General features: G+C 68.7%; 52 protein-coding genes and 1 pseudogene (2 of these 53 cut by a window edge). 19 read left to right on the forward strand and 34 right to left on the reverse strand.

What is annotated here, in order from left to right; translation table 11 throughout:
• The 6 genes from KXC43_RS05525 to KXC43_RS05550 form a co-directional block, all read right to left on the reverse strand.
• On the reverse strand, nt 1-135 hold the 5' portion of the coding sequence (locus KXC43_RS05525) for a TetR/AcrR family transcriptional regulator (RefSeq protein WP_221374839.1). The gene continues 504 nt to the left of window position 1, outside the view; the window shows 135 of its 639 coding nt (coding positions 1-135); its start codon is at nt 133-135; its stop codon lies off the left edge, out of view.
• Entirely contained in the window at nt 132-2339 is a 2208-nt protein-coding gene (locus KXC43_RS05530) for an AMP-binding protein (RefSeq protein ID WP_221374840.1), read from the reverse strand. The genes KXC43_RS05525 and KXC43_RS05530 overlap by 4 nt, the downstream gene beginning before the upstream one ends.
• A gap of 41 nt (nt 2340-2380) precedes the next feature.
• Nucleotides 2381-3580 (reverse strand): sugar ABC transporter permease, encoded by a 1200-nt coding sequence (locus KXC43_RS05535; protein ID WP_221374841.1) that lies wholly within the window; start codon nt 3578-3580, stop codon nt 2381-2383.
• Nucleotides 3581-3647: 67 nt separating this feature from the next.
• Nucleotides 3648-4397 (reverse strand): ATP-binding cassette domain-containing protein, encoded by a 750-nt coding sequence (locus tag KXC43_RS05540; protein WP_221374842.1) that lies wholly within the window; start codon nt 4395-4397, stop codon nt 3648-3650.
• 61 nt (nt 4398-4458) lie between these two features.
• Nucleotides 4459-5574: a substrate-binding domain-containing protein gene (locus KXC43_RS05545; protein ID WP_221374843.1), complete on the reverse strand. Its 1116-nt coding sequence runs from the start codon at nt 5572-5574 to the stop codon at nt 4459-4461.
• Nucleotides 5575-5647: 73 nt separating this feature from the next.
• Entirely contained in the window at nt 5648-7378 is a 1731-nt protein-coding gene (locus KXC43_RS05550) for a flavin-containing monooxygenase (protein ID WP_221374844.1), read from the reverse strand.
• Nucleotides 7379-7541: 163 nt separating this feature from the next.
• On the opposite strand from KXC43_RS05550, the gene KXC43_RS05555 reads away from it, so the two are divergent.
• On the forward strand, nt 7542-8726 hold the full coding sequence (locus KXC43_RS05555; RefSeq protein WP_221374845.1) for an acyl-CoA dehydrogenase family protein: 1185 nt from the start codon (nt 7542-7544) through the stop codon (nt 8724-8726).
• Between the two features lie 22 nt (nt 8727-8748).
• Here the strand turns inward: KXC43_RS05555 and KXC43_RS05560 are convergent, their stop codons facing one another.
• Together KXC43_RS05560 and KXC43_RS05565 are read right to left on the reverse strand one after the other, a co-directional pair.
• Nucleotides 8749-8973, reverse strand: coding sequence for a hypothetical protein (locus KXC43_RS05560; protein WP_221374846.1), 225 nt, complete (start codon nt 8971-8973; stop codon nt 8749-8751).
• On the reverse strand, nt 8970-9182 hold the full coding sequence (locus KXC43_RS05565; RefSeq protein ID WP_221374847.1) for a helix-turn-helix domain-containing protein: 213 nt from the start codon (nt 9180-9182) through the stop codon (nt 8970-8972). The genes KXC43_RS05560 and KXC43_RS05565 overlap by 4 nt, the downstream gene beginning before the upstream one ends.
• On the opposite strand from KXC43_RS05565, the gene KXC43_RS05570 reads away from it, so the two are divergent.
• From KXC43_RS05570 to KXC43_RS05585, 4 genes are all read left to right on the forward strand, one after another.
• Nucleotides 9173-9802: a ricin-type beta-trefoil lectin domain protein gene (locus KXC43_RS05570; RefSeq protein WP_221374848.1), complete on the forward strand. Its 630-nt coding sequence runs from the start codon at nt 9173-9175 to the stop codon at nt 9800-9802. The genes KXC43_RS05565 and KXC43_RS05570 overlap by 10 nt on opposite strands.
• Nucleotides 9803-9972: 170 nt before the next feature.
• Entirely contained in the window at nt 9973-11304 is a 1332-nt protein-coding gene (locus tag KXC43_RS05575) for a reverse transcriptase family protein (RefSeq protein WP_221374849.1), read from the forward strand.
• 5 nt (nt 11305-11309) lie between these two features.
• Complete coding sequence (locus tag KXC43_RS05580; protein ID WP_221374850.1) at nt 11310-11654, forward strand: VOC family protein; 345 nt, start codon at nt 11310-11312, stop codon at nt 11652-11654.
• Entirely contained in the window at nt 11647-12381 is a 735-nt protein-coding gene (locus tag KXC43_RS05585; protein WP_221374851.1) for an HAD family hydrolase, read from the forward strand. Before KXC43_RS05580 ends, KXC43_RS05585 begins: the two co-directional genes overlap by 8 nt.
• Here KXC43_RS05585 and KXC43_RS05590 read toward each other — a convergent pair.
• Nucleotides 12378-12944, reverse strand: coding sequence for a TetR/AcrR family transcriptional regulator (locus tag KXC43_RS05590; RefSeq protein ID WP_221374852.1), 567 nt, complete (start codon nt 12942-12944; stop codon nt 12378-12380). The two genes, KXC43_RS05585 and KXC43_RS05590, sit on opposite strands and share 4 nt — an antisense overlap.
• Nucleotides 12945-13025: 81 nt before the next feature.
• Between KXC43_RS05590 and KXC43_RS05595 the strand changes: the two genes are divergently transcribed.
• Together KXC43_RS05595 and KXC43_RS05600 are read left to right on the forward strand one after the other, a co-directional pair.
• Complete coding sequence (locus KXC43_RS05595; protein ID WP_221374853.1) at nt 13026-13751, forward strand: SDR family oxidoreductase; 726 nt, start codon at nt 13026-13028, stop codon at nt 13749-13751.
• A 142-nt stretch (nt 13752-13893) separates the two neighbouring features.
• On the forward strand, nt 13894-14838 hold the full coding sequence (locus KXC43_RS05600; protein ID WP_221374854.1) for a hypothetical protein: 945 nt from the start codon (nt 13894-13896) through the stop codon (nt 14836-14838).
• On the opposite strand, the gene KXC43_RS05605 is transcribed toward KXC43_RS05600, so the two are convergent.
• Nucleotides 14835-14972: a hypothetical protein gene (locus tag KXC43_RS05605; RefSeq protein WP_221374855.1), complete on the reverse strand. Its 138-nt coding sequence runs from the start codon at nt 14970-14972 to the stop codon at nt 14835-14837. The genes KXC43_RS05600 and KXC43_RS05605 overlap by 4 nt on opposite strands.
• Here KXC43_RS05605 and KXC43_RS05610 point away from each other — a divergent pair, their 5' ends adjacent.
• The gene (locus KXC43_RS05610; RefSeq protein ID WP_221374856.1) at nt 14973-15569 is read left to right on the forward strand and encodes a TetR/AcrR family transcriptional regulator; all 597 of its coding nucleotides are present in this window, start codon (nt 14973-14975) and stop codon (nt 15567-15569) included.
• A gap of 59 nt (nt 15570-15628) precedes the next feature.
• Here KXC43_RS05610 and KXC43_RS05615 read toward each other — a convergent pair whose 3' ends face one another.
• The 8 genes from KXC43_RS05615 to KXC43_RS05650 form a co-directional block, all read right to left on the reverse strand.
• A complete protein-coding gene (locus KXC43_RS05615) occupies nt 15629-18889 on the reverse strand; it encodes an NACHT domain-containing protein (RefSeq protein WP_221374857.1) in 3261 nt (1086 codons plus the stop codon).
• A gap of 283 nt (nt 18890-19172) precedes the next feature.
• A complete protein-coding gene (locus KXC43_RS05620; protein ID WP_221374858.1) occupies nt 19173-19712 on the reverse strand; it encodes a cupin domain-containing protein in 540 nt (179 codons plus the stop codon).
• A gap of 25 nt (nt 19713-19737) precedes the next feature.
• On the reverse strand, nt 19738-21363 hold the full coding sequence (locus KXC43_RS05625; protein WP_255643594.1) for a long-chain fatty acid--CoA ligase: 1626 nt from the start codon (nt 21361-21363) through the stop codon (nt 19738-19740).
• The gene (locus tag KXC43_RS05630; protein ID WP_221374859.1) at nt 21363-22232 is read right to left on the reverse strand and encodes an SMP-30/gluconolactonase/LRE family protein; all 870 of its coding nucleotides are present in this window, start codon (nt 22230-22232) and stop codon (nt 21363-21365) included. The genes KXC43_RS05625 and KXC43_RS05630 overlap by 1 nt, the downstream gene beginning before the upstream one ends.
• 10 nt (nt 22233-22242) lie before the next feature.
• On the reverse strand, nt 22243-23265 hold the full coding sequence (locus KXC43_RS05635) for an ABC transporter permease (protein ID WP_221374860.1): 1023 nt from the start codon (nt 23263-23265) through the stop codon (nt 22243-22245).
• Entirely contained in the window at nt 23262-24251 is a 990-nt protein-coding gene (locus tag KXC43_RS05640) for an ABC transporter permease (RefSeq protein ID WP_221374861.1), read from the reverse strand. The genes KXC43_RS05635 and KXC43_RS05640 overlap by 4 nt, the downstream gene beginning before the upstream one ends.
• Nucleotides 24248-25786: a sugar ABC transporter ATP-binding protein gene (locus tag KXC43_RS05645; protein ID WP_221374862.1), complete on the reverse strand. Its 1539-nt coding sequence runs from the start codon at nt 25784-25786 to the stop codon at nt 24248-24250. Before KXC43_RS05645 ends, KXC43_RS05640 begins: the two co-directional genes overlap by 4 nt.
• Nucleotides 25783-26823, reverse strand: coding sequence for a sugar ABC transporter substrate-binding protein (locus tag KXC43_RS05650; protein WP_221374863.1), 1041 nt, complete (start codon nt 26821-26823; stop codon nt 25783-25785). Before KXC43_RS05650 ends, KXC43_RS05645 begins: the two co-directional genes overlap by 4 nt.
• A 151-nt stretch (nt 26824-26974) precedes the next feature.
• Here KXC43_RS05650 and KXC43_RS05655 point away from each other — a divergent pair, with 151 nt between their 5' ends.
• From KXC43_RS05655 to KXC43_RS05665, 3 genes are all read left to right on the forward strand, one after another.
• Nucleotides 26975-28759: a helix-turn-helix domain-containing protein gene (locus tag KXC43_RS05655; protein ID WP_221374864.1), complete on the forward strand. Its 1785-nt coding sequence runs from the start codon at nt 26975-26977 to the stop codon at nt 28757-28759.
• A gap of 317 nt (nt 28760-29076) precedes the next feature.
• Complete coding sequence (locus KXC43_RS05660; protein WP_221374865.1) at nt 29077-29718, forward strand: hypothetical protein; 642 nt, start codon at nt 29077-29079, stop codon at nt 29716-29718.
• Between the two features lie 126 nt (nt 29719-29844).
• On the forward strand, nt 29845-31308 hold the full coding sequence (locus tag KXC43_RS05665; RefSeq protein ID WP_308128971.1) for a protein adenylyltransferase SelO: 1464 nt from the start codon (nt 29845-29847) through the stop codon (nt 31306-31308).
• Nucleotides 31309-31584: 276 nt separating this feature from the next.
• Here KXC43_RS05665 and KXC43_RS05670 read toward each other — a convergent pair whose 3' ends face one another.
• The 4 genes from KXC43_RS05670 to KXC43_RS05685 all read right to left on the reverse strand — a co-directional run bounded on the left by KXC43_RS05670 (nt 31585) and on the right by KXC43_RS05685 (nt 36087).
• On the reverse strand, nt 31585-34095 hold the full coding sequence (locus tag KXC43_RS05670) for an NACHT domain-containing protein (protein ID WP_221374867.1): 2511 nt from the start codon (nt 34093-34095) through the stop codon (nt 31585-31587).
• Nucleotides 34096-34524: 429 nt separating this feature from the next.
• On the reverse strand, nt 34525-34782 hold the full coding sequence (locus tag KXC43_RS05675) for a reverse transcriptase domain-containing protein (protein WP_221374868.1): 258 nt from the start codon (nt 34780-34782) through the stop codon (nt 34525-34527).
• 7 nt (nt 34783-34789) lie between these two features.
• Nucleotides 34790-35017 carry a hypothetical protein gene (locus KXC43_RS05680; protein WP_221374869.1) on the reverse strand — a complete coding sequence of 76 codons (228 nt, stop codon included), beginning with the start codon at nt 35015-35017 and terminating at the stop codon, nt 34790-34792.
• A 101-nt stretch (nt 35018-35118) separates the two neighbouring features.
• The gene (locus KXC43_RS05685) at nt 35119-36087 is read right to left on the reverse strand and encodes a hypothetical protein (RefSeq protein ID WP_221374870.1); all 969 of its coding nucleotides are present in this window, start codon (nt 36085-36087) and stop codon (nt 35119-35121) included.
• Nucleotides 36088-37305: 1218 nt separating this feature from the next.
• Between KXC43_RS05685 and KXC43_RS05690 the strand changes: the two genes are divergently transcribed.
• The 4 genes and pseudogenes from KXC43_RS05690 to KXC43_RS05705 all read left to right on the forward strand — a co-directional run bounded on the left by KXC43_RS05690 (nt 37306) and on the right by KXC43_RS05705 (nt 43090).
• Nucleotides 37306-38934, forward strand: coding sequence for a methyl-accepting chemotaxis protein (locus tag KXC43_RS05690; RefSeq protein WP_255643576.1), 1629 nt, complete (start codon nt 37306-37308; stop codon nt 38932-38934).
• A gap of 372 nt (nt 38935-39306) precedes the next feature.
• Nucleotides 39307-39510, forward strand: coding sequence for a hypothetical protein (locus KXC43_RS05695; RefSeq protein WP_221374872.1), 204 nt, complete (start codon nt 39307-39309; stop codon nt 39508-39510).
• Between the two features lie 552 nt (nt 39511-40062).
• Nucleotides 40063-40979 (forward strand): annotated as a pseudogene (locus KXC43_RS05700) (IS110 family transposase); the annotation flags it as partial.
• A 563-nt stretch (nt 40980-41542) separates the two neighbouring features.
• On the forward strand, nt 41543-43090 hold the full coding sequence (locus tag KXC43_RS05705; protein WP_221374873.1) for a COG1361 family protein: 1548 nt from the start codon (nt 41543-41545) through the stop codon (nt 43088-43090).
• 78 nt (nt 43091-43168) lie between these two features.
• On the opposite strand, the gene KXC43_RS05710 is transcribed toward KXC43_RS05705, so the two are convergent.
• Entirely contained in the window at nt 43169-44050 is an 882-nt protein-coding gene (locus KXC43_RS05710) for an SMP-30/gluconolactonase/LRE family protein (RefSeq protein ID WP_221374874.1), read from the reverse strand.
• 162 nt (nt 44051-44212) lie between these two features.
• Here KXC43_RS05710 and KXC43_RS05715 point away from each other — a divergent pair, with 162 nt between their 5' ends.
• From KXC43_RS05715 to KXC43_RS05725, 3 genes are read left to right on the forward strand one after another with little or no spacing between them, the layout of a single operon-like run.
• Nucleotides 44213-44728 (forward strand): EXPERA domain-containing protein, encoded by a 516-nt coding sequence (locus KXC43_RS05715; protein WP_221374875.1) that lies wholly within the window; start codon nt 44213-44215, stop codon nt 44726-44728.
• Nucleotides 44725-45159 (forward strand): hypothetical protein, encoded by a 435-nt coding sequence (locus KXC43_RS05720; protein WP_221374876.1) that lies wholly within the window; start codon nt 44725-44727, stop codon nt 45157-45159. The genes KXC43_RS05715 and KXC43_RS05720 overlap by 4 nt, the downstream gene beginning before the upstream one ends.
• 23 nt (nt 45160-45182) lie before the next feature.
• A complete protein-coding gene (locus KXC43_RS05725) occupies nt 45183-46496 on the forward strand; it encodes a cytochrome P450 (protein ID WP_221374877.1) in 1314 nt (437 codons plus the stop codon).
• A 14-nt stretch (nt 46497-46510) separates the two neighbouring features.
• Here the strand turns inward: KXC43_RS05725 and KXC43_RS05730 are convergent, their stop codons facing one another.
• From KXC43_RS05730 to KXC43_RS05775, 10 genes are all read right to left on the reverse strand, one after another.
• Nucleotides 46511-47473, reverse strand: a complete 963-nt coding sequence (locus tag KXC43_RS05730; RefSeq protein ID WP_221374878.1) for a LacI family DNA-binding transcriptional regulator — start codon at nt 47471-47473, stop codon at nt 46511-46513.
• Nucleotides 47474-47702: 229 nt separating this feature from the next.
• Nucleotides 47703-49019, reverse strand: a complete 1317-nt coding sequence (locus tag KXC43_RS05735) for a nitrate/nitrite transporter (protein ID WP_221374879.1) — start codon at nt 49017-49019, stop codon at nt 47703-47705.
• Nucleotides 49016-49318, reverse strand: coding sequence for a Rieske (2Fe-2S) protein (locus tag KXC43_RS05740; RefSeq protein WP_221374880.1), 303 nt, complete (start codon nt 49316-49318; stop codon nt 49016-49018). Before KXC43_RS05740 ends, KXC43_RS05735 begins: the two co-directional genes overlap by 4 nt.
• Nucleotides 49315-51771, reverse strand: coding sequence for a nitrite reductase large subunit NirB (gene nirB / locus KXC43_RS05745; protein WP_221374881.1), 2457 nt, complete (start codon nt 51769-51771; stop codon nt 49315-49317). Before nirB ends, KXC43_RS05740 begins: the two co-directional genes overlap by 4 nt.
• Nucleotides 51771-52118 carry a molybdopterin oxidoreductase gene (locus KXC43_RS05750; RefSeq protein WP_221374882.1) on the reverse strand — a complete coding sequence of 116 codons (348 nt, stop codon included), beginning with the start codon at nt 52116-52118 and terminating at the stop codon, nt 51771-51773. The genes nirB and KXC43_RS05750 overlap by 1 nt, the downstream gene beginning before the upstream one ends.
• Nucleotides 52119-52134: 16 nt before the next feature.
• Complete coding sequence (locus KXC43_RS05755; RefSeq protein ID WP_221374883.1) at nt 52135-54192, reverse strand: molybdopterin oxidoreductase family protein; 2058 nt, start codon at nt 54190-54192, stop codon at nt 52135-52137.
• A gap of 68 nt (nt 54193-54260) precedes the next feature.
• Complete coding sequence (locus KXC43_RS05760; RefSeq protein ID WP_308128972.1) at nt 54261-54917, reverse strand: sirohydrochlorin chelatase; 657 nt, start codon at nt 54915-54917, stop codon at nt 54261-54263.
• 95 nt (nt 54918-55012) lie between these two features.
• Nucleotides 55013-56119, reverse strand: a complete 1107-nt coding sequence (locus KXC43_RS05765; protein WP_221374884.1) for a uroporphyrinogen-III synthase — start codon at nt 56117-56119, stop codon at nt 55013-55015.
• Nucleotides 56120-56212: 93 nt separating this feature from the next.
• Nucleotides 56213-56410 (reverse strand): hypothetical protein, encoded by a 198-nt coding sequence (locus tag KXC43_RS05770; protein ID WP_221374885.1) that lies wholly within the window; start codon nt 56408-56410, stop codon nt 56213-56215.
• A gap of 4 nt (nt 56411-56414) precedes the next feature.
• Complete coding sequence (locus KXC43_RS05775) at nt 56415-56645, reverse strand: hypothetical protein (protein ID WP_221374914.1); 231 nt, start codon at nt 56643-56645, stop codon at nt 56415-56417.
• 175 nt (nt 56646-56820) lie between these two features.
• Between KXC43_RS05775 and KXC43_RS05780 the strand changes: the two genes are divergently transcribed.
• Nucleotides 56821-57309 carry a GyrI-like domain-containing protein gene (locus KXC43_RS05780; RefSeq protein WP_221374886.1) on the forward strand — a complete coding sequence of 163 codons (489 nt, stop codon included), beginning with the start codon at nt 56821-56823 and terminating at the stop codon, nt 57307-57309.
• Nucleotides 57310-57312: 3 nt separating this feature from the next.
• Here the strand turns inward: KXC43_RS05780 and KXC43_RS05785 are convergent, their stop codons facing one another.
• Nucleotides 57313-57671 carry the 3' portion of a hypothetical protein gene (locus KXC43_RS05785; protein WP_221374887.1) on the reverse strand. It continues 52 nt past the right edge of the window, so the window shows 359 of its 411 coding nt (coding positions 53-411); its start codon lies beyond the right edge, outside the window; it ends in the stop codon at nt 57313-57315.

Here is a 57671-nt window from a genome sequence, read left to right on the forward strand (position 1 = left end):
GCGGGTCGTCGTGCCGTGATAGCCGTGCTCGAAGAAGGCCTGAAGGGCAGCGTCGAGGATGTTCGAGAGGTCTTGCGCCTCGTACTCGCGCCAGTCGTACCCGGCTGACATCTTCGCCTCTTTCGTCGTGCTCACGGCTGGCCCCGTCCCGCGCGCGCCGCCGCGATCAGCGTGTCGAGGGCGCCGGCGTCGTCGACGGCTCCCCGGTCGATCACGCGCTCGGGATCGGCGCCCTGGAGGATACGTTTGACCGGAACCTCAAGCCGTTTGCCCGTCCTGGTGTGCGGCAAACTGGGCACGAGGATGACGTCGTCGGGCACGTGCCGGGGCGACGTGCGCTCGGCGATCACCCGCTTGACGGCGGCCGGCTCGACCGCTCCGGCCGGCACGACGAACAGCGGCATCCAGTAGCCCCCGTCCGTCTGCTCCACGCCGATGAGCAGGGCGTCCGCCACGTTCGGCAGGTCGCTGATCGCCGCGTAGATCTCGGCCGAGCCCAGCCGCACCCCGTGCCGGTTGATGGTGGCGTCGGAGCGCCCGAGGATCACGTAGCCGCCGTGCGCGGTCCGCTCGATCAGGTCGCCGTGCCGCCACACGCCGGGAAAGACGTCGAAGTACGTGTCCCGCAGCTTCCGCCCGTCCTGGTCGTCCCAGAAGTAGAGCGGCATCGACGGCATCGGCGCGGTGATCACCATCTCGCCCGGCGTCCCGTCCGCCGCCTGGCGGCCGTCGGCTTCCCACACCTCAACGGCCGCACCCAGGGCGGCGGCGCTGATCTCACCGTCATACACCGCCGTGGTCGGAGCACTGGCGACGAAGACACCGCAGATGTCCGTTCCGCCGCTCATCGACCCGAGTTGGACAGTGTTGCTGACGTTCTCGCGGAACCACTCGTTGGCCGCGGCCGGCAGCACCGATCCGGTGACACCGACCAGCCGGACGGAGGGGATATCCGGTTTCAGGCCGGCTCGCTGCGAGGCCTCCAGATACCCCGGCGAGGTGCCGAACACGGAAACTTCGAGGTCGGCGACCACCCGCCACAACGCATCCGGCCCAGGAAAGGTCGGCTTGCCGTCATACAAAACGATGGTGGCGCCGTGCAGCAGCCCGCAGACCTGCGCGTTCCACATCATCCAGTTCGGCGTGGTGTACCAGAAGAACGTGTCGTCGCCCCGCAGATCCATGTGCAGCCCCGGCGACACGAGCTGTTCCAGCAGCACTCCCCCGTGCCCGTGCACAATGCCCTTGGGCTTGCCCGTGGTGCCCGACGTGAACAACACCCACAACGGGTGGTCGAAATCAACAGCCAGAGCCTCCCGCACAGGCGTAGCCCCGAGCGCCTCCACCCACGAACTGGATGAGCTATCCGACAGTTGCGCAGACTCGACCACGAGAGCGCGCTCCAGGCCGGATGGGGTATCCGCAACTCCGGCGGTTCGCACCGGGACAGCGGCCTCCAAACCGGATGAGCTATCTGCAACCCGGGCGGTGTCCACCGGGACTGCGCGTCTCAGGCCGGATGAGCTATCCGCCGCCCCGGCGTTATCGACCGGGACAACGCGCTCCAGATCGGATGAGCTATCCGCAACGCCGGCGGTCTCGACCGGGACGGCGCGCTTCAGACCGGATGGGGTATCCGCAATCCCGGCGGTCTCGACCGGGATGGCGTGCTCCTGACTGGATGCGCTGTCCGGCACTCCTGCGGTCTCTACCGTGATGGTGTGTTGCAGGCCGGGCAGTAACTGGCGCAACTCGTGGGCCGCGGCGCGCCGGTCGTGGACCTTGCCGCCGAAGCGGTAGCCCGTGCCGGCGATCAGCACCTTCGGGTTCAGCTGGGCCATCCGCTCGGCGGCCGAGGGCGCCGCATAGTCGAGTCCGGTCTGGGCCCACACCGCGCCGACCATCGCGGTGGCCACGAACGCGACCACTCCCTCGACGCAGTTGGGCAGATAGGCGGCCACCCGGTCGCCCGGTTCGACGCCGAGGGCGCGCAACCGTCCGGCCACCGCGCCGGCCTGGATGCGCAGTTCGGCGTATGTCAGAACCGTTTTGTCGCCGTCCTCCGCGACCAGAATCACGGCGGCCTGGTCGTCGCGCCCGGCGCGCAGCAGATGCCGCCCGAAGTTCAGCCTGCCCCCGGGGAACCACACGGCCCCGGGCATCCGTCGTTCCGCCAGCGCTTCCCGCGGCAGCGCGGCCCACTCGACGTCGAAGAACTCGGCGACCGCGCACCAGAACTCGCCCGGCGCCGCCACCGACCACGCGTGCAGCTCGTGGTAGTCCGTCACGTCGGTCAGCCGTGCGCGGCCCTGGTCGACCAGCCATTCGGCGAACCGCACGATCCGGGTGTCTCGGATCCGTGCCGGATCAGGTATCCACTTCATCGGCGCCGGCCCGGCCAGAGCGAGCCGCGGGTGAGGACCACGTCCACCGCCACGGCGATGATGAGCACCGACCCGGTCGCGAAGTACTGCACCTCGGTGGTCAGGCCCAGCAGCTGCACGCCGTTGCTGATCGAGCCGATGACCAGCGCGCCCAGGATGGCCGACCAGATCGACCCGCGCCCGCCGAACAGGCTGGTGCCGCCGACGACGGCGGCCGCGATCGCGTTCAGCATCAGCGGTCCGGCGCCGGAGGTGACCGAGACGCCCAGCTGCCGGGAGGCGTCGACCATGCCCGCGATCGCCGCGCACGCCCCGAGAATCAGGAACGAATAGATCACCATGCGCCGCACGGGGACGCCGGCACGCTGGGCCGCCTCCCGGTCGCCGCCCACCGCGTACAAGTGGATGCCGTATCGGGTCTGCGTGGTGAAGTACCAGGCGATCAGCAGCATGACCGCGACGATCAGCACCGGCATCGGCAGGCCCCGCTGGCGGGTCAGCGTGAAGACCCCGCCGAAGAGCACGACCGCGACGAGCACCGACGGCACGACGACCGCGACGGGAGACGTCCGCGTGCCTGTGGACATCCGTTCCCGGTACTGGACGAAGCGGTAGGCGGCGAACACCAGCGTTCCCATCGCGGCCAGCACATAGCCGGCGCCGGCTGGGATCGCCGTGCCAGCGATCTTCGCGAACGACGTGCCGGCCACGCTGACCGTGAACTCGGGCGGCAGCACGACCAGGATGAGACCCTGCAGGATGACCATGCCGCCCAGCGTCACGATCAGCGACGGCACCCCGAACGTGATCACGAGGGCCTCGACGAGCGTGATCGCCATGCCCGCGGCGATCGCCACCGCGATGGCCAGGGGCAGGGCCAGACCGCTGTTGACGGCCAGTCCGGCCGCGATGGCGGCACAGACTCCCGAGAGGACGGCCGAGGAAAGGTCGATCTCGCCCACCAGGAGGACGAAGACCACGCCCAGGGCCAGGATCGCCGTCGTCGCGATCTGCAGCGTCAGGTTGGTGATGTTCTGGAAGCTCAGGTAGGCCGGGCTCTGGCTGTAGAAGACGGTCCAGATGATGGCGAGCACAATCAGCACCGGGAGGCTGCGGTGCCCCCGCGCGGCCATCTCGATGGCCCGACCGGCCGGGGTTCGCCGGGTCTCGGGCGCGGAGGTCGTCGCGGTGCTCACAGCTCGTCTCCTTCATGGGCGCCGGCCGGGGTCTCGGTCGCGCCGGAAACCTGCGGAGAAGTGACGCTCACAGCTCGTCTCCTTCATGGGCGCCGGTCATGGCGCCGACCAGGTCGGACGGGGTGTACTCGCCGCGGCGGAACTCGGCCACCCGGGTGCCCAGGCGCAGCACCACCACGCGGTCGGCGACCTGGCGAACGTCCTTCATGTCGTGCGAGATCACGACCACGCCCCGGCCCTGGTCGCGCAGCCGGTGGATGAGGTCGAGCACCTCGGCGCGCTGGGACACGCCCAGGGCCGCCGTCGGCTCGTCCAGGATCACCACGGCGGGATCGCTGATGAGCGCCCGGCAGATCGCGATACCCTGCCGCTGGCCGCCCGAGAGCGCGACGACCGGGGTGCTGAGCGAGCGCAGCTTGACCGACAGGGACTCGAGAATCCGGTGGGCGTGTTCCTCCATGACGTGCCGGCGGATGCGGCGGCCGGACCACATCGGGCCGTACTTCTCCTGGCCCAGGAAGAGGTTCTGCACCGCGTCGAGGTTGTCGCACAACGACAGGTCCTGGAACACCGTGCGGATTCCGGCCTCGGCTGCCGCACGCGGCGAGACCAGGCGGGCGCTCTCGCCGCGGACCCGGATCTCGCCGGTGTCGGGCGACTCCACACCGGACACGATCTTGACGAGGGTGGACTTGCCGGCGCCGTTGTCGCCGATGAGCGCGACGACCTCGCCCGGGTCCACCGCCAGGTCGACCTCGTGCAGGGCCCGTACGCCGCCGAAGTGTTTCGAGATCTTGGTGAGCTCGAGCAAGCTCATGGACGTCCTCCCCGCGGGACGGCCGGTCCGATCCGGCCGCCCCGGTCCCAGAAGCGATGGGTCACTTGTTCCTGGTCTTGCAGGTCTCGGTGGCCGCGGCCGGCCCCTCACAGATCTGCGCCCAGGTGAAGATGCCGAGGTCGACGGCCTTCTGCACGGCGTCGCCGGGATCCTTGCCGTCCTCGAGATGGATCAGCGTCGACTCGAGCTTGGCCGTGGGCACCTGCATCGCGCCGTTGTCGATGGTGTCCTTGACCAGGTCGGCCGGCGGTGCCTGACCCCCGGCGGCGGCGAGGGCGATCTTCGCGGCCGCTTCGGCCTCGACCGAGAACGCCTTGAGCACGTTGTCCTGCTGATCGCCGGTCAGCATGTACTGGAGCCCCGTCAACTCGGGGTTCTGACCGCCGTACACCGGGGTCTTGAGGTTCTTGCCCTTGAGCGCCGCGATGATGCCGGCCGTGATGCCGTCGTAGAACCCGAAGAACGCGTTCACGCCGTTCTGCGTCTTGGTCAGGCACTGCTCGGTGGCCTTGGTGGCGTTGTCGGGCGCCCAGTCCTTGATGTAGTCCTCGCAGACGACCTGGATGTCGCCGCTCTGGATCAGCGGCTCGATGATCTTGTTCTGCCCGGCCAGCATCTGGGTCGTGTAGACGTCGCCCTTGTTGCCGTACTGACGGGAGACCTTGACCGGCTTGGCGCCGAGCTTGCCGCTGGACACCTGCTCGGCGAAGTACGTGGCCTGCTGCTCGCCGACCTTCTCGGGGTCGAAGATGACCTGGGCGTACATCGTGCCCTTGACCGGCGGGTTCTCGTAGCCGATGACCGGCACCTTGGCCTGTTCGGCCGCCTGCAACAGGCCGGCGCTGGTGTTCGGGTCGGCCGCGACGACGACCAGGGCCTTGGCGCCGGCCGCGATGGCCGCGTTGGCCTGCTGCAGCTGCTGGTTGGAGTCGCCGCCGGCGTTGACGAACTTGACCTCGACGCTGGGGTCGAGTGCCTTGATCGCCTTCTCGAAGGCCGGGCCGTCCTGCTGGATGTAGCGGGTGGGGGTGGTGTTGGGGGCCATGAAGTAGACGAGCTTCTTGTCGCCGCCGCCGGCGGCGGCGTCGGAGTCGCCGTTTCCGCAGGCCGAGACGAGTAGAAGACCGGCGCAGGCGATGGCTATATGACGTTTCATGGGCTGACTCCTCTGCGGACGGGCATGAGGTATCGCGCCGGGTCGCCGACCCGGCGGTATCGCTGAAAGGCGTTTACTCCGGCTGGATCCCCGCCTGCTTCGCGGTGATCTGGAGTGCGAGGTGCTTGGAGTAGATGCGGACCCAGGCGAGCGGGCCGCCCATGTACCAGAACGCGGGGTGACCCGTGCGCCGGTACAGTCCGCCGATCTCGCCGTCCTCGCCGATGCCGAGGACGAGCGGGAGCCGGTCGGCGACCTCGTCGCCGAAGAGCCGGCGAGCCGTCTCGCGCATGTTGCGATAACCGGTCGCGAGGACGACGAGGTCGGCTTCGAGGGTGCGGCCGTCCTCCAGGCGTACGCCGTCCGGGGTGAACTCCGCGAGGCCGGAGCCCTGGGCGAGTTTGATCTTCCCGTCGGCGATCAGCCGGGAAGCGCCCACGTCGATGTAGTAGCCACCGCCGTACGCCAGCGCATAGCCCATCAGGCCGGTGCCGTCGGGTCCGTCGTTGCGCTTGAACCCGGCCGCGTCGAGCGCGGCCAGCAGGTCGGCGTCCTTGCGAGCGGTCTCTTTCACGCCCTGTTTGGCCATCTCGAGCACGAGCGGCCACGGCGTGCCGGCGGCCAGCAGGTCGGCGTACTCGGTGGGCGGGCCGCCCTCGGCGAAGTTGCTGCCGAAGATGGCCGGGATGCCGTGTTCCTGGCTGATGATGTGGGTCGACGAGCGCTGCACGAGCGTGACGTCGGCGCCGGCCTCGTACAGGTCCTGCGCGATGTCGTGACCGCTGTTGCAGGCGCCGACGACGACCGCCTTGCGTCCGGCCCAGTCACCGCCACTGCGGTGGCCGCTGGAGTGGTAGCTGACGCCTTCGTAGGAGGAGCGGCCGGGGAAGTCGGGCACGTTGGGCTCGCCCGCGGCGCCGGTGGCCAGGATGACGTCACGCGGATGCACCTCGCGCTCGCCGTCGGGCGTACGGACGACCAGCGTCCACCGCCCGGCTGCCTCGTCGAAGCTGCTCGACGTCATCTCGGCCGAGGTCCAGACGTTGAGCTCCATGGCCGAGGCGTACGACTCGAACCAGTCGGCGATCTTGTCCTTCGGGCAGTAGACCGGCCACGACTCGGGGTACGGCATGTACGGCAGGGCGTCCGCCCACACCGGGTCGTGCAGCACCAGCGAGTGGTAGCGCTTGCGCCACCCGTCGCCGACCCGCTCGCTCTTCTCCAGCACCAGCGTGTCGACGCCCATCAGGCCCAGGTTGGCGGCGACCGCGAGCCCGCCCTGGCCGGCGCCGAGCACGACCACGTCCGGCTCCCGGCCCGCGAAGCGGACGTGTTCCCGCCGCTCGTCGAGCCAGTTGCCGGTCGCCTCGTGACGTGGGCCCCGCGACCGGCGGGCGCCGATCCGGCGCTCGTGGCCGCGCAGGTCGTCGAGCTCGGTCATCAGCGTCCAGGCGACCCACTGGTCGTTCTCCGGCCGCAGGCGGACGGCTCCCCGCCCGTACCCGAGCGGGGTTTCGAAGGTGATGAAGCCCTCGACGACGTCGCCCTGGTAGCGCGGGCCGAACTCGGTGACCATCGCGATGTTCGTGAAGGAGTCCGGGGTGAGGTGCTCGTCGAGCATCGCCTCGACCTGGTCGCGTCCGTGGTGGACGCCCAGGTCCCAGGTGAGCGCGAGCAGGTCGCGCCACCAGCAGTCCTCGGCGAGCAGCGCCGTGGCGCCCGCTGCGTCGGCGGCCTCGAGGGCCGCGGTGAGTCGGCCGAGCCAGGCGGCGAACGTCGCCTCCGCCGTGACCTCGGTTGTCATGGCTTGATGTGTCTCCGTCGCCATTGACGCGCCCTTCCCGTCCGTATCAAGCTGATACAGCCCGAGCGCTCGCTCGGTAGCCAAGAGTGTGGACCTCCACCCGTGTGACAAGCAACACTCCCGGCAACATTTCCTTAACGAGACCGTCACGAGCGGGGTGGCTATGACCAGCGAAATCGTCGAGCGCACGCGATCATTCATCGACGAGCATGTGATCCCTGCGGAGGACAGCTCGGACGGCTCCGTCGACGCGGCCGGCGGCGAGGGTCTGCGCGTCGAGCTGCAGCAGAAGGCTCGGCTCGCCGGCATCTTCGCCCCCCACGCCCCGCTGGAGTACGGCGGTCTGGGCCTGAACATGGAGCAACGGGCCCCGGTCTTCGAGGCCGCCGGCCGCTCGCTGTTCGGCCCGATGGCGCTCAACATCAACGCCCCCGACGAGGGCAACCTGCACCTGCTCGACCAGGTCGCCTCCGATCCGCAACGGGAGCGCTATCTCGCTCCCCTGGCCCGGGGTTCGGTGCGTTCGGCCTTCGCGATGACCGAGCCGCCACCGGGCGCCGGCTCCGACCCGAACGCGCTCCGGACGACCGCCCGCACATCCGATGACGGCTGGCTCGTCACCGGCCGGAAGAAGTTCATCACCGGCGCCGACGGCGCGGGATTCCTCATCGTGATGGCCCGCACCGAGGGCGGCGCGACGATGTTCCTGGTTCCCGCCGACCGCCCCGGAATCCGCCTGGTGCGCCACGTGACCACAATGGACAAGTCGATGCTGGGCGGCCACTGCGAGCTGGAGCTGACCGACGTCCGGGTCGGCCCGGACGACGTGCTGGGCGAGGTGGATCAGGGCTTCCGGTACGCGCAGGTGCGCCTCGGCCCGGCCCGCCTCACGCATGTGATGCGCTGGCTGGGCGCCGCCCAGCGAGCCCACGAGGCCGCCGTGGCCTACGTCAGCGACCGCACCGCCGCCGGCCGCCGCCTGTCCGAGCACGGCATGGTCGAGCTGATGATCGCCGACAACGAGATCGACCTCGCGGCCACCCGCTCCCTGCTGCTCACCGCGTGCCGGGCCCTCGACGCCGGCCGGCCCGGCCGCGAGGAGACCTCCCTGGCCAAGGTCTTCGGCGCCGAGGCCCTGCACCGGGTGGCCGACCGGGCCGTCCAGATGTGCGGCGGCGCCGGCGTCTCGGCCGACCTGCCCACGGCCCGGATAGCCCGCGAGATCCGCCCGTTCCGCATCTACGACGGCCCGTCCGAGGTCCACCGCTCCTCGCTGGCCCGCCGCGCGGTCCGCCGCTACGGCGTCAGCTCGAAGGAGACCACCTCGGAGGCGACGGCGTTGACCTGAGGCCGCCGGGCCTGTGCTGCGCTCAGACGCAGGCCGCGCAGCCCGGATTCGGCTCGTCGGTCACCTCTCCGAGCGACACGTCCCGGCCAACGTACGTGTCGTTGGTGGGCAGCGGCTCGATGCTGATCGTGCTCGACTCCCCCACCGCGGTGATCCGGACGCACGCGACCCGCCCCTTGGACCAGGTGACGATGCAGGCTGCCCGCACCGGGCCGAGCTCTCCGCGCGCTCTGCGAAGGGACCTCATCCGTCCTCCCCCGAGGGTGGCGGCAGCGGCACCCGGCGGGTGGCGCCCAGGGCGAGACCGAGCTGGAAGCGGTTGCCCACGCCGACCCGGTCCATCAGCGTGCGCAGGATGTCGGTGACCGACCGGGCGCTGATCCGCAGCCGCGCGGCCGCGCTGGCGTCGGTGTGTCCCTGGGCGAGCAGGACAACCAGATCGCCAGGTGCTCGCACTGCTCGGCTTCCAGCAGCTCGGCCAGCCGGCGGCGGGTCAGGGCCCGGGCGCTACCCGCTTTCATGATCCTTCATTGCTTTCCCCCGTTTCCTCATGCCGCGATGCAAGCACAACCATTCAAGTGGTGGCGAGCGATGTCCCGTTCGCCCGGCGGATTGCGGGATTGCGCAAGATCGATTCTTGTCGCTGCGCCGCAGCATCCATTCTTCCCACCTCGCCGGCGCAGGCAGCGACCGGCGACAAGCTGTACGGCGTCAGCAACGGCACCAATTTCTGTCTCAATCACAATGCGTCAGCCGTGCCGTGCAGCACCACGGGCAACCGCTGGATCATGACCGTCGCCGACAGCGGCCGGAACGCCTTCCGGCTCCTGGCCGTCACCGGCAACTGGACCACCTGCCTGGAGCAGCAGGCCGGCACGGACCACCTGCGCCGGGTCACCTGCGCCTGGAACTCGGGTCAGGTCTGGACCCCGACGTTCCTCGGCGCCGGCAATCAGTGGCGCAACGACAACGGCCTCTGCATCGACATGAACCGCACCGGCGGCATCCCGAACGGGGTCGTCACCGCGACCGGCTGCAACGGCAGCCCGGCCCAGCAGTGGATCCACCGGCCCTGACCGGCTGACGGAGGCGGGCCTGCCTGGCGGGGCGGGCCCAGCCCTCCGGGACGCCGGACCGATCTTGCTTGGGGTCTCTATGCTGGCCCGATGGCAGCGTGTCCTGAGCTGGCCGTCGACCGCCGTTCGCGGCGGCGAGGGCTCTTCGGGGCAACCCCGAGGACGCTTGATTGAGCACCGCAGCGCATCGCCGGCGCGACGCAGCGCTTCGCGCGGCACTGCGCAGGCACGACCGGGAATCGTCAGGGCACGCTGCCCCGCCGCAGGTGGCCGGCGCCCTCGCCGACGCTCTGCTCACCACGGACTGGCGTCCGGCGCAGATGCAAGCAGTCGTACGGGCCGTCGTCGCGGGGCGCGCGCCCTGGGCGCGTCGGCTGGTGGTGGCCGTGTGGCGGGCGTACCCGCGCGCACCGGTCGACCGCCCCCGGGAGCTGCGTCAATTTCTGATCAACCGCGCCCTGGCCCGCCGGGCGGTCATCCGGCGCCGGATCGTGGCGCCGACCCGGGTCGTACGGATGCGGTGGGGTGCTCCTGCCCTGGGCGACCTGGCGGAGCTCGCCGCGTTTCTGGGGCTCGACGGCGACGCTCTCGACTGGTTCGCCGACCGGCGCGAGCTCAACCGGCACGCCCGGGACGAACGGCTGCGCCACTACCGGTACGTGTGGCGGCCGCACCGGCTGATCGAGGCGCCGAAACCGCGGATGCGCGACCTGCAACGGCGCCTGCTCGATCGGATCCTGTCGGTCGTGCCGGTGCACGACAGCGCTCACGGGTTCGTGCCGGGCCGGGGCACGCACACCTTCGCACGGGCCCACACCGGCGCCGACGTGCTGGTACGCCTCGACCTGCGGGCCTTCTTCCCGAGCATCACGGCGGCCCGGATCTATGGGTTGTTCCGCGGCCTCGGCTACCCCGAGCCGGTCGCGCACACCCTGACCGCTCTGACCACCACTCGTACGCCGGCTCACGTCCTTCGCGAAGCGCCCGACCCGCACCTGGCCGCGCTGCTGCGCCAACCGCACCTGCCCCAGGGCGCGCCCACCTCGCCCGCGCTCGCCAACCTGTGCGCCTTCCGCCTCGACCGGCGGCTCAGCGCGCTCGCCGGCCGCTTCGGCGTCACCTACGGCCGGTACGCCGACGACCTGGCCTTCTCGGGCACGCTCACCAACGCCCGCGCCGACCGGCTCGTCGAGCTGACCGGCCGGATCGCCGCCGAGGAGGGCTTCCGCGTCCACCCCGGCAAGACCCGGATCCGCCGCCGGTCGCAGCGCCAGGAACTGACCGGCCTGGTCGTCAACGAGCGCCCGGCCGTCCCCCGCAAGGAGTACGACCGGCTGCGCGCCGTCCTGCACAACGCCGCCCGGCACGGGCTCGCCGAGGCGAACCGCGACGGCCACGCCGATTTCGCCGCCCACCTGGCCGGCCGGGTCGCCTGGATGTCGCACCGCCACCCGACGCGCGCCGCCAAGCTCCACGAACTGCTCGCGCGGGCTCTAACCTGAGCGTCATGACCGTAGACCTCTTCGCCGGTGTTCCGGTCCGCGACTACGCCGCCGCCACCGCCTGGTACGAACGGCTTCTCGGCGCCGAGCCGGCGTTCCGGCCCAACGACACCGAGGCGGTGTGGGAGCTGGCCGACCACCGCTACCTCTACATCGAGCTGCTGCCCGAACGGGCCGGCCACGCCCTGCAGACCATCTTCGTCGGCGACTACGACACCCGGCTGGCCGAGATCGCCGGCCGGGGCCTCGAACCGGCCACTGTGGAGACCTACGAGAACGGCGTCCGCAAGGCCATTTTCCGCGACCCCGACGGCAACGAGATCGGCTTCGGCGGCGGCCCGATTGAGTGACCGGCCCCAGAGCCCCGGCCGGAGGGCGCCGCAGGTCGTCCTGCTGGACCTCGACGGCACGCTGCTCGACTACTCCGACGACGACTGGCTGCTGACCGTCCGCGCGACCTGCGACGGGCTGACTGAGTCCGTGCCCGGCCTGCATGCGGCCGAGCTGGCCGAAACGTACGCGCGGCTCTGCCTCCGCCATTGGGAGCCGGCAGCGTCGGCGGTGATGCTGGCGCCGAGCGGCTCGCCGCACGGCCACGACGTCTGGCGCGAGCACTGGCACGAGGCGCTCACGCTGTGCGGGCACGACGATCCCGGGCTGGCCCGGATGGCCTTCGAGCTCTACCGCCGGGACAGGATGGCCCGCTACCGGCTCTATCCGGAGGTGCGGTCGACGCTGGAGGGGCTGCGCGAGCTGGTCGACGGGCTGGCGGTGGTGACCAACGGGCCCGGCGACACCCAGCGGGAGAAGATCGCCGCGACCGGTCTGGACGCGTACGTCGACGTGATCGTCACGGCGGGCGAGACCGGCCACGCCAAGCCACAGCCGGAAATCTTCCACCGCGCTCTGCGCGAGCTGGACGCCACTCCCGCCCGGGCGTGGCACATCGGCGACAGCCTCAGCAGCGACGTGGCCGGGGCCCGCAACGCCGGTCTGGCCGGCGCCGTCTGGCTGGACCGGGGCGGCAAGGGCGGGCTCGGCTCGCTGGCCGGCTTGCTGACGATGCTGGCCCCTTAGGCGAAGATCCCGGCCGTCCCCATGGCCACGCGGCGGCGGGCGGCGGGCTCGTCGTCCTGGAAGCGGTCGACCGCCCAGGACAGGGCGAGCACCAACTCGTACACCTCGTCGGCGGTGATGTCGGCGGTCGCGTCGCCCGAGGCCTTCGCCGCCGCCAGCAGGACGCCGGTGCGGGCCGGCAGGGGGTCGGCGGCGGGCTTCATGGGCGAGGCGTCGTCGTGGTGGGCGGCGGCCAGACAGTACGGCAGGTCGTGCCAGATGCGCAGCTGCCAGGTCAGGTGCTTCAGCCACTCGGCCAGGGCCTCGCGCGGCCCGAGCGTACGCGCCAATTCGTCGGCCTCGGTCAGCGCGTCCGCGATGCTCGTCTGCATGACCGCCGCAAGCAGGTCGTCACGGGTCGGGAAGTTGCGGTAGAGCGTGGCATTGCCGACGCCGGCCCGCAGGGCGATGCCGTCGAGCGAGGTGAGCACGCCCTCGACCTGGAACGTCTCACGCGCCGCGGTAAGGATCGCGTCGCGGTTGCGCTGAGCGTCGGCACGCATCGGACGCTTCGTTGTCGCCATCACCACATCCTTCTTGACTATCCGGGGATAGTCCCCACATAGTTTTTCCGGGGGCATTCCCCACTTGCCGAAGGAGTCTAGATGAACAAGCCACTCGACGGCCGTACGGTCCTGGTGACCGGGGCCAACGGCGGCCTGGGCGAACAGTTCGTGCGCCAGGCGCTCGAGCGTGGCGCGTCCCGGGTCTACGCCGCCGCGCGTACCGGAAAGCCGTGGAACGACGCCCGCATCCGGCCGCTGACGCTCGACCTCACGAACCCCGACGACGCCGGCCGCGCCGCCGCGGAGGCCCCCGACGTCGACCTGCTGATCAACAACGCGGCCATCGCCCCCGCCGGCGACTCCATCTCCGGCCCCGAGGACGAGCTGCGCCGAACCTTCGAAACCAACTTCTTCGGTACGCTGCGGGTCGCGCGCGCTTTCACACCGGTGCTCGCGGCCAACGGCGGCGGAACGCTGCTCAACATCCTGTCCACCGCAGCATGGATCAACGTGCCGACCGGCTACGGGGCGTCGAAGGCGGCGATGTGGTCGGCGACCAACGCGCTACGGGTCGAGCTGCGCGCCCAGGGCACCCAGGTCATCGGCCTGCTGGTCGGCATGGTCGACACTCCGATGTCGGCGCGCTGGGACGTCCCCAAGGTCAGCCCGGCCGACGTCGTCGCCCAGGCCTACGACGCGGTCGCCGACGGCTCGATCGAGGTGCTGGCCGATGAGCCGACCCGCGGCCTGAAGGCCCGGCTGAACACGAGGGCCGAGGAGCTGTACCCCTGGCTCGACGAGCAACTGGCCGGCTTCGTGCCGTAGGCCGCGGTTTCCCCACCACCCGATCAGCGACCTCAGGGAGGCCGTCGCCCAGGAACGCACCGATCCGTGTTCCGTAAGATCTCACACCCGCAGGCTGACAGCCGATGAGGTGGCCGGTCGCCGACGCGTGGGAGGGGTGGCGATGGCCGGGTTCGGACGGACGCGCACGGTGCTGCGCTGGCCGGCCGTGCTGGCCACGCTGGCGTGTGTTTCCGCCGCAGCAGGCTCGGCGCCTGCCGGGGCCGGGCCGGGTGGCGACACGGCCCGGTACTCGCAGTGCCGGAAGGCGATGCAGCAGATCGCCGACGAGTATCGCGACGCGGACAACGTCTCTGTCGCTTTCATCTGTACCCGGCCGGACGGCACATCGGTGGACCCGAAGCTCTGGATGCCGGCCCCCCGGACCCGTCCAGCACCGATCCCGGCGATGACCGGGACCCACACAGGTTGCACCACCGGATCCGGGCGGCCGGTGGTCGGCACGACGTTGACCACGGCGCGGGCGACGGCCGCCCCGGGCGAAGAGATCATTTACGAGTACCAGCCACTCGACGGCAGCGAAACCGTCGGCTCGTCCGGTTCCGGAGTTCTTGAGTTCGGACCGGGCGACCTGGCGCCAGGCGGAAGCTACCGGTGGCGGGCACGAGTCGACGACACTGCGGATCAGGCCCTCGACAACGCCATCTCGAGAAGTCCGGACGACGACGAGCTGGGCTGGTCGCCCTGGTGCGAGTTCACCGTGGCCGCCGATGCCGTCGACTATCGCCCGTTGGGCGACGTCAGCCTGGAGGCGCTCAACGAGCTGCGGCTGCGACCCGACCGCCGGTACGCGGTCACCTTGTCCGGCCGTCAGCAACGCCTGCTTCGCACCGCCACGGACGTCGGCCGGACCAGCGCCCGGATGACGCTGACCGGGCCTCGCTGGACCGACCTTCTCGTCCAGCTGACCGAATCGGCCTTCATCGCCAATGAGGTCGCCGCCGAAGCAGACAAGGAGAACTCGGCGCCGCCGGACGGAACCGCCCACCGCAACCTGGTCGACGCGATCTCCATCGAACTCGGAGGCCCACAGCACCCCGAACTCTAGAGGGCGGCGGGGAACACCCGGTCCTCGCCGCCGTCGGCGAACAGTTCACTGCCGGTCATGAAGCTGGATCGGTCGCTTGCGAGGAGCAGCGCCAGCGTGTTGACCGTACGGTCCAGAACGAATACCCTGGCCACGTGGCCCGGCCCCGGAAGTTCGACGAGCAACAGGTACTGCACTCCGCGACCGAGACGTTCTGGACCTCCGGCTTCGCGGCGACGTCACTGGACGACCTGATGCGGGCGACAAGCCTGGGCAAGGGCAGCCTGTATGGCGCCTTCGGCGACAAGCAGGCGTTGTTCCAGCGGGTCCTGGACGGCTATTGCGCGAACATCACGGCCGGTCTGAGCAAGCACCTGAGCGGCCCGGACTCGTCGGCGGCCACCCGTCTGCGGGCTCTGTTCGACATGGCGGTCGCCGCCGGTGCCCCACCCGGCCCACAGCGCGCCTGCCTGCTCGCGAAGGCAACCGCGGAACTGGCCGCGACGAACACCGAGGTCGCCGTCCGGGCACGGCAGACGTTCACCATGTTGGCCGGCCTCCTGCGGGCCGAGGTGGAGAGTGCTCAGGCCGCGGGCGACATCCCCGGCGACCGTGATCCTCAGCGGACGGCCCACCATCTCCTGGCAGTGCTACGCGGCATGGAGGCACTGACCGAGGCCGGCATGGGCGAGTCGGTCCTGCGCGACGTCGCCGACACCGCCCTCGTGGCGGCCGGCCTCCAGCAGGCCTGACCGCCACGCCGAACGGTTTCCTCGAACTGGTCGCAACCTGATTCGTCATAGTGCCGGCCTCATTCTCCGCTGAGAATTCGGATGCGGGAAATCAAGTCCGGTCGAGTGGTCGCGTATGCACCCAGCAGTCGACGGGCTTCCTCGTCATGAAGGGAAATCCGACCCAGGCCCAATTCCGCCATTCGGATCGCAGCATCCAGATGCAGGTCTGTCCATTCGTACCGTTCCAGCAGATGGAAGGACACGGCCCGTGCCATCCGCTTTGAGCTTGCTCGCATATGCACGGTAGCGCAGCGGAGGAGCCGGCGGCGAATTCTAGCGTCCTCGCCGCCGGCGCCCCGTTCAAGGAAATCGAGGACAATCTTCGATACGACGTCTTCTTTCACCTCGGCATCGAGTTCTAGGCATCGTAACAACAAGCCCTTGGCCTCGGGTATCAAAGTGAGGGTCCACTCGGTGGCCCTCAGATACAATTCCTCGCGTTCGTCTGGGGACTGAACAGGGTCGAGCAGCACGCTCGTCAAGGCGCCGAGTATGTTGACCGGCTCGGCACCGATCGGAAGATAGATGTGGCTGCCCACAATGGGCAGACCAGCCCGCAGAAGCGGTTCGATCGCATGGTGCTGGGAGTCGTTCGATCGGTCGCAGGTGAAGTGCACCTCGCGTGGCACAATGTCCCAGCTTTCCCGGAACATCCAATTCACCTGGTCCTCGGAGGTGTCGTCCGCCGGCCGATCGATGCCGAGCACCCAATTCATGTCCACCGGCGGCGCAGTCGCCACGTGAGCAAGACTCAGGCTGAGTGCGATGTCACGCCGTTGGCCAAGGCGAACCCGATCGACCTGCACGAGGTCGAGCAACCCGGCCCAACCGCTTGCTCCGCCCTGCGAGTGCCAGAGTAGTGCCAGCTCGTGCCAGAGCCGGATGGTCTGCATCCCGAGTGAGTCGACCTTGCTGTCGACGCCTACCAGGCGACTGGCGGTGATGTCGGCGGAGCAAAGCACGAGGATCAGCAGATTAGAAGTGTGCGCGGCAATCCTGGCGGGCACGGTCAGGGATCGGGGCGCATAGGAGTCATATACGTCCGGCAGACGGGATTGCTGTGCCCTGTCGAAGAGCCGGACCAGCAGTTCGGCCCAATTCGTGCGCTCGGTTGCCGGAAGGTCCGACCCCATCCAGTTGGCGAAGGCGACGACTTGGGGGCGGGCTGCCAGGGGTGCGAACGAGAGCAGAGCATGAAGCAGACCATCCTCGGCGGCTGCGCTGGTGACGAAGGTAGTTGCTCGCTCTCGTGCGACCATGTCCCTGATCACCCGGTGAATCAGGCGTGCGACCAGGAACTCGCCGAACGTTGCGTGGAGGAACTCGTAAGCGTAGAGAACGTCGTCGTCCCGGGTTGCGCGAGCACGATAGACGAAGAAGAAAGATCCGAGCGCTAGTTCGGCGGCCCGTATGGGCGCTCGTAGACCACTGGCTGTTGTCGGCGCCGTGTTCTGCCCGACCGTTCCAGGAAGCGCTCGCAAATCGGCGTCCAATTCCTCCTCGGTGACCCACTGTGCGCCCCGGTTGAACATGGAGAACGCCACGACGCTGAGTTTGCGTAGCTCTGCTTCGACCAGTTGATCCCGCTCCCGTAGCGGCAGGCCGGAGCTGCGTTTGTCTACCTCACGTCGAGCGAACCTTTCGAGCAGCCGCTCGTACAGTTCGTCCTGGCGTAGCGTGCCCGACGAGCGGAGGCCGCCACCTTCAGCGTCGTAGATGGCGAGCATGAGTAGCAGTAACGGTTGGCCGGCCAGCTGCGGGTACCGCATCGCGGTCTCCAGGTTCAGCGCCGTCGCGGTCCCGCTTCGAAAATGCTCGGCATTGGTGCGATTCCACGTGTCCAGCCAGGCGCCGACGCGCGACCGATCGAACGGCTCCAGGCGGACCGCCAGCGAGCCGTCTGGCGTCTGAGCCCGGTCAGCCACGCTGGTGCGGCTGGTCACGATGACCGCGACGGGGCGTCCCTGGTCGGCCTCGCGCCGCTGGAAGGCCGCGACCCGCAACAGGTAGTCGGTCTGGCTGACTCCAGTAGCCTGGAGCAGTTCGTCAAGGCCGTCCAGGATGACTACCGGGATCGCGTAGCCTGCCGACCGGACGAGAGCCGGCCAGTCCAGGCGTTCGCCGGTATCCGTGCGGATCGCCTGCTCGATCTGCTCCTGAACGTCAGCGACTGCATGCACGGAACGAAGAGGGACCAACACCGAGAGAAAGTCCTGGGCAGGCAGCCTTGCAGCAAGAATACGAGCCAGGACTGACTTGCCGGACCCCGGTTGGCCGAGGATGAGCATCGGCGCAGTGGTCAGATCCGGTGAGATGAGCCGTCCGGCGAGGAATGCGAGCAGGTTGTCGCGGACCGGCTGGCCCTCCCACCAATCCTCCCTGTTCAAAGGCGTCTGGCCGGTCACCTCTGCGGTGCGGTAGGACTGCGGAACGAAAGCCTCGCCCAGCGCCGGCAACCGTAGCCCTGTCGGCACATCGCCGGTTTCGGCGACCGGCCGGTCGAGCGCGGCCGCGTAGCCACGTGCCAAGCCGGAACGACGCGCGTCCGGAGCCCGCCCGACGGCGATCGCGTCCAGCACCTCGCCCAATGCGGCTAGTGCCGTCGTGACGTCACGCAATCGCGCATGGACGGCCGTCTGTTCCCGTACGCTCGCCCAGAAGGCAACCTCTGGGAACTCTGTGACCAGCCGCCCGAGCAGGCTTTCGAACCGCACCGCGGCTGGTTCGGCCAGTTCGGCGAGGACCGCTCTGGTGTGATCGAGGATTGAGTCGTCCAGCCTTTCCCAAATCGCAAGCCCGCTTCCGAACTCAACGACGACCGCGGCCATGCTCCGGTAACAGGCAACCAGCCTGGTTCGGAAGTCCTCGTGGGACTCGGCGCGACCAGGAACTGGCGCGCCCGGCAACCCCGCGGCCCGAATGATGAGCGCCCGCTGTTCATCCGCTGTCAGTTCCAGATCCGCAGTGTCGACGGGGAGCTCGGCCTCGGCCATGATTTCAAAGAATGCGGTCGCGGCAAGGACGGCGTGAGCTGCGCGCAATTGTTCGGTCCGCTCGAATCGGGACAACGACTGCCGATGCTCGACCAGCCCGGTAACGAGGCGCTGAGTGATCCTGCTCAGTTCGGCCTTTGCGTCGAACCAGCCCAGCACGTCCCGGAAAGGCCCGACAAGAGCCAGCATCCCAGTACCGACCAGGGTGTCGACTAGCTGCTGGATCTTCGCCGCATCCCCGCCGAGCGTCCGAACCGCATCGTCGTACCCAAGCGTGCGTCCCATCGGACAAGTATTCATCGGACGCGACGCCACGCGGAAGGCCATTTACACCCCAGCGAGGACAGCGGGATGGTGCACGTCGTCACCTTCAGTCACGCGGGGTGTTCGCCAGCATGATCAATTTTCCGGGAGCGTCGCGCCGCGGTGTCCGCAGCCGAATCTCCTCTCAGAAATTTTGATACTAATCGCCGCTGGAGAACGAAGAGGACGCGAAGCCACGCAATGATGGTGTCATTTTCGTTAATCGAAATCGGGAACGCAGGCGCCATGACAGGTTGGAGGCGCCTCAGACGCGCACCGCACCGATCTGGACGTAACACATCAGCGCCGGCTGATCGCTCTTGTTCTTCCACGCATGCCTGGTGCCGCGCTGGACCACGCATGTTCCCGGCGTCAGTGTCGTTTCCGCCCCGTTGTCGAGTTCGAGACTCAGCTCGCCCTCGATGCAGATCGCGTAATCGACGGTGTCGGTCGTGTGCATGCCGTCGCCGTTGTCCTCGAATGGATCGAGCAGGCCGGGAAGCTTGTCCGCGACCTCGTCCTGGACACTTCGCGGATCCGGCACGGGCTCCGGATCCGACGATCGAGCCGCCCACCGGAGGAAGATGACACGGCTGCCGCCGATACCGGGGAAATAGGGCCGTAGCACCGGCACGGCGTCCTTGTCGCCCACCGTCGGCGCCCCGTCCGCGGTGCCCCACATCAGGTAGAAGTCGGCTCCGGGAAGGGCCCGGACATTCACCGGTTCGGGGTGGCGATCGTCGACGAAGACGGCATCGCCGCCGGGGCTGTGGCCGGTGACGACCAGGCGCGGTTCGATCGGCATGGCAGTTCCTCCCGCTGGTGCGGTCTCAGTGTGATTCGGTTGTCGGGTCGACGAACCGTTGACGGAGCGCTTGCTTCGACCATTTGCCGGTGGCGGTCTTCGGGATCTCGTTCATCAGCTCGATGCGTTCGGGGATCCACCACGATGCGACTCGGTCGCCGAGGTGTGTGCGAACGTCCTCCGCCGTGAGGATCGCACCCTCGGAGGCAACGACGCAGGCCAACGGGCGTTCACCCCAGCGCGGGTCGAGGACGCCGATCACGGCCGCTTCCTTCACCCTCGGATCGGACATGATGGCGTTCTCGAGCACGACGGATGAGATCCATTCGCCTCCCGACTTCACCAGGTCCTTGGTGCGGTCGACGATGCGCAGGTACCCCCATTCGTCGATCGTTGCCACATCGCCTGTGCGCAGCCATCCGTCCGGGGTGAAGGCATCTCCGTCCCGGTCCGCGCCGAAATAGGCACTGGCGATGGTGGCTCCGGCGACCTGCAGTTCGCCCAGGGATCGTCCGTCACGCGGCTGTTCCACGCCGTCATCGGAGACGATCCGCATCTCGGTCAGCGGCGCCGCCGGGCCGGGGCTGCCGAGCAGAAGCCGTCGCTCCTCGCCGGTGAGGCCGTCGTGGTGCGTCGCCAAGCGGGAGGTGGTGACGACCGGACTGGTCTCGGTCATTCCCCACGCGTTGGTCAGCGGAATCCCGACCGCGTTCTCGTACGTGTGGGACAGCGCATCGTCGACGGCGCCACCACCGCAGGCGATGTGGCGAAGGCTGCTGAGGTCGTGGCCGCTCAGCAACGGAATCAGATCCCGCCAGACGGTCGCGACGGCAGCGCTGAACGTGACTCGGTGACGGGACAGGAGCGAGACCAGTTCGTCCGGGTTCTTGACCGGGCCGGGCAGGACCAGGTCGGAACCGCATTGCATCGCAGCGTACGGAAGCCCCCACGCATTCACGTGGAACATGGGCACGATCGGCGCCACGACGTCCTTCTCGCTCAGCGCGAAGACGTCCGCGCCGAGAAGAAGCAGGCTGTGTAGCACGATGGAGCGGTGGCTGTAGAGCACGCCTTTGGGGTTGCCGGTGGTTCCCGACGTGTAGCAGAGAGACGCGGCCGCGTTCTCGTCCTCGATGACGTTCTCGAACGGCCCGTCCGCCTGGCGGCTCAGAAGCTCCTCGTAATCGAGTACGCGCGGGTCGTCGGGCAGCGGCATGTCGCCGCCGTCGTCCATGACGATGATGTGCCGGACCGTGCCGAACGAGGAGACCAGCGGCCAGACCACCGGCAGAATCGTGCGGTCGATGAACAGCACGTCGTCGGCCGCGTCGTTGACGATGAACGTGATCTGCTCGCCGAAGAGCCGGTGGTTGATCGTGTGCAGGATCCGCCCGGAGCTCGGGATCGCGAGATAGAGCTCGACGTGCCGCTGAGTGTTCCAGGCGAAGGTGCCGACGCATGCGCCGGCCGGCACCCCGAGGCTCTCGAGGACCCGCGCCAGTCGGCGGACGCGCGGCGCCACCTCGCGCCACGTAGTCACGGTCTCGGTGGCGCCGCCGGTGACGATCCGCTTGTGCCCGAAGCTGCTCTCCACCCGCGACAGCAACGTCGGCACGGTCAGCGGACGGTCCTGCATCAGGCCGCGCATCATCACCGGGTCCTCGTTTCCATGGTCGTGGGTCGCACCGGGACCTCCACCTCGACCGCCTCTATCCGTCCGGCCCGTACGGTGGTCTCGGACGGCTGCCAGCTGTTCGACGTGAGCAGGAAGATCGTCGTCCCGCGGGGCCCGCCGAGCACGCAGTCGGTGGCGCAGCGGCCGTCGACCTCGATCGTCCGGGTGATCCGGCCCCCCGCCTCGACCCGGAGGAACCGGGACGTGGTGATGGACGAGACCCACACTCCGCCGGCCTCGTCCACGCAGATCCCGTCGGGAGTCGAGCCCGCCGGAAGTTCGGCCCAGACCCGCTTGCCGGCCAGGTCACCGCGCTCGTCGATATCGAAGGCAGTCAGGCGGGCCGCCCATGTCTCCGCCACCACCAGAGTGGCGGTACCGGGCAGCACGACCATCCCGTTCGGGAAGACCATGTCCGTGGCGACGAGGGCGGCCCGGCCGTCGGCGTCGATCCGGAAGATGGGGCCCGGTTTCTGCGGGGCGCCGGCGTAGAGGTCGTATCCGAAGCCGCCGAGAAAGGTCTGCCCCGTCCCGGTGGTCACCAGGTCGTTGATCGGCGCGTCGGTGAAGCCGGACACGTCGGACAGGACACTCAGGCGTCCGTCCGGACCCAGCCGCCGGACCTTGCGATCGGTCATGCAGCTCACCAGCAGGGAGCCGTCAGGCAGCCAGCCGAGACCGGACGGTTGGTCGTCGACGACGGTCACCTCCTCGAGGGTCCGTGCGGCGGGGTTGGACCGGAACACCTGGCCGGTGTGCATGTCGGAGAACCACAACCGGCCGTCGTGCCAGCGGGCGCCTTCGGGAAAGCGAAGATCGGAGAAGAGCAGTGACGGTTCTGGCATGACGCGCTCCTTAGGTCTGGCTGCCCGGCTGGGCACCCGCGGGTGACGGGCGACTGGTCCCGGCTCGGAGGCGTGTCCGCTGCCGGACGAGCGCGCTGTGCAGATCCGGGGCATCGATGACGACGATGATGCCGAGCAGGCCCGCGAAGAAGAGCTGGGTGACGTACGCCGGCAGAGCGGCGACCGTCACGATCTCGGTGAGCAGGGCGACCGCCATGATCCCGCCGAGAAGCCCGAGCGGATTGCCGCGCCCGCCGGTGAGGGAGACGCCGCCGAGCAGTGCAGCCGCGGCCGCCACGATCAGCGGCTGCACACCGGGGTCGGGGTTCGCCGAGCCGAGGCTGAAGCTCAGCAGCGAGCCGCCGAGCGCGGACAGCACGCCGGAAGCCACGAACGTGCCCACGAGGAGACGGTCGACCCGGACTCCGGCCACGCGGCTCGCCCGCCGGTCCCCGCCGATCGCGCGGAGCTCACGGCCCCAACGGGTCAGTGACAGGACGACCGCGGCGAGGACGAAGAGCCCCAGGGTGATCAGGCTTCGCGGGGAGAAGTAGGTCAGGACCGTCCGGTCGACCCAGAGGGTCACCGCCGCGTTGGAGTACGTCTTGGTGAGCCCGCCGGACAGCGCGCTGGTGAGTCCGAGCAGCGCGATGTAGGTCGCCAGGGTGACCGGCATCGAAGGGAGCTTGAGACCGGCGATCAGGCCGCCCTGCACCAGTCCGATCGCGGCTCCGGCGGCCACCGCGGCGAGCAGGCCGTAGGCGTAGTGCTCCTGACCGGCCTGGACGGTGAGCATCCCGCCCAACGCGTACGTGCCCACCACGGACAGGTCGAACTCGCCGGCGATCATCGTGAGCCCGAGCGCGAGTGCCAACAGGCCGAGCCGCGCGAAGATCTGGAAGGTGTTGTAGACGTCGAACGACGAAAGACCCGCATCGGTGTACGCCGGGAGCAGCGCGAACGCCGTGACGGTCAGGCCCGCCGCCGCCGTCGGCAGCAGTACCTCGGGTCGCCCGAGCCGTCGGGCGCTCATGCCCGGCTTCCCTTGGTACGCAGGTGCACGATGACGACGACGAACAGGACGATGAGTCCCTTCACCATGATCTGCACTCCGGTGGAATAGCCCCGCAGCAGGAGGATGTCCGATACCCCGGCGATCAGGACCGCGCCGGCCAGGGTGCGGAGCGCCGAGCCGCGCCCGCCCGCGATGGACGTGCCGCCGGCCAGAACCGCGGCGATGGCGTCGAAGGTGAGCGTGCCGCCGAGGTTGACGTTCGCCGAGGTGTTGAACGCGGCCGTGAACGCCGCGGTCACGGCGAACAGCGCGCCCGCCCCGAGCCACGCCACCGCGGTCGTCCGCCCTACCGGCAGGCCCGCGACCCGGGCCGCTGGACGGTTGGCGCCGATGAGGTACAGGGATCGCCCGAAGCCGGTCCGCCGCAACGTCCATTCGACGGCCACCGCCAGCACGATCAGCACGTAGACGCTGAGCGCCACCCCGCCGGGTGTCGCGTTCAGATGGTCGTACCCCGATCCGGTGGGCGCGACCGATGCGCCCCCGCTGATGCCGATGGCCAGTCCGGTGATCGCGAAGCTCGCCGCGATGGTGAGGACGACGGGGTTCGCGGCGGCGTAGCCGACGACGGCGCCCTGCACCCCGGTGATGACAACGCCGCAGAGAAGAGCGATGGCCAGTGCCGGGACGAGACCGAGCGACTGGGCCGACAGGAACATCATGCCGACGGCCGCCACGGTCGGGGCGATGGCGAGCGAGACCGCCGATCCACCGATCGTGATCAGCGTCAGCCCGAGCGCGGCGATGCCGACCAGGCTGGCCGACGTGATGATCGCCTTGGCGTTCGCGACGGTCGCGAAGCGATGGGTGGACAGGCCCACGACGATCGCCGCCAGCACGGCCAGGACCACGATCACGTTGATGACGACGTCGGCACGCGAGCGCTGCCGCCCGCGCGGGGACGCGGGCGCATCGAGGCGCGCCGGCGTGGACAGGGCGTTCACCTCCGTTCCTCGGTGACGGTCGCGGCCCCGTGCGTCATTTCCCGCAGCAGGACGGAGCCGGCCGTGTCGCCGTCGTGCCGCCGGACCGCTACGCCCTTGTGCATGGTGACCACCACGTCGGCGAGGTCGAGCAGCTCTTCGAGGTCGGTCGAGCTGAACAGCACGGTCATGCCCCGGTCGGCGGCGTCCCGCAGCAGCGCGTGGATCGCCGCGCGGCCGCCGACGTCGACGCCGCGGGTCGGGTCGTCGAGCAGCAGGACCCGGACGTCGTCGCGTCCGAGGCACCGCCCGACGAAGACCTTCTGCTGGTTGCCGCCGCTGAGCGAACCCACGTCGTGGCCGGCGCGCCGGCCGTCGAGACCGCACAGGTCGATGAGCGCGGCCAGAGCCGCCGACCACCGCCGGCGGTCGAGGACCCCCAGCCGGGTGACGTGGGGCAGGCGCGTGGCGAGCAGGTTCCAGCTGACCGGCTTGTCGAGGAACAGCCCTTCGGCCTTGCGGTCGTTGGAGACGAACGCGATTCCGGCCTTGATCGCGGCGGCCGGACGGCCGGCGGGAACCGTGACCCCGTCGACGGTGATGCCGGCGGTGGCCGCCGGAACCAGGCCGGCGATCGCGCGCAGCACGTCGGAAGCGCCCGACCCGAGTTGACCGGCTACGGCGTACACGCGGCCGGCCCGCAGCGTGATGTCGAAGGTGGCGACCCGGCCGGGGACGGTCAGCCCGGAGACGCTCAGGACCTCGGCGGAACCCTCGATGTCCCGACCGGTTCGCCGGCCGAGCCGGTGCGGGGCCTCACCCAGCATCTGAAGAATGAGCGAGTCGATCGTCAGGTCGGCGACGGGCGTGGTCGCCACCACGGCGCCGTCGCGCATCACGGTGACCCGATCGGACAGGTCGAGGACCTCACCGAGCCGGTGCGAGACGAACAGCACGGCGCAGCCGGCCGCGGCCACACTGCGCACCGCCGTGTACACGTACGCGCTCTCGACATCGCTGAGGGTGGCCGTCGGCTCGTCGAGGATCACCAGTCGCGCGTCCTGGCCCAGGGCCCGTGCGATCTCGATCAGCTGGCGCTCGCCGATGCCCAGCTCGGAGAGTCGCTGGTCGAGACCGACGTGGCCGAGGCCGACGCGGTCGAGCAGGGTGCGGAACCGTTCGCCGGAGGTGCGCCGGCGATTGATCCAGCTCGCCTGGATGTCGCCGAGCAGGAGGTTCTCCGCGACCGTGAGCGTCGGCACGACGCTGAGCTCCTGGTCGACCAGGGCGATGCCACCGCGCTGCGCCACCTGCCGGCTTCGCAGGTCGACGACCTCGGCCCCGACGCGGATGGTGCCGCCGTCCGGGACTTCCTGTCCGGAGAGCATCTTGACGACGGTGCTCTTGCCCGCGCCGTTGTGTCCGCACAGTGCGTGGATCTCACCGGGGGCGATGCCGAAGGACGCGCCCCGGACCGCCCGGGTGCTGCCGTAGCTCTTGACGAGGCCGTCGACCCGGACCAGTTCGCCGCCGGCCGTCGTGGACGCGGAGCTCATGCCTTGGTGCACTGTTCCGCGTATTGCGCGACGTTCGCAGCGGTCACGCGCTCTTCCTTGACGAGCTCCTTGGCCGGCGGTTTCTCCCCGTTGAAGTACCGGGCCACGTACGCGGCGGTCTGCTCGGCGATCGTGCCGGGGTCCTCGGTCGCGGTTCCGTAGAGGGTGCCGTCCTTGATCGCGTCGATGCCGACCTTGAAGCAGTTGCTGCCGGTGACGACGACGCCGTTCTTGCCGGCCACCGCGCAGCCCGCCTGCTTGGCCGCCGCGATGATGGGCAGCGCCTGGTAGTCCGCCATGCCGTACGCGCCCTGGATGCCCGCGCAGCCGTACTTGGCGAACAGCTGCGTGGCGATCTTGCCGGAGAGCGTGGGATCCCAGTTGCCGTCCTGGACGTCGACGATCTTGTACCCGGGCGTCTTGGCCAGCTCGGCCTCGAAGCCCTTCATGCGGTCCTGGGACGCGAATCCCGACTTGGTGCCGGTGATCGCGATGATGCTTCCGGAGTCCTTCCCCTGCGCCTTCAGGCCTTCCACCAGGTTCTGCGCCGCGGCGGTGCCGAGCGCCTCGCTGTCGGAGAGAACCTGCATGACGTCGCCGTCGACCGAAGGGTCGGGACGGCCGTCGAAGACCAGCACCGGGATGTTCGCCTGCTTGGCCTTCTTGATCGGGACAACCATCGACGACGTGTCCAGAAGCGCGGCCACGATCAGGTCGGGCCGATTCGAGATCGCCTGGTTGAAGTTCGTCACCGCGGTGCCGGGATCCATCGTGGTGAGGTCGACGATCTTCGCGCCCTCGGCCTCGAGCTTGGCGGTGAAGACGCTGTTGAAGTAGGCGCCCCACGGGTTGTCCTTGCCGTACCCGACGAAGTCGATGGTCTTGCCCTTGAGCCCGCCGCCGGTCGCGGCCGCGGCGGTGTCGTCGGCCGAACCGTCTCCGCATGCGCTGGTCAGGAGCGCGACGCCGACCATCGCCGCGGCGAGCTTCATCACGGTCGGTGACCGGCGCTGGTGCACGAAATGGGAAATGGTCATGAGAGACTCCCGATTTGCGCATTGGTTGTGACTCGTGTCACATGCTTGTTCGGGAACTCTAAGTGCGCCGGAAGGCGCCGGTGAGGGATGATCAGCCCACTGTTTGGATCAAGGTAGTGGATAGATCCTCCACCGGAGGTAGGGCCGATCGATGAGCGAGCCGCCGAAACTTCGAACGTCGAGCCCGGATCTCGCGTCCTATCGCCTGCGGCGCGAACGAGAGCTCGGTTCGCTTTATGCGACGGCTCGGTCGTTGACCGCCCTGGGCGAACTTGATGCCGTGCTGGCTTCGATCGTTCACGCGGCACACGAACTGATCGGCACCGATTTCACGTACCTTTCCTTGCTGGGGCCGGACGGTGAGCTGACCCTCAAGGCGTCGGAGGGCACGATCTCCTCGACGTTCAACGAGGCCAGGGTGCCTTCCGGTACAGGTGTCGGCGGCCGGGTCATCGCCACCGGCGCGCCGGCCTGGGTGAGCAACTACCTCGAGACGCGCGATGTCCCGCACGACCGGACGTTCGACGACCTGGTCATCCCGGAAGGCATGGTCGCGCTGCTCGGCGTCCCTCTTCTGGTGGGCGAGGAGGTCATCGGCGTGCTGTTCGCCGCGGACCGTACGGAACGGCCCTTCGAGCACGACGAGGTGGCGCTTCTCAGCGCGTTCGCCGACCACGCGGCCATCGCTTTGAACAATGCCCGGCTGTACGACGAGAGCCGCTCCGCCCTCAAGCAACTGCAGGCCGCGTTTCTCACCATCGAACAGCAGGTCGCCATGATGGAACGGGCCCAATCCGTCCACGAGTCCCTCACCAATGTGGTGCTGAAGGGCGGCGGAGCCGACGAGATCGCCCAATTGCTGGTCGAGCATCTGAAAGGCGCGGTCACGGTCTTCGACCGGACCGGCACAGTCACCGCGAAGTGCTCACTCAATGCGGAGGTCGTGCAGTCCGCACAGCGACCGTCACCCGATGCAGTGGAGCAGGCCCGGCAGTCCGGGAGATGGGCCACGACCACCGATGGCACCGGGCTCTGGCACAGTGCGGCGGCCATTCAAGCGGGCGACACCCACCTCGGCGCGCTCCTACTGACCCGCACCGAGGAGCCCGCCCCGGTAGACATACGCATGCTCGAGCGCGCCGCCCAGATCATGGGTCTGCTCATCCTGAAGGAGACCGCTGTCGCCGAGGCGGAGGAAAGGGTCAGCGGCGAACTGCTCACCGAACTATTGGTCTCCGCTCCCCCGGTACGCCCGACCCAACGGGCCCGGGCTCATGCGCGGGGCGTGGACATCAATCTGCTGAACGTCGTCGTCGTCGCGAAATCGGCGACAAAATCGGCTTCGGAGATCGGCCGCCGTCTTCATGCGCAGTCCCCCGAGTGGAACGGGCTCGCCGGGGAACATCTGGGCCGCGCGGCTCTCCTCGCCGCCGCGCCGGATCCCGCGCGGTTGGCGGAAACGGTGCACCGGCGCCTCCGCCGGGAGCTCGGCTCCGCGGTCCGGGTCGTTGCCGAGCCGGTGACCGACGACAACTGGCGAAAGGCGTTCGAGCTCGCCGGCAAATGCTGCGACCTCATGCAGAGCCTCGGCGTGACGGACCGCGGCTCGACGGCCGAGCCGTTCGCCATGTTCGCCCTGTTGTTCGACACCGAGCGGGCGCCCGACCTCGACCGATTTCTGGCCGATTCGCTGCAGCCATTGCTGTCCTACGACCGGCATAGGTCGACTCAGCTCGTGGCCACGCTGTCGTCCTACTTCGGAAACTCCGGCAACCTCACCCGCACGGCGGGCGCCCTCCAGGTGCACATGAACACACTGCTCAAGCGACTCGACCGCGTCGAGAGCATCCTGGGGGCGGACTGGCGCGCGCCGGACCGGGCCCTGCAACTTCAGGTAGCCCTGCGGCTGCACGACCTACGGACCCGGATCGAATGAGTTCGCGGCTACTGGGTCACGGCCGTCGCCGGCACGCCGATTGGTATTGCCTTTCGCTCCACAGGGCATTCGTCATTCTGTTGACCGCTGGTTTCAGGATGCCTTATGCATCGTAGTTGCCCTTCGGATGAGGATGCGTAATCTTTCCGATTCGCATTCGTTCCCTACTTGTGTTGCAGATTTTGCCTGGCCGACGGCCCCGGCCGCGCGTGGTACACCGACGCGCCGTTTCCATCGCCGCGGTACCGGCCCAGGACGGAGGCGACCGGTTGCGGCGGCTGGAGGTTTGGTCGCACGCGAGCCAGGCGGTAGCTACCGTGATCGCGCTGCTGCTCGCGGTCCCAGGGGTGATCCTCGCGAAGAACACCTATCAGGATCAGCAGAAGTTGAACCTGGACCAACGGCGCCTCAACCACATAGCGCTCGAACGAGAAGGGCGGCGCTACGCCGCCGGGGTGTCCTTCTGGGATATGGGCCCTTACACCAACGACAAGGTGGGCAAGGGCAAGAACAAGCGCGTGGTTCCCAAGCCGGAGTCCCGTCACGTGACGGACGTCAGGATCCGGAACACGACCACGTTGCCGGTCACGAATGTTGTGCTCTTCTCCATGCCTCAGCCAGGGATGGGTGGTGAGACCGCGTACCGGCCGGTGGTGCAGGTGCGCACGATTGCGCCGTGCCAGGAAATGATCGTCTGGGTGGAACGCCAAGACATTCACCGGGCTTGGCTGCGCATGGGCGTCGATTTCGAGATGAAGGACGTCCCGCTTTGGACGACTGGGGGAATGTACTTCAGGATTGGCGGGACGGATTGGGAGCTGACGGACCAATCGTTGCGGTCGGTGACGAAACGCAATTTCGACGGCGTACGGGAGTACGCGCACTTCGCCGCCGCTCGGATCGGGGACGAAGCGTCCGCGAGGCCGGCTGAGAGCAAGGTTTGTGGCGAAGCTGATTAGGAGTCCGCGGTGGTCTACACCGAATCGCGCTCTGCTGTCGCCGCCCCGGCTGCTGGGCGCGCGGCAACTGACCTCGGCGGCCGTTGACGCGGGCGCCTCGTCGGCGCCGGCGGGTACTTTCGGTTGGTGAGTATCACTCCGCTGTCCACCGTCACCCTGGACCATCGATTCGCCCGTGAGCTGCCGGAGATGGCCATTGCCTGGCGAGCCGAGCAGGCCCCGGACGCGCGGTTGCTCGTACTCGACGAGGCGCTGGCCCGCGAACTGGGCCTGGATTCCGCCGGGCTGCGCAGCCCTGACGGTGTGGGACTGCTCGTCGGCGCCACCGTCCCGGCCGGTGCCACGCCGGTGGCGCAGGCCTACTCCGGGCACCAGTTCGGCGGGTTCAGTCCGCGGCTCGGTGACGGGCGGGCGCTCCTGCTCGGCGAGCTGGTCGACGCCGACGGCCACGTGCGGGACCTGCACCTCAAGGGCTCCGGACGCACGCCGTTCGCCCGCGGCGGCGATGGCCTGGCCGCGGTCGGCCCGATGTTGCGCGAGTACGTACTCAGCACCGCCATGCACGCCCTCGGCATCCCCACGACGCGTTCTCTCGCCGTGGTGGCGACCGGGCGCACGGTGCGCCGCGAGGTCTTGTTGCCGGGAGCCGTGCTCGCCCGGGTCGCCGGCAGCCACCTGCGGGTCGGGAGTTTCCAGTACGCCCGTGCCACGGGCGACGTTGCTCTCCTGCGCCGGCTCGCCGACCACGCGATCAGCCGGCATCACCCGGGTGCCGCCGAGGCCGAACAGCCGTATCTTGCTCTGTTCGAGGCGGTGGTCACCGCCCAGGCATCACTGATCGCGCGGTGGATGCTGGTCGGCTTCGTCCACGGGGTGATGAACACCGACAACATGACGATTTCCGGCGAGACCATCGACTACGGGCCCTGCGCGTTCATGGAGGCCTTCGACCCGGCCGCCGTCTACAGCTCGATCGACCACGGCGGCCGCTACGCCTACGGCAACCAGCCACTGATCGCCGAGTGGAACCTCGCCCGGCTCGCCGAGGCCGTCCTCCCGCTTCTGCACGACGACGAGGAGCAGGCGGTCGCACTCGCCATGCAGGCACTGGGCGGTTTCCGCCCTCAGTACGATGCCGCCTGGACAGCCGGCATGCGGGCCAAACTCGGCCTGTCCGACGGCGTCGACCAGAAAGTCGTGTCGCCGCTGGTGCAGGAGTTGCTCGTGCTGCTCCGGACTGACCACGTCGACCACACGTCGTTCTTCCGTACCCTCGCCGTTGCCGGACGCGGCGATACCCAGCCGGTGCGTCGCCACTTCGTCGATCCCGCGGCGGTTGACGACTGGGTGACGCGGTGGCGCGCCCTGGGCCCGGGCACCGACGCGATGGACCGAGTCAACCCGCTGTACATCCCCCGCAATCACCTCGTCGAGGAAGCTCTGACCGCCGCGACCGACGGCGATCTGGACCCGTTCCAACGGCTGATGGAGGCCGTGACCGCACCGTACGACGAGCGCCCCGGCTTCGAGCGGTACGCCACTGCGGCCCCGCCTGACTTCGGCGCCTACCGGACCTTCTGCGGCACCTGAACATCGCGCTCGCCGTTGATCCGCTGGGAGTGGGTGGCCATGCTCTCGCGCTCGACGTGCCAGCAGATGAGCACGCTGCGGCCGGAAGTGCGTGAGTTCGCCGATTCCTGAACGTGTGCCCGGCGAAGCCCGCGTGTGATGGAGAGCTTCAGTGGCCGTTCGCGGTGCGGGTTCGTGTGTTCGCAGGGCGCTGGAGCCACCTCGTGGACACCCCCTATCGATTCGGGCAGGAGACGCGGGTTGCGCGTGGGAAGGCGAGGAATGCGCGGCAGTCACTCAAACGGGTTGGCCCAGTTCCTCAAGCCGCCCGGCGGCCCGCTCCTTCCATATCGGATGAGCCGACTGTGCCGCGTCCCGGAGATAGCTCATTCCGACGCGCCGACTCGGCAACTCGACGGCGAGTGGCAGGTGGCGCGAACGTGGCAGCTGCCGGGCGTGCAGGATGAGCTCGCCGAGGTGGTAGGCGGCGGCGGGCGCGAACTCGGGGTGACCTGATTCCATGACCAGCTTGTAGATGTCGAACGTTGCGAGCAGCTGCTCGGTTTCGAACGCCCGTTCGTCCATGCTTCGTCGGAGATCAATGCACTTCGCGACTTCCAACGCGACGGGCAGGTACTCCTCCGGCGCGAGATCTTGCACTGCGAACTTCAGCGCACTCAGCGCCTCGCTAGGTGCGCTCCGGGCGACGATGGTGGCGCGTTCGAGTAGTTGCCGTGGCTTCAGGTCAACCGTGGGCAGGGCGCCAGGGAGGACGTGATGGGAGTCGTTGGCGAGCTCGGCGCCCGCGAAGAATTCGAGGAGCAGCCGGTGGTGGAACAGATAGCCCGTACCTGCATGGTGGGTGATCATCGTCGTGCTGATGTGGTCGAGGAAGGCGTGCAGGCGTAAAGGGGCCAAATTTGCGCGGGCCAGCAGCAGGCGGGTCAGCCAATACGTTACGACCCCCCGGCCGGCCAGCATGTAGGCGACCGCGGGGCCCGTCGAGAGACCGACGAGAATACCGTTGGTCCCGTATGCAACGCCGAGCCCGAGAGCCGCCGTTGACCCGGCGATGAGTGTGAAGACCATCATCGACCAGGTCGCCATGTAAAAGCCGGACCCGTGCGTTACCCGTTGTTCTTCTCCATACCTCCTGGCCATCGCGGCATCGTTGGCATGCCAGCCGCCTGTTGCGAGGAAACCGCCGACAAGAAATCCCAGTGCGGCACCGGAGACGGCGCCGACTCTGGCCCACGCGGGTACAACGCTGGACCACTCTCGCTCCGTGACCGCCGATACAAGCGCTCCGGGCACCAGTCCCAGGCAGCCGAGCAGCATCGCCCCACCCCCAGCGAGGAGGACGGTGGAACATCCCCACTCCGCGACGTGCATACGCTTCCGGCGGGTTTCAGATGCCTGCAACTCGCTCAGTTCCACGGGTGCGAAGCTCAGCCATACGCCGAAGAGAACCCCGAAGATCGTGCCGATGATCCTCCCGGCCGTGCCGCCGAGAGCGAGACCCGTGGTGGCCGCGCTCGCTACGGCGACCAGTAGCGCGCCGGGCACTGCGGCGCCAACCATTGCCCACCTGCGCATCGACCGGCCCGGTAGCCAGTCGGTACGGATCAGATCGAGGTGGAACGTCTGCTGAAACCGCTGCGCCAATCCACGGGCGAGGTAGCCGAGCCAGCGGTTAGCGTCGGCTGGTTTCGGAGCGCCGGGCACGTGCGACTTGCGGTGCAGCGCCTTGGCCACGAACTCAGTGAACAGCCGGTCGCGCTGTTCCTCAAGCGACGTGCCGGTCGCGATCTCCGGTGCGGCGACACCCTGATATGCCGTGATCGCCATGCTCAGCAGGAAAGGGATGCGCAAGAGTTCCCACAGCACCGGATCGATCGTCAATGCCTCACGCACGCCGGCCAGCGGAGCACCGAACTGGTCCAGATAGTCCTCGAGCTGCCGCCGGGTGAGCGGCTGCAGCTCGACGGTGACCCGAACGTTGAGCAGACTGGCGGCGGCGATCGGCCGACTACACACCGCCACGAGCAACCCGTGCTCCTTGTGAAAGCGCTCTATTTCCTTGGCACATTCGGCACGGTACTGCGGCGCCACCTCGTCCAGCCCGTCGAGTAGCGGCAGGACCCGAGTACCACCGATCAACGCTTCGGCGACCCCACGACGCACCCCGTACATTTCCCCAGCCAACTCGTCAACGAGCCACTCCTGGAGTGGTTTGCGGTTGACAGCCCAACTGGCGAGTCGGAATACCACGGGCACTGGCTTCGTCGGATCGATCTCGGTAGTCTCGAGCAGCCGTTTCGCCATGGTCACCAACGCCGTCGTCTTGCCTGCTCCAGCGATGCCAGTGATGAGCAACGACCTGTGCTTCTCCAGAAGCACGACGAGGTCGGCATCGTCTTTCGGCGCCGGTTGGCTTCGCTGGGGATGGTCGCCCAAATTGTCCGAGGGGTGTGCTTTCGGACTGAACTGCTGACGCAGTTCGAGGTCGATGAACGGCTGCCGGGATAGCGGCTCCTCGAGCATCTTTTGGATCCAACTGATGCGCACCGCTCCGCGGAGCAGTTCGAGGTGATCACTCAGCTGGTCCGTCTCGGACGACGTCCAACGCGGCTCACCACTTCGGCTCTGCCAGACCCCGAGTGCCACGGCGCCCGCTCCAGATACGCCAAGAAGTGGCCAGGCCAGCCACAGATGGGGATCCCACGACTCGGGCAGAACGCCAGTCGCGACGTTTGTAGTCGCGCCGACGAGGATGGCCAGCCACCCTGCGAGGATGGCCGCCAGCACCCGTACGTCATACCTACGTCGCATGATCTCTACTTTTGTCGCGGCGAATCGCCGACTCTCGTTCGTCGGGATCCCGATGGTTTCTCGAGATTCTCGCCGCCCAGAGTCGCGAGCCGGCGGAGGACGCTCCCGGACGTCACCCGTTGGGTGGCAAACACCAACAGGGTCCGAGCCGGCCCTGTGCGATTCCACCGAGGCACTGATGGATCCCGCGCTCGGCCTGGGGCCGTGCTATCGCCAGAGGGTGGATCGCCGTGGGTCGTTCTTCTCCGTGGCTGTGGCGCGATGTCTGCTCCGTTTCCAGCTCCCGCCCGTCAAGCCGTGCATGCGGTTCTCCCGCACACGGCTTACCGACGTTCTTCGCCGACGACATTCAGCGTTTCCAGGCCCGGAAGGGTCGGGGTGGTACTACGTTTCCGTCGAGGCTGATCAGGCCCAGATGATTCGCAGACAACGACACACCGGATCGTCGCAATATTGGACCAGCACCCCGTGTTGCGCGGTGTTCCACACCCGGTCCAGCCGGTGCATGCACACGTTGCAGAGCAGCGGCGATGCCGGACCGCCTTGCGGGGTTCCGGACACCGAACGGCGCACCGCCCCGTCCTGCATCCCTCTCGTCGGCAGCATCACGCGCAGAAGCTTCAGAACCGCCTGGTCGCTGACACGTTTCTCAACCGCTTGCATCAACTTCTCATGCGGAATCGCCGTCGGCCGGCTGCTCGTCGGAAAGGACGCCGCCGAGACGGCGGGCGAGCTCGACCGCGCCGGCCGGGGTCCGGTCGGGTTGACTGCGGGTCGCGATAATCTCCTCGGTAGCGCCGGTGCGCCAGCGCACTCCGACGCGGATGCGGTCACTGTCGTGTTCGGACCAGATGGTGACGTCGGAGCAAACAGGTATCTGTCTCCAGCGCAGCGTCAACAGCTGCGGGGAACTGTCCCCTGGGTTGTTCGCAACGCACTGTCATGCCGATGAGCGGACGTTCGTCAATGGCAATGTGATGCTCGTGGTGGTGTTCGGCCTCAGCTGGCGGGTGTGCGGATTGCGGCGAGCAGGCCCGCCCGGAAACGCTCGAGGCCGTCGATCGTTTCGATGAACGGCTCATCGTCGGCGCGGAAGTCCATGCGTAGCACTGCGCAGATCGGCCCTGCTGCGACGGCCAACTGGATTTCGTGGGGCCAGTCGCGCCGGTCTGCCGCGGCCGCGACGATCGCGGCATCGTGGTCGTTGGGAAGTTCGACGACGTACACGCTTAGCGGCTGATACGGGCCGCCGTCCAGAACAGCCTCCACACGTACCGTGGCGGTCTGCCCCCGGGCGGCTTCCACCGCAGCTGTGTCCACGTGGTCGCTTCGATCATCAAAGGCGTAGAGCATCAGCACGTCGCCAACGGCGAGGGACTCCACGTGGTAGTGGTGGGCCTCAAGAAGCTCCGCGATGGTGTGCGCCATCGCCACCAAATCGACTCCCGGCTCGTAGGTGCCTTCCTTGTCCTCCAGGAAAACCAGCCCGGCTCCGGTAGTGAACTCACGAACCCCCGAGTCGAAGAGGAGATTGCTGTCGTCATCTGACATGCGCTCGAATGCCTGCTGAACGGCTCGGTCGGCTCGGCCGATCAGCGCGGCGACACCGGCGCGGTCAAGGCCACCGACTCGGCGGCGGGCATGACAGATGAACCCGACGACGGTCCAGATCACCCGTTCGTCGCCCACGGCGCCCTCAGTCACCAGCGACATCGCGGTGACGGCGCTACGCACGAGCACGGGGTCCCCGTGCCGAAGAGCGGCGAACGCACTGCGCTGCGCATAGACGAGCAGCTTCTGCTGGTCGGCGCTGGTGAGAGAGGCCCTTGTCTCTTGCCGTTCGGTCGCGTCGAGCACGGCGAACCGAGTCACGAATTCGCCGATCGGACCGTCCGCTTCCTCGTCCAGCCAGCGCCACAGATCCGGCGCCCGCGGCCCATATTCCGCCGTCAACACCACCCGGTTCACTCCCCCTATCGGCAACACCTGCCCGGACTACGAGCTCGAGGGTAGGGCAACGTTCAACGTCTCCGGCCGATGGGCAGCGTGTTCGGCTCCACTTCGAACGTCACTGCGACACGATGGCGTCGGATCGGTTCACGGCAACGTTCACGCCATCGGCGTCGGATTTGCCGCCGTCCGTGCGCTCGAGTGCCGACGCGCGGTTGGCCGAAACGGCGGATGACGGTGATGCTCAGCTGCCGGCGGTTGCCCGCAGTACGGGGAAAGAACGCGGAGGTCCGTGAGGAACTGAATGTAGCCGTCCGGGCCGAACGTGGTCACGGCTTGGTCGACTGCGCCGGCTGCGGCCGCGAGCGGATCGGTGATGGCGGTGCACCCAGCGCTGCGAGGGCCTCCAACTGTCGGACGGGCTCTTCCACATCCGGCTCAGGGTCGAAGAACGCAGGTACGGCACGTGCGTTCGGTGCGTGACGGCGTCGGCTGTCGAACATCACCTTGCGCCGCCGCTTCCCGGATCTTTGCGCGCAAGTAGCCACCGCCGTGCGCAGATCAACGAGCCCGCATAGCGACGGCGGCACCACCTTCGACAAACTTGAGCAGGACAACGCCCGGCTACGCCGAGACAACCAGGAGCTAACCGAGCACCTCGAGTTGGCCATCGCAACATCCAGTGACTCAGGATCGACAACCACGCTCTACGGCAAGCCGTAGAAGAAGCTCACCATGTGACACTACTGCCAGTGCGGGCACCGCGACGCCAATAGCCCTGAGCCCTGCCACTGTCCGCGCTCAACTGGCCGAATGGTTGTCTTTCGCGGTCAGCCGCCTCCAAAGACGTGCTGCCAGACTATGGCGCCGGAGCGTCTGGCCGACCAGTCGATCGCTGGGTCTACTGGGCGTCCCGGGAGCGCTCGCAGTAGCTGACCGGCATGTGACCCCGAATTTGCACGTCATGGCGACCGGCGCTGGTGAGGGACCACCAGCGAAGGGCTGAGGCGGGCGTGTTGCCATGGCGGGGTGGTGGCAACACTCCGCGCCTCAGCTCGGCCGGTCTGCAGCCTCCCGATCGGCCGATAGACCGTCGGCATGAGAAATCGAATTAGGATTCTTCTCATCTTTTTCGGCACGTGTCGATGGGGTTGATGCGGGAGGCGGGGAGCTGACCGTGTGACACGACCCGGTCGCAGCCGGGCTCATGTGCCGACATGTCAGAAAGAGATGATCATGGCCAGTAGTGTGCTCAATGCGCCGTCCAAGCGGCGCTCGTTCGGCGATCTGGGCGTCAACATCAAGATCCTCACGGCGATCGTCGTCGCGGTCCTGGTGGGCGTCATCGTGGGGCTGATGAGTGTGTCCGCGTTGAGCAAGAGCAGCGACAGTGCGCAGCTCCTCGGTGGTGGCCCGGTCAGCAACGTCGCCAGCATCACCGCCGTCGGCCAGATGGACGCCTCCATGGCCGAATTGCGGCTGGCCAACGTCAACCATCTGATCTCCCCGGACAAGCCGGGCATGGCGCAGCAGGTGGTCCAGTTCGACAAGGTCGAGGGCGATTTCCTGGCGGCGTTGGCGGCCTACCGGTCGAGCAACCCTGCCGGTGACCCGGCGAAGATCGATGAGTTGGACGGCACCTTCACCGCCTACGTCGGCTTCGCTGAAGGCGAGCTCCGCACCCTCAGCGAAGCCAACAATCAGGCCAAGTGGCGGGCGGTCCGCACCGCGAAGATCAACCCCCTCATCGAGCGGATCACCGTCCTCGCCGACGAGCTCAAGGCGGCCGAGACCGCGGACGCCGTGAAGAACGCCCTCTCCGCCAAGCAGGGCTATGAGTCCAGCCGCACCCTGGTGATCATCCTGCTGGTCGTCGGCTCGCTGCTCGGGCTCGGCCTCGGCGTCTACGTGGCCCGGATAATCGTGAAGTCGCTGACCCGGGTCAAGGACGTGTGCGACAGCCTGGCCAGTGGTGACCTCACCCGTACCAGCGGCCTGACCAGCCGCGACGAGCCCGGCCAGATGGGTCAGGCCTTGGACACCGCGATGGTCAACCTGCGGCGGACCGTGACCACCATCGACGGCTCGGCGTCGTCGCTGGCCGCCGCGTCCGAGCAGATGTCCAGTGTCTCCACCCAGATCGCCGCCTCCGCCGAGGAGACCTCCGCGCAGGCGCAGACCGTGTCCGCCGCCGCGGAGGAGATCGCCCGCAGCGTCGACACCGTCGCGGCCGGCAGCGAGGAGATGGGCGCCTCCATCCGGGAGATCTCGCAGAACGCCAGCGAGGCCGCCCGCGTCGCCGCCGAAGCCGTCGACATCACCGCCGCCACCGCCGCCACCATGAACAAACTCGGTGAGTCGTCCGCCGAAATCGGCAACGTCATCAAGGTCATCACCGCCATCGCGGAGCAGACCAACCTGCTTGCTCTCAACGCCACCATCGAGGCCGCCCGCGCCGGTGAGGCCGGCAAGGGCTTCGCCGTCGTCGCCAGTGAGGTCAAGGACCTCGCGCAGGAAACCGCCCGCGCTACCGAGGACATCTCCCGGCGGGTCCAAGCTATTCAGGGCGATACCAGTGGCGCGGTCAACGCGATCGATGAGATTACCCGAGTTATCGCGCGGATCAGCGACTTCCAGACCACGATCGCCTCGGCCGTGGAGGAACAGACCGCCACCACCAACGAGATGAACCGCAGTGTCGGCGAGGCCGCATCCGGCACCGGTGAGATCGCCCAGAACATCACCGGTGTCGCCGAGGCCGCCCGGCTCACCAGCCAGGGCGTCACCGAAGCGCAGCAGACCACCACCGAACTCGCCCGGATGTCCAGCAAACTGACCCAACTCGTCGGCACCTTCCGATACTGAACGCCGCCTGCAGAACCTCGGGTCCGCCTACCGTAGGCAAGACTCGAGGCTCAGCAGGACGGGTAGCGGCTGGGAATTCGCCGTGCCGGTCGTCGTTGCGGTGCTGATCATCCTGCTGCTACGGCGTACCCGTGTTCCAGCCGCTCGCGCTGAACGGCTGGGACACGGACCGACCTGCCTCGCGCACCGGTTCGCATGACACGACGCCCAGCACCGTCGGTCACGGGATCCAACGTCGTCGCCGGATCCCGGCACTGACCGGCGAGCCCAGATGAGCGCAACAGGGCATAACCAGGAGGTCATGCGGTGCAGCGCGATGATCCAGCACCCGACGGCGCGGTACCGGCCGCGGACCCGCAACTACAGGACCTCGTGACCGCACTGCTCACCGGCGCCATCCAGACGTCGTACGCTCTCGACCGGCTGCGCACCCTCGCTCAACTGCACCGCGGCGACGATCCCATCGCGCTGGCGCAGATCAATGACGCCCTCGACTTGCTGAGCACCGCCAAAGCCGCGCTCATCCAGGACGCCGATGTCGCCGCCGCACTGCAACCACCGGAGCCGAAACGGTAGGAGAACTCGATCACGATCGAAGCCGGGTTAACGGTCAGCTCGATCACGACAACCGACGTACCCCGAACGTGTCCAGCCGAGGCCTTCCCCACTCAAGATCATCGTTAGTGGTACTTGCCGTTCCGTTGTTCCTCCGTGTTTGCGGCCGGCGGCGAGGATCGCCTGATATCCGCGCGGTCGGTGCCGAAGCGGCCCTTGCCAACGGCCTTCTCACGGTGGTTCATGATCTCGATGGTCGCGGACGCTTGTGCGGGTCCACGCCGATGGCGACTCGTGCCACTGCTGTTCCTCCCGGTTCCGACGAAAAGTCGGCGGGAGGGCAACGCTACTTTGAGCTGGGCAGTCCCCTCTAATAGGTCTCGAGTGGCCTATCACTCGGCTTGGACGCCTAACACGTTTCAGGCGTTCTGACGCCTTGGTAACACGGGCGCCAGCTGGTACGAGAGGCCATTCTCGGTGCCTTGCCTCGATCACCTGAGTCCCCTCTGGACCTGGAGTCCTCGCTCAAGACCGGGAGGGCCAACACAAACCTCGGACGCGCGGGAGACAGTCTTGGGCAAGGTGTTCTGTGGGATCGACTGGCCCGAAAGGCACCACGACATCGCGCTGGTTGACGAGCACGGCACCCTCGTAGCGAAGAAGCGGATTCAGGAAACTCCGCAGGGCTGGCAACAACTGCTTGATTTGCTGGCAGCTGCCGGCGACAACGCGGACGATCCGATCCCGGTGGCGATCGAGACACCCCGCGGGCTGCTGGTCGCCGCGCTGCGAGCCACCGGGCGGCCTGTCTACGCCATCAACCCGATGGCGGTGGCCCGCTACCGCGACCGGCATACCGTCTCACGCAGCAAGTCCGATCACGCCGATGCCGTCGTTCTGGCGAACATTCTGCGCACTGACTCTCACGTTCACCGTACTCTGCCCGCCGACACCGACCTCGCGCGCGCCATCTCGGTGCTGGCCCGAGCGCACCAGGACGCCAACGCGGCATCGATAACCTCGCAGCCGAGCCTTACGCCGCGCTACGAGCCCCGCAGCTTCGGCAGCAGACGCTCGTCGAAGACGCCATGGGCGCCGCTGCGTTAGCCCTGCTGGCGGCACTCGACACCGCCTGCACCAACGTCGATCGGCTCGCCGAGTCCTGCGCCGAAGCGTTCGTCCAGCACCCGGACTACGAAATCATCACCAGCTTCCCCGGCCTCGGCGACCTCACCGGCGCCCGCGTCCTGGCCGAACTCGGCGATGACCGTAACCGCTTCACCGACGCCCGAGCAGTCAAAGCCTACGCAGGCTCTGCCCCGGTCACCCGTGCCTCTGGCCGCAGCATCTCGATTACCCACCGCCGCATCAAGAACGACCGACTCGCTGCCGCCGGCGTCGTCTGGGCATTCATCGCCACCAACAACTCACCCGGCGCTCGAGCCCACTACGACCGCCGACGCCAGACCTACGGAGATCGCCACGCTGCCGCACTACGGAACCTGTTCAACCGCTTCCTCGGCTGCCTCCACCAATGCCTGAGCACCGACTAGGCCTACAACGAAGCTGCAGCCTTCCCCACCCCATCAAGCTTCCAGCTTGACCGCTACGGAGATCGAAGGTCTTGAGCCTCTCCGCGCCGCGGTGTCCGGCGGGTCGCACGCCAAATAAGAGTCACACCAAATCGCGGTGGACAGCCGCAGACAGAGCGCTCCGCCGGTCACCTCTGGCCTGATGTGACGGTCCAGGGCGGTACCAAATACACGGAGTGTGCCGACGGCGGCGGGCGAGTCGGATGCGACGAACCCGAAGCCAAGCCCGAATCCGGGGGGTACGTCGTACACCTGCTGAAACTCGACGGGGGCACCGCGGTCGTCCGAGCGATCCTGGGCTGACTTGTGAGCACACGCCGGTCCGCGGTCGCGCCGATGTTGCCGTCTCGGAGTGATCGTCGCATACCGCCCGTACGGCTTTGCGCATTTTGGTAGGCATGAAGGGTGAAGACGCTCCGCGTTGAGTCAGGCGTTGCAGGCGTGCTACCGGCAGAGGACTCATGACACGCCGGCTCGCTGTCTTCACGATGCTCCTCACAGCGGGGCTCACCGTGTCTTGCCTTCCGGCTCAGGCGGCTCCCGCCGGTGTCGAAGGCAAGACCTATCCGCGGAATCTGACGCTGCCGGCCAACGGGAACACCGTCGAGGAGAGCCTGCCCGTCCTGCTGTTCGCCGATGCGGCAGGTTGGGCCGACAGCGTCACCCTGACCATCGACACGTCCAAGGTGAGCGTGGCCGAGGTACGGGTGACCGACGCCGGGTCCGAGGCGAACTGCTCGGTGGGCCCGGTCGCGACATGTGTTCTGCCGGGTCCGCACCGCGTCTTCGAACGGCCCCGAGCCGCCGGCGCATACGGCTTCACCACGATGGCTCTGGTCTCGATGACCCTCACACCCAAGCCCGGCGCGTCGATCGGCGACACCGGAACCCTGTCCGTCGCCACGACAGTCGACGACCAACCCGCGACCACCGAGACCGCAACGATTCGCATCGGCGAGGCCGTCAGCCTGACAGCGGTCGACGACGGACCGCGGACAGTTGCTCCCGGTGGCGCCGTTTCTCTGCGACCCAAGGTGCGCAACACGGGCACGACCGCCGTCGACGGGCTGATCGCCGTGATCAACGCAGATTCGAGCGTCCTGGCCGGCACGAACTTCGGCAACTGCACGTACGGATACTCGATTGCCTGCGCCTTCGACACGACGCTGCCCGCAGGCTCCACCTTCGGCGTCTCCGCCCCGTTCACCCTGCGCATGCCCGGCGACGCGGCGGCGGCCAGCTGGACGGCGGCGAGCGTGCAATGGCTGACCGCCGCCGAGTGGCAGGACCAGCTCGGCGACTACGACAACCAGGACCGGGCGGGCACCGGGCCCGAACTCACGCTCGAGGAAGTCGCCCAGTCGGCCGCCGGCGCGCCCCAGGCCGACACCGACCACGACGACAACGGCTCTTACACCACGGTGACTGTCTCCGGCCGGCGCACCGACGTGGTCGCCGTCGGCGCCACCGTCCCGGGCGAGGCCGGGGAGCACACTTTCTCCGTCGGGCTCGTCAACGAGGGGCCGGGCACCTTGCGCTTTCCGCCGTTTCACAACAACGCCGGCAACGTACGCGTATCGCTGCCCACACCGATGTCGGTGATCACCGTGGATGACCGCTGCCGCTCGCAGTACGAGGATTGGGATCCGCCACCCTCGTCGGCTCCCGACGAACCAGGCAACTCCGGGCCCCTCGAGTTCTCCTGCACGCTGATGCCGACGGCACTACGAGCCGGCGAGCGCCTGATGTTCGACTTCACGGTGCGCACCGCACCAACAGCGCACGACGAGCAGGGCTCGGTCGAGGTGGACCTCTACGGCGACGGAGTCGACATCGACCGCGACCGGCGCAACAACCAAGCCCCCATCAAGCTGACCGGAACCGGCCGCACACCTGAACTTCCCATCACCGGCACCATCGCCGCGTCCGTCACGGCCGCCGGAATCCTCCTCGTACTCATCGGTGCGGCCGTCGTGGGGTTGATGCGTCGTCACCGCCTGCGCGAATAGGCCTCGACGCCGCGCGCTGCACTCGTCTGACCGACAAGGCGGTGATCATGCCGCCTTGGCGCCGGCGCGGACGGTGTCTCAAGGAGTGAGGACTGCGATGGCCGACTCGTGCAGGCTGCCCATCCAGATGCGGCCGTCGTACTCCCGGACGCCGGTGACCATGTGGAAGTGGAGACTGTCGGCGGTGAGGTCGTGGACCAGGCGGCCGTTGTCGTCGTACGCCTGAACGCGGACCGTCCGCTTCGGGGCCGGCTGCAGCGCCTCAGGGATCCTGGTGATCTGCCGGCGGATCCATACGGGCCCGCGCTGGATGCGTTCCACCATCGGGTCCGTCGGGCTGGCGATCGACGCCCAGATCAGTCCGTCGCTGCCGCGAGCGATGTTGTCGGGGTAGCCCGGAAGGTTCTCGACCAGAAAGTCGTCGCGGCCGGTCAGCCAATGGCGGGCGATGGCGCGTGTTGCCGTCTCGGCCACCGCGACGAAGGACTCGTCGCTTGCCAGAGCTACGCCGTTGGCGAAGGCCAGCCCGTCGCGCAGGACGGTGACGGCGCCGTCCGGGGTGCGACGGAGCAGGCGGCCGGTTCGTGTCACCTCGACCATCTCCGCCTTCCACTCGTCGATCGGATGGACGGTGGAGGAATCCGAGAAGTAGATCGTGCCGTCGGCGGCCACTGCGGCGTTGTTGCAGAAGCGCATGCCACCGGCCAGGTCCTCGATCGTGCCGCTGGACGGCTCCACGGCCAGCAGGCCGCGGCGGGCGTCGCAGACCAGTAGACGGCCGTCGGACAGGAGTTCGATGCCCAGTGGCCGGCCGCCCGTGTCGGCGACGGCGACGGCGCTCCCGTCGGGAGTGACCCGATGGATGACACCATCCTCCGTGCCCGTAAAGACGACACCGCCGGGAGCCACGACGACGTCCTCGGCGCCATGGCCTGGCACCGCGATCACCTTGAAGTTCATGGCGTCGACTATTCGCCTGCGGGTGGGCCGCATCAAGTGTCCGCGGGAGCCGGCCGCAACGTGCTGGACGTGGCGGTCCACTGCGCACGCTGCCCCGGCTCGGTAGCCGGCCGACGGCTGGGCGGTGGACCTGCCGGTCAAAGATGCCTAAGATCCACCGAGATGGATTCCTCACCTCCGGTACCTCCGCTGCCGTTGCGTAAACGGCCCGTCGATCTGCTGTTCGTGGTTTTCTTCGTGTTCAACGCGGCCGTCGTCACCTACACGATCGATATCGAGCAGCTGGTCATCGACGATCCGGAGCGATTCAGCTATCCCGTCTGGCCACCGCCGGCCGTCGTCGACTTCATCCACTGGTACGGGCGGTCGTTCGACCCGTTGCTGATGGCCCGGCCGGCGTTCTGGCAGATGACCATCTGGATCGACGTCCTGCTCTTCGGCCCGTTCTATCTGGCCGCCGTCTACGCGTTCGTCCGGTCGCGGTCCTGGATCCGGGTGCCGGCCCTGGTCTGGTCCGGCATGATGGCGTCCAATGTGCTTATCATCCTGATGGAGCAGCGGTTCGGGGTCTCCGCCAGCCCGCACTTCGGTGTCGTGCTCGGCGCCTACCTGCCGTGGCTGCTCGGTGCGATCGCGATGTTCCTGCGGATGCGAAGAGCCGAGGCGTTCCCTCGATGATCGATGCCGGCGTGCTGCGCGAGACCCTGCCGGGGCAATGGCGGGTGCTGGCGACGACGTTCCCGATGTGGTTGACCGGGCGACGGCTCCACCCCTGTTTCACGTACGGCCTGCTGCCCGGCTCGCCGCTCGTCCTCAGCGACGAGGTCAGCTACCGGACCAGGGCGGGCGCCACCCGGCGAATCACCGGGGTGGACCGCTTCGACTCTGCGTCGGGCCGGTTCACGTGGCGCGGCAAGGGGCCGCTCAGCCTGCTGTCGAGCCGGTGGCGGGTGACCCATCTGAGCGACGACCGGGAGCTGGTCGTCCTCTCCTTCGACCGTTCCCTGGTCACTCCGGCCGGCACGGACGTGATCGGCCGCGGCACAGGGCAGCGACCGGACGCCCAGGACCGCATCCCGCTGGACGACACACTGCACTGGCTCCGCTGACCCCCGACGTAAGGAGTCCCGGCATGGCCGTCGACCAACTCGCGCCGCCGCCCGCGGTGCCCGGAATCCCGCTGCTGGGCAACGCGCTGCCGATGATGGGCGACGTCCAGGGTTTCCTCGTGGACACGTACCGCCGGATGGGCCCGGTCTTCCAGGTCCGCGCCCTGAACCAGTCGTTCGTCATCATGGCCGGCGAGAGCGCCAACCGATTCCTGATCGAGCACGGCGAGGCCGTTTTCACCAGCGAGGAGAGCTTCGGCGGGCTGAATCAGCAGTTCAACATGCGGGTGCACGTGCTTCGCGGGCGCCCGCACCGTCACCTGCGCAAGCAACTGGCGGCCGGTGTGTCCCGGGACCTGCTCGCCGCACGCTGGGACGACGTCATGGCCGTCACCGACCGCACCCTGCGGTCGTGGGAGGGCGAACCCGCCCTGCCGGTGGTCGACCGATTCCAGCGGCTCGCCGCCGATCAGCTGTCGATCGCGTTCACCGGGGCGAGCTCGGCGGCCCGGTTCGAGCAGCTTCGGTCGGCGTTCGAGCTGGTCCTGGACGCCACCATCACCGGCAAATGGCCGCGTGCGGTCCTGCTCTGGCCGGCCCACCGGCGCGCCCGGGCCGAGATCCTGACCTTCGCCCGGGAGGCGCTGGAGCAGCGTGCCCAGCATCCCACCGGGGGACCGGCCGACCTGCTCGACCGGGCGCTCGCCGCGACGGACGAGAACGGGCAGCCGTACCCGCCGGAGGTGCGGGCGGGCATGGCGTTGCAGGGCTACTTCGCCGGCATCAACACTGTCGCCTATCTCTACAGCTTCATGCTGTACGCGCTGCTGCGGCACCCCGAGGTGCTGGACCGCGTACGCGCTGAGGTCGACGCGGGCGGACCCCTCACCTTCGAGCGACTGCGTGACATGCCGGCGCTGCACGGACTGGTGCTCGAGACGTTGCGCGTCTACCCGCCGGCGCCGGGCTCCGCACGTACGGTGACAAAGACCTTCGACTTCGAGGGTTTCCGCATCGAGCAGGGCCGCCGGGTCATCGTGGCCGCGTCGGTGCCGCACCTGCTACCGGAGCACTTCCCCGCGCCCGAGCGGTTCGACATCGACCGTGATTTCGCGGCGGCGCGCAAGGCCTCGGTGTACGCGCCGTTCTCGGTGGGCGGCCACACCTGCCTCGGCGCCGGCATGACCGAGGTCCTCGCGGTCGCGACCGTGGCGACGCTGGTCCGCCGCCTGACGGTCAAGCTGCCGCGCCCCGAACAGCCGCTGCGGATCACCGCGACACCGGGCCCCAACCCGGGCAAGCGCTTCAAGGTCGCGGTGTCATCCCGAGAGCAGTGACCCGACTACGCTGTTCAGCTCGAGCTGCGCACCGTCAGCCTGGTCGGGAGGCGGGCGGGCGGCGGCAGCGCGGGATCCAGGAGGTGTTCGACCGCGGACGCCGCCTCGTCCTCGACCGGCATGTAGACCGAGGACAGGTCGGCCGCCTCGGCCAGGGCGCTGCCGTCGAAGCCGACCACGGCGACGTCGTCGGCCACCCGGCGACCCGCCTCGCGGAGTGCTTGCAACACACCCATGGCTGTGACGTCGCACGAGGCGAAGACGGCGTCGAGTCGCGGATCGCGGGCCAGCAGTTCCTTGGCGGCCGCATAGGCCCGGGCGCGGGTGAAGTCGCCGTCGGCGGCGTTGACCGCCTGGCCCGCGGCGGCCATCACGCGCAGGAAACCGGCCTTCCGTTCCTGGGCGCACGGCGTGGACGGGCCGAAAACCGCTCCGATCCGGCGGCGACCGCTGGTTACCAAGTGGGCCGCTGCCTGGTGCCCGCCGCCGTCGTTGTCGGGCGCGACGAAGGTGACACCCGGCGCGGAACGGCCCAGGGCAACCGTGCGGCCCCGGCGGGCGTAGGCGATGCCGGCGTCACCCGGCACATTGATCAGCAACCGTCCGAACGGCGGATCGGCGTCGTCCACCGGCAGCGTGGCGACCCGGCGGACCTCGAGCGAGATGTCCCGGTCGCCCAGGGCCCGCATCGCGCCCGTCAGCACCCGACCGTAGAACGGCTTGGCGCTCATCGCGTCAGGATCGGGGTCGACGATCAGAACCTCGACGCGTTCCCGCCGGCCCGCGCCGGCCCGGCCGGTGGCGAGCGCCCGCGCCACCGCGTGCGGCTCGAACCCGAGTTCCGCGGCCACCTCACGAACGCGTTGCCGGACAGCCTCGGACGCGCCGTAGGCCCCGTTCATGGCTCGCGACGCGGCCGCCCGCGACACTCCGGCCGCCCGGGCGACGTCGGCAAGCGTGGGGCGCTGATCCGTCATGGTGCGACGATAGCCGAGGCCGGACGGGGTTGAGCATGCGTCGTGATCGAATTGCTGGACGACCCGTGCCGACGCCCTGGACCGGCTCGACTCGGACGTCCATCACCAGGGCGGGGCCGTGTATTCGGCGGCCGTCCCGGTGATACCCGTTCTGGTCCGCTTCGCGCTGGAGCCGACGGTCCCGGGCCGGGCCGGAGGGCTCCGGCCCGGACTGGCGCGAGCATCCGGCTCAGACGCGTGTGGCGGCCGGGCGGAGGTAGACGACCCAGGTGACCAGGACGCAGAGGGCGTAGAAGGCGATGAACCCCAGGTACGCCGCGTCCGCCTCCTTGGTGGTCAGGAACGACTGGCGGAAGGCCAGGTTGACCAGCACTCCCCCGAAGGCGCCGATCGCGCCGGCGATGCCGATGACCGCGCCGGAGAGGCGGCGGGCCTCGTGGTGGTCGTGCGGGTGCTGGCGCTTGAAGATGGCCGGGATCATCTTGTACGTCGAGCCGTTGCCCACGCCGCTGAAGACGAACAGGGCGATGAAGCCGACGATGTACAGCGGCAGCGAGCGCAGCTGGGCTGCCAGCAACACGATCGACGCGCCGACCGCCATCGCGATGAAGTTGTAGAACGTGACCTTCGCTCCGCCCAGGCGGTCGGCCAGGGCGCCGCCGACGGGACGGATCAGCGAGCCGAGCAGCGGACCCAGGAACGTCAGGTAGGCGGCCTTGACCGGGGTGCTGAACACGTCGGCGAACTGCACCTGCAACACCTGGCCGAAGGCGAACCCGAAGCCGATGAACGAGCCGAACGTGCCGATGTAGAGCAGCGACATCACCCAGGTGTGCGGCTCGCGGACGGCGTCGCGCATGCCGCGCTTCTCGTTGCGGGCCTGCGAGAGGTTGTCCATGTAGAGGGCCGAGCCCAGCGCGGCCAGCACGATCAGCGGGATGTAGATGCCGGCCACCAGCCCCGGATTGCCCGCGCCGAAGACGGCCAGCACGAACAGGCCCACCAGTTGCACGGCCGCGACGCCCAGGTTGCCGCCGCCCGCGTTGATGCCGAGCGCCCACCCCTTGAGCCGGTCCGGGTAGTACGCGTTGATGTTCGTCATCGACGACGCGAAGTTGCCGCCGCCGACGCCGGCCACGGCCGCGATGATCAGCAGCGTCGAGAAGTCGACGCCGGGGCGGATGAGGAACGCCGCGAGCAACGACGGGATGAGCAGCAGGGCGGCGCTGAACACCGTCCAGTTGCGGCCGCCGAAACGGGCCACGGCGAAGCTGTACGGGATCCGCAGCGCCGCCCCGACCAGCGTCGGCACGGCGGTCAGCAGGAACTTGCCGGCCGGGTCGATCCCGTACTCGGGCCCGAGGAACAGCACGAGCACCGACCACAGTGACCAGACCGAGAAGCCGATGTGCTCCGACGTGATCGAGAAGATGAGGTTGCGCCGGGCGATCGGGGCGCCGGTGGTGTCCCAGAACTCGCGGTCCTCGGGACGCCAGTCGTCGATCCACTGACCCTTCAAAGAGGGCGCGGGCAAAGTAGCAGTCATGAGAGCTCCCCCAGCAGGATCTTGTCGTTGTCGATGTGCACGTCGTAGACCGCGAGATCGGGCTGGCCGCTCAGGGAACAGCCGGTCGTCAGGTCCCAGGCGTTCAGGTGCAGCGGGCACAGCACCTGCTTGAGGTCGATCTGCCCGTCGGCCAGCGGGCCGCCCTTGTGCGGGCAGACGGCCTGAGTGGCACGCACCGATCCGTCGCGCAGCCGGAAGACGGCGACCATCTCCCCGTCGACGGCGAAGGTGCGCCCTTCGCCGAGCGGGATCTCGTCGAGAAACCCGATGGCCCTCATGCGCGCACCGGAACCTGAGGCAGCACCGTCAGAGGCAGCGACGTGCGGAACTGGCCCGGTGTCGCCGGATCGTCGCGGTCCTTCCACGGGTCGCGGTAGGCGGCGACCGACGCGGCCATCGCCGCGTCCAGCTCCGCGGCGATCCCGTCGGCGTCGTCGACCACGATCTCGCGGACACGCTCGATGCCGATGCGCGGCACGAACGCGTACGTCCGCTCCAGCCAGTTCGCGTTCTCGCGGTAGTACTGCAGGAACCGCCCGGTCAGCGTGATGACTTCCTCGGCCGTGCCGACCGTCGTGAGCAGATCACCCTTGCGGACGTGGGCGCCGGCCGCGCCGCCCACGTAGATCTCCCATTTCCCGCCGTCGATGGCGACGACCCCGAGGTCCTTCACGTACGCCTCGGCGCAGTTCCGGGGGCAGCCGGTGACCGCGAGTTTCATCTTGCCCGGCCCCTCGATGCCCTGGTACCGCTCCTCCAACGCGATGCCGAGGGCGGTCGAGTCGCCCACGCCGAACCGGCAGAAGTCGGAGCCCACGCACGTCTTCACGGTCCGGAAACTCTTCCCGTACGCGTAACCGGATGGCATATCCAGATCGGCCCACACCTGGGGCAGCTTCTCCTTCGGTACGCCGAGAAGGTCGATCCGCTGCCCACCGGTGAGCTTGACCATCGGCACGCCGTGCTTCTCGGCCACCTCGGCGATGCGCCGCAGCTGGGCCGGAGTGGTGACGCCGCCCTTCATCTGCGGCACGACCGAGAATGTGCCGTCGCGCTGGATGTTGGCGTGCACCCGGTCGTTGATGAACCGGGCGTCGCGCTCGTCGACGTACTCCCCGCCCCACATCATCTTGAGCAGCGAGGCCAGGCCCATCTTGCTTTTCGCGTCCTCCTCACCGCCGAGCGTGGCGAACACCGCCGACACGGACTTCAGCGAGTGCACGCGGATCGCGTTCATCAGCTCCGGCTTGGGCATCGGAATGCCCGGCACGTAGTACGAGGCGGCCGGGTCCTCCTCGACCTCGCCGCCCGCGGCCCACTCGACGATCCGTTGCACGAGCGGCTTGCAGGTGCCGCAGCCCTTGCCGGCACGCGTCTTGTCCATGACACCGGTGACCGTCTTGCAGCCGGACTGGACCGTCGAGCAGATCGCCCCCTTGCTGACGCCGTTGCAGTTGCAGACCTGCTCGTCGTCGGCCATCTCCTCGACCTTGACCTCGCCGGCCGGGCCGCCCAGGTCGAACATCAGCTCGGCCCGTTCCTCGGGCAGCGCCAGCCCACGGTCGAAGGCCTGCATGAGGAAGGCGACCTTCTTGACGTCGCCGACCATGGTGGCTCCCACGAGGCGTCCGTCGCGGATGATGACGTTCTTGTAGATGCCCTTGCGCGGCTCGGTGAACGTGAGCGACTCGTCGTCGTCGCGCTCCGGCCCCTTGAGGCCCATGGCCGCCACGTCGACGCCGGCCACCTTGAGCTTGGTGGCCACCTGCGAGCCGTGGTACTCGGCGAACGGGTTGACGCCGGTGAGGTGGTCGGCGAGCACCTTCGCCTGGTCCCACAGCGGCGCCACGAGGCCGTAGACCTCGCCGCGGTGCTGGGCGCACTCGCCCACCGCGTAGATGTCGTCCTCGTCCTGGCAGCGCATCTGGTCGTCGACGACGATGCCGCGTCCGACGGGCAGGCCACTGGCCGCGGCCATCTCGGCGTTGGCCCGGATGCCGGCCGCCACCACCACGACGTCGCACGGGATGACCCGGCCGTCGCCCAGTTTCACGCCGGTCACCGCGTGCTTGCCGAGGATCTCGGTGGTCTGGCCGTTGACGACGACCTCGATGCCCAGTCGCGATTCGATCGAGGACTTGAGCGTCTCGCCGGCGACCTCGTTCAGCTGGGCGTTCATGAGGTGGCCGGCGGCGTGCACCAGGGTCACGTGCGGCAGGTGGTTCTGCAGGCCACGCGCGGCCTCCAGGCCCAGCAGGCCGCCGCCGATGACCACGGCGCGCTGGTGCTCCTTGGCGTACCGGATCATCGACCGTGTGTCGTCGAGCGTGCGGAACGCGAAGACCCCTTGGTGGTAACCGCGTCCGGGCCGGTGGATGCCGGGGATCGGCGGCACGAAGGCCCGGCTGCCGGTGGCGATGATGAGCTTGTCGTACGGGGTCTCGGTGCCGTCCTCGGCATAGACCCGCTTGGCGAAACGGTCGATGCGCTCGATGCGGGTGCCCGTGTGCAGGGTGATGCCGTTGTCGGCGTACCAGGAAAGGTCGTTCAGGAAGATGCCGGACTCGTCCTCGACGCCCGCGAGGACGTTGGACAGCATGATGCGGTTGTAGTTGCCGTACGGCTCGTCGCCGAACATCGTGATGTCGAAGTCGCCGCCACGGGCCAGGATCTCCTCGACCGTGCGGGCGCCGGCCATGCCGTTGCCGATGACCACGAGACGTGTGCGCATCAGATCTCCACCAGCCCGAGGTCGACGACCACGGTGCCGGAGACACCGGCCGGCGCGGCCAGCCACAGCTCCACCGCGGTTCCGGCGACCAGGTCCTCGACCACGCGCAGCGGCACGTGGACGTCGCCTTTGGCCCCGATCGGGAAGTACCGCATCGGGCTGCCGTCCCGCATCAGCACGACACTGACGAGTTCGGCGGCTGCGTTGCCGCCCCGGAAATAGACGGCCTGCGCGGTGATGCCGCCGGGCACCACATAGGACAGCGCGGGGTCGATCGGGGCGGGCCGGTCGAGACCTTTACCCTCGAACGAATAGACGCCTTGCAGGAATCGTGGGGTGGAGTGCACCGCTGATCGGTTCCTCTCACTGAGGTTGCAGACGGGTGATGGCGACCGCGCACGCCTTGAATTCGGGCATCCGCGAGTGCGGGTCGAGGGCCGGGTTGGTGAGCGCGTTCGCACCCGGCCAGTGGAAGGGGGCGAAGACGGTGTCCGGGCGGATCCCGTCGGACAGCCGGGCCCGCAGCACCGCGGCGCCGCGGCGGCTGCGCAGCTCGACCAGGTCGCCTTCGGCGATGCCGTGGCGGCGGGCCAGGTCGGGGTGGATCTCGGCGCGGGGCTCGGGCAGCGCCACATTGAGCGCCTTCACCCGCCGGGTCTGGGTGCCGCTCTGGTAGTGCTGCATGTTGCGGCCGGTCGTGAGCACGTACGGGTAGGTCTTGTCGGGCGTTTCCGCGGGGTCGCGATGCTCCACGCGCATGAATCGGGCGCGCCCGTCCGGCGTCGGGAAGCCGTCCGCGAACAAACGGGGCGTGCCCGGGTGGTCCTCGGCCGGGCACGGCCAGAAGACACCGTCCTCGGCCTCGATGCGCTCGTACGTGATGCCGGCGTAGTCGGCGATACCGCCGGCGCTGGCCCGGCGCAGCTCGTCGAAGACCGTACGCGGGTCGCTGCTCTCCTCGCGGCCCAGACGCCGCGCCAGCTCGGCCAGCGTCTCCAGGTCGGTCTTCACGTCGGGCGGCGGGTCCAGCGCGCGCTTGCGGCGGATCACGCGGCCCTCGAGGTTGGTCATCGTGCCCTCCTCCTCGGCCCACTGGGCGGTCGGGAGGACGACATCGGCCAGCTCCGCGGTCTCGGAGCGGAAGATGTCGGAGACAACGAGGAAGTCGAGCGCCGCGAGCTTGCTCCGCACGAGGTTGCTGTTCGGGGCGCTGACCACGATGTTGCTGGCCAGCACCATCAGCACCCGGAGGCTGTCGTCGGTGAGCATCTCGTACGCCGAGCGGCCGGGTCCGGGCAGGTCGTCGGGGTCGACGCCCCACACCGCGGCGACGTGCCGGCGGGCCGCCGGATCGTCCAGCTTCCGGTATCCCGGGAGCTGATCGGCCTTCTGTCCGTGCTCCCGGCCGCCCTGCCCGTTGCCCTGGCCGGTGATGGTCCCGTACCCGGAAGAGGGCCGGCCGACCAGACCGAGGGCCAGGGCCAGATTGAGGTACGCCTGGGCGGTGTCGGTGCCGTTGCTGTGCTGTTCGGCGCCGCGCGCGGTCAGGATCATCGCCGGTCCCTGCGTGGCCAGCAGGCGCACGGTCTCCCGCAGGTGCTTTTCCGGTACGCCGGTCATGCGCTCGACGCGCTCGGGCCAGTACGAGTTGGTCGACGCCCGCACGGCATCGAACCCGGTGGTGCGGGCCCGGACGAAGTCCTCGTCGACGTAACCCTCACGAATCGCTATGTGCAGCATCCCGTTGGCCAGGGCGAGGTCGGTGCCGGGCAGTGGTTGCAGGTGCAGATGCGCCCCCGCAGCGGTGTTGGTGCGGCGCGGGTCGACGACGACGTGACGCGCGCCGTGCTCACGGCCGGCATCCAGATATTGCATGCTCGGCGGCATCGCGTCGGCCGGGTTGGCCCCGACGAGCAGGATCGTCTTCGCCTGCGCCAGGTCCTCGATCGGGAACGGCAGCCCGCGGTCGATGCCGAGCGACCGGTTGGCCGCGGTGGCCGCGCTCGACATGCAGAAGCGGCCGTTGTAGTCGATCGACGAGCTCCGCAGCGCGACCCGGACGAATTTGCCGAGCGCGTAAGCCTTCTCGTTCGTCAGGCCACCCCCGCCGAACGCCCCGACGCTGTCCCGCCCGTGCTTCTGCTGCGCCGTCGTGATGGCGGTGGTGATGGCCTCGAGGGCCTCGTCCCACGTGGCCTCGCGGAGCGGACTGGTGCGATTCCCCGCTTCCTTGCGGACCAGAGGCGTCAGCAGCCGATCCCGATGATCCAGCAGGTCGGCCGCGGTGAACCCCTTGGCGCACAGGCCGCCCTTGTTGACCGGGAATTCGCGCGGCTCGAGCTTGACCCGCGGGATCCCGGGGGTCAGCGTCATGCCGCACTGCAGTGCGCAGTAGGGGCAGTGCGTATCGGTCGCCGTCACACCCCGAATACTCGGGGTCGTTTGTTTACCGCCGGGACCGCCGTCGTTGCGACGCCGTACGGAAAACCCTACAAGCGGGTGTTCGCCGATGTGAGGAGCGCGGATTCGTAGCGGCGCAGCACGAGGTCGGTCACCTCGGGGTCGAGACACAGCGGCGGGGTGACCGAGTCGGCGCCGACCTTGCCCAGGCTGCGGTAGAAGAGTCCGTCGGCCAGAAAGTACGCCGCGACGGCAATGCGCCGTGCGCCCTGCCGACGGAGGTCGGCGACCACGTCAGGTACGCGTGCCCCCGGCCCCGAGACGTATCCGGCGCGCGCGCCGATCCGGACCGCCAGCTGCTCGACGTCGGCGCGCCAGGCCGGGTCGGAGGAGCCGGCGGCGGCCAGCACCACGGCGTCGGCGGCGGGCAGATGGCGGAGCATGCCGGCGAGCAGCACGTCGTCCGGGCCGAGGGGTCTGGTCACGGGAATCCGGGTGCCGGCCACGGCTTCGGCTATGTCGACCCGTACGTGATAGCCCGCTGACAGCAGCAGCGGCACGACCACAGCGTAGGGCAGCACGCGGGTGAACTCGGCAACCTTGGGCTCCTGAACGTCCACGTAGCTGAGGCGGACGTCGAGACCGGGGCGGCGGGCGGCGACCCGGGCGACGAGGTCGCGGATCTGGGCCTGGCCGGCGGGGCTGCGGGTGCCGTGCGCGACGGCGATGAGAGCGGGCATGGGCATGCGAAGTCCTTCCGATCGGGGCTTCGCCGCGACGTTGCGGCCGTTCGGGCGGCACTCGGCCCGACCGGCCGGTCCGGGTGCTCGGCGTCTGACGCTCAGGCGGCCGGCTCGTCGAGGCGGAGGCGGTAGCCGCGTTTGATGACTGTCTCGATGTGGCGGCCGGAGCCGAGCGCTGTCCGCAGGCGGGCCACGGCGACGTCGACCGCGTGGCCGTCGTTGCCACGGGGCAGGGCGGCGATCAGCTGCTCCTTCGAGACGACCACGCCGGGGCGCGCCGCCAGCGACGACAGGATGGCCATCGCGGCCGGGGCGAGCGTGTGCGGCACCCCGTCGATGAGGACGGCGTGGCCACGCATCTCCAGCGTCGAACCGGCCACGTTCAGCTTCACCGAGCGCCGCGGCAACTCGTCCGTCAGCGTCTTGATGAGGGCGCCCAGGCGGTAGCGCTCGGGCATCACGATCGGGATGCCGCGGTCGGTGAGCGGCCCGGCCGTGACCGGCCCGACGCAGGCGGCCACCGTGGCGCCGGTGCGGAACTCCTCCAGCACGGCGGGTTGCGACTCCCCCGCCACCCGCAGGAACGCCTTGACCGCGGGCGCGCTCGTGAACGTCACGGCGTCGATCTGCCCGGCCGCGATCTGATCGACGAGACGGCGTACGGGACCCAGGTCGGACGGAAGCACCCAGCGATACACCGGCACCTCGACGACCGCCGCGCCCGCCCCACGCAGAGCGGCCACGAACTCGGTCTGCGGCTCGCCGTGCTCCTGCACCACGATCCGCCGCCCGGCCACGCCGTCGGCGAGCAGCCGTTCCAGGATCTCGTCGGTCGACTCGGTCTTGGCCGCCCAATCCTCGGTGAGCCCGGCCGCCCGGATCGCCCCGCACGGCTTCGGCCCCCGCGCGATGATCCGGGCCCGGCCCAGCACCTCACGCAGCCGCTCGGCCATCCCCCAGCCCTCGGCTGCCTCGAGCCAGCCGCGGAACCCGAAGCCGGTCGTCGCGACGACGAGGTCGGGCTCGAGCCCGATGCAGGCCGCGGTGGCCGCGTGCAGCGCGTCGTCGTCGGCCAGCGGCACGATGCTGATGGCCGAGGCGGTGACAACCCGGGCGCCCCGCCGCGCGAGCAGCGCCGCCATCTCGTCGCGCCGCCTCTCCGCGGTCACGGCCACGGTGAAGCCGGTCAGTACACCCTCGGTCATCCCGTCAGGGTTACCACGCCTCATTACCGCAAGGTCGTCGTCGTGTTTCGGCCGCAATAAGCCGACCTCACATCGACCCGGCCCCTGCGGTGATCAACTGAGGAAGTCGCCGTCCGACTCGTCCTGGATCCGGCGCACGGCGGCGAGCAGGTGAAACACTTCGATCCGCCCGTCCAGGAACCCCATCCGGTAGTCCGCCCCGGTGGTCGCATGGCTCGCACGCACCGGGTCCCGGTGCCCGGCGATGCCGTCGGACCGCCCGGTGACGTACGCGAAGATCTCGTCATCCATGATGTCAGCGCTTGCCGTCCATCGCCTTGCGGATGGCCGCGATCAGATCGGCCTCGAACGCCTCGCGCTCGCCGTCGGCCAGCCCCACGCGATAGTCCGCGTCGTCCCCGCGCTCGCGGTCGTGGCGCCTCGCCACACCGTCGGCACGCCCCTCGTCATAGGCCCGCAGGGCAAAGTCAGCGCTGTCCAACCGATCCTCCTCGAACGCCTCAGCCGCGCGTTCGAGCGCAGACACCGCAAACCAATCTCACATGACGGTCCGACCTTTTCCACCCCCCGATCCGGCCCGCCCGAAACCTTAAAGTCCGAGGTCAAGAGTGCGATCAGACAGAATCAGTTCGGAATCATTACTGCAGGTCACCGAGCAATTCCCGAGCGTCACAGTCGCGCCGGAAAGATACGCTGCTCCGGTGGAGATCCTCGACGGCCCAAGGGCGGCGGCCAAACCCGAGCGCCACACCGCCGGCATCCGTGTGGTCACCCCGTTCCGGGGCATGTTCGCCGTCCGCGACAAGCTGATGGACGAGCTCTACACCTGGCTCGACGCCCGCGATCTGACGTACGGCCCGACGCTGTTCCGCCTGCACGTGGTGAACATGGAAGCCGACATGGACGTCGAGGTGGCGGTGATTCTGGACGACCCGGTAAAAGGCGACGACCGCGTTACCGCAGGCATTCTTCCGGCCGGCGAATACGCATTCCTGAAATACGTCAACCACGGCCGCCAGGCCAACAAGACCCTCCTCGAATGGGTCCGCGCCCAGAATCTCGCCCTGGACGTCCGCGAGGACCCCTCCGGCGACCGGTTCGGGTGCCGCTACGAGGCCTACCTGACGGATCCGCGCACCGAACGCATGAAGACCCGCTGGCAGATCGAGCTCGCGATCCGTTTGGCCTGACGACTAGTTGGCGGCCTCCGTCAGACGCGGCCACCAGCGCTGGACAGCATCGATCGCGTCCAGCAGGTCGTCCGCCACCTGTGGGCCTCCGACGCTCCGCACGATTCCCGTCGCCACGGACAGCGTGCTCAGGCAATCGTCCAGGTCGAAGCCCTCGAGGCACCGACGGAGCAGTTCCAGCTCGGCCGGTCCGACGCGCTCGCCCCAGATACGGGAGCCCTGGGTCAGCAGGGCACGGCGGCCTGCCACATCGGCATTGTCCGGCAACAGATGACCGAGCGCCCGTGCGTGGTGCGCTACGGGCACGTTCGGCACAATCGTTCCGAGGACATGTCCGCGGTGATAGTGGTTGTGATGGCCGG

The organism is Paractinoplanes polyasparticus, assembly GCF_019710575.1.
Lineage (GTDB): Bacteria > Actinomycetota > Actinomycetes > Mycobacteriales > Micromonosporaceae > Actinoplanes > Actinoplanes polyasparticus.

Coding starts and splice junctions, on each gene's coding strand:
- KXC43_RS05705 (WP_221374873.1), top strand. CDS start 41,543: ATGACACGCCGGCTCGCTGTCTTCACGATGCTCCTCACAGCGGGGCTC.
- KXC43_RS05595 (WP_221374853.1), top strand. CDS start 13,026: ATGAACAAGCCACTCGACGGCCGTACGGTCCTGGTGACCGGGGCCAAC.
- KXC43_RS05770 (WP_221374885.1), bottom strand. CDS start 56,410: ATGGATGACGAGATCTTCGCGTACGTCACCGGGCGGTCCGACGGCATC.
- KXC43_RS05590 (WP_221374852.1), bottom strand. CDS start 12,944: ATGGCGACAACGAAGCGTCCGATGCGTGCCGACGCTCAGCGCAACCGC.
- KXC43_RS05615 (WP_221374857.1), bottom strand. CDS start 18,889: ATGGGACGCACGCTTGGGTACGACGATGCGGTTCGGACGCTCGGCGGG.
- KXC43_RS05720 (WP_221374876.1), top strand. CDS start 44,725: ATGATCGATGCCGGCGTGCTGCGCGAGACCCTGCCGGGGCAATGGCGG.
- KXC43_RS05710 (WP_221374874.1), bottom strand. CDS start 44,050: ATGAACTTCAAGGTGATCGCGGTGCCAGGCCATGGCGCCGAGGACGTC.
- KXC43_RS05550 (WP_221374844.1), bottom strand. CDS start 7,378: ATGACAACCGAGGTCACGGCGGAGGCGACGTTCGCCGCCTGGCTCGGC.
- KXC43_RS05625 (WP_255643594.1), bottom strand. CDS start 21,363: ATGATGCGCGGCCTGATGCAGGACCGTCCGCTGACCGTGCCGACGTTG.
- KXC43_RS05655 (WP_221374864.1), top strand. CDS start 26,975: ATGAGCGAGCCGCCGAAACTTCGAACGTCGAGCCCGGATCTCGCGTCC.
- KXC43_RS05555 (WP_221374845.1), top strand. CDS start 7,542: ATGACCAGCGAAATCGTCGAGCGCACGCGATCATTCATCGACGAGCAT.
- KXC43_RS05690 (WP_255643576.1), top strand. CDS start 37,306: ATGGCCAGTAGTGTGCTCAATGCGCCGTCCAAGCGGCGCTCGTTCGGC.
- KXC43_RS05620 (WP_221374858.1), bottom strand. CDS start 19,712: ATGCCGATCGAACCGCGCCTGGTCGTCACCGGCCACAGCCCCGGCGGC.
- KXC43_RS05580 (WP_221374850.1), top strand. CDS start 11,310: ATGACCGTAGACCTCTTCGCCGGTGTTCCGGTCCGCGACTACGCCGCC.
- KXC43_RS05740 (WP_221374880.1), bottom strand. CDS start 49,318: ATGAGGGCCATCGGGTTTCTCGACGAGATCCCGCTCGGCGAAGGGCGC.
- KXC43_RS05560 (WP_221374846.1), bottom strand. CDS start 8,973: ATGAGGTCCCTTCGCAGAGCGCGCGGAGAGCTCGGCCCGGTGCGGGCA.
- KXC43_RS05645 (WP_221374862.1), bottom strand. CDS start 25,786: ATGAGCTCCGCGTCCACGACGGCCGGCGGCGAACTGGTCCGGGTCGAC.
- KXC43_RS05545 (WP_221374843.1), bottom strand. CDS start 5,574: ATGAAACGTCATATAGCCATCGCCTGCGCCGGTCTTCTACTCGTCTCG.
- KXC43_RS05675 (WP_221374868.1), bottom strand. CDS start 34,782: ATGCAAGCGGTTGAGAAACGTGTCAGCGACCAGGCGGTTCTGAAGCTT.
- KXC43_RS05600 (WP_221374854.1), top strand. CDS start 13,894: ATGGCCGGGTTCGGACGGACGCGCACGGTGCTGCGCTGGCCGGCCGTG.
- KXC43_RS05760 (WP_308128972.1), bottom strand. CDS start 54,917: ATGCCCATGCCCGCTCTCATCGCCGTCGCGCACGGCACCCGCAGCCCC.
- KXC43_RS05635 (WP_221374860.1), bottom strand. CDS start 23,265: ATGAGCGCCCGACGGCTCGGGCGACCCGAGGTACTGCTGCCGACGGCG.
- KXC43_RS05715 (WP_221374875.1), top strand. CDS start 44,213: ATGGATTCCTCACCTCCGGTACCTCCGCTGCCGTTGCGTAAACGGCCC.
- KXC43_RS05735 (WP_221374879.1), bottom strand. CDS start 49,019: ATGACTGCTACTTTGCCCGCGCCCTCTTTGAAGGGTCAGTGGATCGAC.
- KXC43_RS05540 (WP_221374842.1), bottom strand. CDS start 4,397: ATGAGCTTGCTCGAGCTCACCAAGATCTCGAAACACTTCGGCGGCGTA.
- KXC43_RS05765 (WP_221374884.1), bottom strand. CDS start 56,119: ATGACCGAGGGTGTACTGACCGGCTTCACCGTGGCCGTGACCGCGGAG.
- nirB (WP_221374881.1), bottom strand. CDS start 51,771: ATGCGCACACGTCTCGTGGTCATCGGCAACGGCATGGCCGGCGCCCGC.
- KXC43_RS05725 (WP_221374877.1), top strand. CDS start 45,183: ATGGCCGTCGACCAACTCGCGCCGCCGCCCGCGGTGCCCGGAATCCCG.
- KXC43_RS05650 (WP_221374863.1), bottom strand. CDS start 26,823: ATGACCATTTCCCATTTCGTGCACCAGCGCCGGTCACCGACCGTGATG.
- KXC43_RS05630 (WP_221374859.1), bottom strand. CDS start 22,232: ATGCCAGAACCGTCACTGCTCTTCTCCGATCTTCGCTTTCCCGAAGGC.
- KXC43_RS05730 (WP_221374878.1), bottom strand. CDS start 47,473: ATGACGGATCAGCGCCCCACGCTTGCCGACGTCGCCCGGGCGGCCGGA.